The 41,397-nt window shown below is 38.6% G+C and carries 47 protein-coding genes, 6 tRNA genes, 1 other RNA gene and 1 riboswitch (1 of these 55 cut by a window edge); of the genes, 30 read left to right on the forward strand and 24 right to left on the reverse strand.

From position 1 onward, the window contains the following. Together HYG88_RS05635 and HYG88_RS05640 are read right to left on the reverse strand one after the other, a co-directional pair. Positions 1 to 576, reverse strand: the 5' portion of a protein-coding gene (locus HYG88_RS05635) for an L-threonylcarbamoyladenylate synthase (protein WP_087544727.1). 42 nt of this gene lie to the left of the window's left edge; 576 of the gene's 618 nt are visible here — the first part of the coding sequence; its start codon is at positions 574 to 576; the stop codon falls past the left edge of the window. Positions 577 to 667: 91 nt separating this feature from the next. Further along, positions 668 to 1,330, reverse strand: coding sequence for an elongation factor P hydroxylase (locus HYG88_RS05640; RefSeq protein WP_005158418.1), 663 nt, complete (start codon positions 1,328 to 1,330; stop codon positions 668 to 670). A gap of 95 nt (positions 1,331 to 1,425) precedes the next feature. Here HYG88_RS05640 and HYG88_RS05645 point away from each other — a divergent pair, with 95 nt between their 5' ends. The 8 genes from HYG88_RS05645 (at position 1,426) to HYG88_RS05680 (ending at position 6,256) form a co-directional block, all read left to right on the forward strand. Further along, positions 1,426 to 1,986: a DUF177 domain-containing protein gene (locus HYG88_RS05645; RefSeq protein ID WP_004663562.1), complete on the forward strand. Its 561-nt coding sequence runs from the start codon at positions 1,426 to 1,428 to the stop codon at positions 1,984 to 1,986. Between the two features lie 78 nt (positions 1,987 to 2,064). Continuing rightward, positions 2,065 to 2,250, forward strand: a complete 186-nt coding sequence (gene rpmF / locus HYG88_RS05650) for a 50S ribosomal protein L32 (protein WP_004638135.1) — start codon at positions 2,065 to 2,067, stop codon at positions 2,248 to 2,250. Between the two features lie 196 nt (positions 2,251 to 2,446). Beyond that, positions 2,447 to 3,439, forward strand: a complete 993-nt coding sequence (gene fabD, locus HYG88_RS05655; RefSeq protein ID WP_087546979.1) for an ACP S-malonyltransferase — start codon at positions 2,447 to 2,449, stop codon at positions 3,437 to 3,439. Further along, positions 3,436 to 4,170, forward strand: a complete 735-nt coding sequence (gene fabG / locus HYG88_RS05660; protein WP_178882745.1) for a 3-oxoacyl-ACP reductase FabG — start codon at positions 3,436 to 3,438, stop codon at positions 4,168 to 4,170. Before fabD ends, fabG begins: the two co-directional genes overlap by 4 nt. Positions 4,171 to 4,256: 86 nt before the next feature. Beyond that, positions 4,257 to 4,493 (forward strand): acyl carrier protein, encoded by a 237-nt coding sequence (gene acpP, locus HYG88_RS05665; RefSeq protein ID WP_004655272.1) that lies wholly within the window; start codon positions 4,257 to 4,259, stop codon positions 4,491 to 4,493. 186 nt (positions 4,494 to 4,679) lie between these two features. Beyond that, positions 4,680 to 4,922 carry an acyl carrier protein gene (gene acpP / locus HYG88_RS05670; RefSeq protein ID WP_046740113.1) on the forward strand — a complete coding sequence of 81 codons (243 nt, stop codon included), beginning with the start codon at positions 4,680 to 4,682 and terminating at the stop codon, positions 4,920 to 4,922. Between the two features lie 216 nt (positions 4,923 to 5,138). Then, the gene (lysM, locus tag HYG88_RS05675; protein WP_004676490.1) at positions 5,139 to 5,612 is read left to right on the forward strand and encodes a peptidoglycan-binding protein LysM; all 474 of its coding nucleotides are present in this window, start codon (positions 5,139 to 5,141) and stop codon (positions 5,610 to 5,612) included. 95 nt (positions 5,613 to 5,707) lie between these two features. Next, positions 5,708 to 6,256: a DUF5625 family protein gene (locus HYG88_RS05680; protein WP_178882746.1), complete on the forward strand. Its 549-nt coding sequence runs from the start codon at positions 5,708 to 5,710 to the stop codon at positions 6,254 to 6,256. 2 nt (positions 6,257 to 6,258) lie between these two features. Here the strand turns inward: HYG88_RS05680 and HYG88_RS05685 are convergent, their stop codons facing one another. Beyond that, positions 6,259 to 6,801, reverse strand: coding sequence for a TetR/AcrR family transcriptional regulator (locus tag HYG88_RS05685; protein WP_004676494.1), 543 nt, complete (start codon positions 6,799 to 6,801; stop codon positions 6,259 to 6,261). A 76-nt stretch (positions 6,802 to 6,877) separates the two neighbouring features. Here HYG88_RS05685 and HYG88_RS05690 point away from each other — a divergent pair, with 76 nt between their 5' ends. Continuing rightward, complete coding sequence (locus tag HYG88_RS05690; protein WP_004676497.1) at positions 6,878 to 7,474, forward strand: glutathione S-transferase family protein; 597 nt, start codon at positions 6,878 to 6,880, stop codon at positions 7,472 to 7,474. Positions 7,475 to 7,484: 10 nt separating this feature from the next. Beyond that, a complete protein-coding gene (locus tag HYG88_RS05695; RefSeq protein ID WP_004676499.1) occupies positions 7,485 to 8,177 on the forward strand; it encodes an SDR family oxidoreductase in 693 nt (230 codons plus the stop codon). A 57-nt stretch (positions 8,178 to 8,234) separates the two neighbouring features. On the opposite strand, the gene HYG88_RS05700 is transcribed toward HYG88_RS05695, so the two are convergent. Continuing rightward, the gene (locus HYG88_RS05700) at positions 8,235 to 9,002 is read right to left on the reverse strand and encodes a hydroxymethylpyrimidine/phosphomethylpyrimidine kinase (protein WP_178882765.1); all 768 of its coding nucleotides are present in this window, start codon (positions 9,000 to 9,002) and stop codon (positions 8,235 to 8,237) included. Positions 9,003 to 9,095: 93 nt separating this feature from the next. Here HYG88_RS05700 and HYG88_RS05705 point away from each other — a divergent pair, with 93 nt between their 5' ends. Then, a complete protein-coding gene (locus HYG88_RS05705) occupies positions 9,096 to 9,770 on the forward strand; it encodes an HAD-IA family hydrolase (protein ID WP_178882747.1) in 675 nt (224 codons plus the stop codon). Positions 9,771 to 9,818: 48 nt separating this feature from the next. Here HYG88_RS05705 and ribB read toward each other — a convergent pair whose 3' ends face one another. The 12 genes from ribB to HYG88_RS05765 form a co-directional block, all read right to left on the reverse strand. Beyond that, positions 9,819 to 10,478 carry a 3,4-dihydroxy-2-butanone-4-phosphate synthase gene (ribB, locus tag HYG88_RS05710; protein WP_087536789.1) on the reverse strand — a complete coding sequence of 220 codons (660 nt, stop codon included), beginning with the start codon at positions 10,476 to 10,478 and terminating at the stop codon, positions 9,819 to 9,821. Between the two features lie 98 nt (positions 10,479 to 10,576). Next, positions 10,577 to 10,732: riboswitch (FMN riboswitch) on the reverse strand. Positions 10,733 to 10,951: 219 nt separating this feature from the next. Then, complete coding sequence (gene panD / locus HYG88_RS05715; RefSeq protein ID WP_004655255.1) at positions 10,952 to 11,332, reverse strand: aspartate 1-decarboxylase; 381 nt, start codon at positions 11,330 to 11,332, stop codon at positions 10,952 to 10,954. A 146-nt stretch (positions 11,333 to 11,478) separates the two neighbouring features. Beyond that, positions 11,479 to 12,060 carry an aminoacyl-tRNA hydrolase gene (pth, locus tag HYG88_RS05720; RefSeq protein WP_178882748.1) on the reverse strand — a complete coding sequence of 194 codons (582 nt, stop codon included), beginning with the start codon at positions 12,058 to 12,060 and terminating at the stop codon, positions 11,479 to 11,481. 19 nt (positions 12,061 to 12,079) lie between these two features. Beyond that, a complete protein-coding gene (gene rplY / locus HYG88_RS05725) occupies positions 12,080 to 12,376 on the reverse strand; it encodes a 50S ribosomal protein L25 (RefSeq protein ID WP_004663523.1) in 297 nt (98 codons plus the stop codon). Between the two features lie 97 nt (positions 12,377 to 12,473). Next, positions 12,474 to 13,427 carry a ribose-phosphate pyrophosphokinase gene (locus HYG88_RS05730; protein ID WP_004663520.1) on the reverse strand — a complete coding sequence of 318 codons (954 nt, stop codon included), beginning with the start codon at positions 13,425 to 13,427 and terminating at the stop codon, positions 12,474 to 12,476. A 37-nt stretch (positions 13,428 to 13,464) separates the two neighbouring features. Continuing rightward, a tRNA-Gln gene (locus HYG88_RS05735) sits at positions 13,465 to 13,539 on the reverse strand. An 85-nt stretch (positions 13,540 to 13,624) separates the two neighbouring features. Then, a tRNA-Gln gene (locus HYG88_RS05740) sits at positions 13,625 to 13,699 on the reverse strand. 18 nt (positions 13,700 to 13,717) lie between these two features. After that, positions 13,718 to 13,792 (reverse strand) — tRNA-Gln (locus HYG88_RS05745). A 25-nt stretch (positions 13,793 to 13,817) separates the two neighbouring features. Next, positions 13,818 to 13,892 (reverse strand) — tRNA-Gln (locus HYG88_RS05750). Continuing rightward, entirely contained in the window at positions 13,891 to 14,724 is an 834-nt protein-coding gene (gene ispE, locus HYG88_RS05755; RefSeq protein ID WP_005158355.1) for a 4-(cytidine 5'-diphospho)-2-C-methyl-D-erythritol kinase, read from the reverse strand. The genes HYG88_RS05750 and ispE overlap by 2 nt, the downstream gene beginning before the upstream one ends. Positions 14,725 to 14,737: 13 nt before the next feature. After that, complete coding sequence (lolB, locus tag HYG88_RS05760) at positions 14,738 to 15,319, reverse strand: lipoprotein insertase outer membrane protein LolB (RefSeq protein WP_005158352.1); 582 nt, start codon at positions 15,317 to 15,319, stop codon at positions 14,738 to 14,740. A gap of 4 nt (positions 15,320 to 15,323) precedes the next feature. Continuing rightward, complete coding sequence (locus tag HYG88_RS05765; protein ID WP_178882749.1) at positions 15,324 to 17,042, reverse strand: tetratricopeptide repeat protein; 1,719 nt, start codon at positions 17,040 to 17,042, stop codon at positions 15,324 to 15,326. Positions 17,043 to 17,121: 79 nt separating this feature from the next. On the opposite strand from HYG88_RS05765, the gene hemA reads away from it, so the two are divergent. Continuing rightward, positions 17,122 to 18,405 carry a glutamyl-tRNA reductase gene (gene hemA, locus HYG88_RS05770; protein WP_178882750.1) on the forward strand — a complete coding sequence of 428 codons (1,284 nt, stop codon included), beginning with the start codon at positions 17,122 to 17,124 and terminating at the stop codon, positions 18,403 to 18,405. 6 nt (positions 18,406 to 18,411) lie between these two features. Here hemA and HYG88_RS05775 read toward each other — a convergent pair whose 3' ends face one another. Next, complete coding sequence (locus HYG88_RS05775; protein WP_178882751.1) at positions 18,412 to 20,298, reverse strand: DNA primase; 1,887 nt, start codon at positions 20,296 to 20,298, stop codon at positions 18,412 to 18,414. Between the two features lie 129 nt (positions 20,299 to 20,427). Next, positions 20,428 to 21,507 carry an outer membrane protein assembly factor BamD gene (locus HYG88_RS05780; RefSeq protein WP_178882752.1) on the reverse strand — a complete coding sequence of 360 codons (1,080 nt, stop codon included), beginning with the start codon at positions 21,505 to 21,507 and terminating at the stop codon, positions 20,428 to 20,430. Between the two features lie 71 nt (positions 21,508 to 21,578). Between HYG88_RS05780 and rluD the strand changes: the two genes are divergently transcribed. The 7 genes from rluD (at position 21,579) to HYG88_RS05815 (ending at position 27,663) form a co-directional block, all read left to right on the forward strand. After that, complete coding sequence (gene rluD, locus HYG88_RS05785; RefSeq protein WP_087546968.1) at positions 21,579 to 22,628, forward strand: 23S rRNA pseudouridine(1911/1915/1917) synthase RluD; 1,050 nt, start codon at positions 21,579 to 21,581, stop codon at positions 22,626 to 22,628. Positions 22,629 to 22,714: 86 nt separating this feature from the next. Beyond that, positions 22,715 to 23,455 (forward strand): peptidoglycan editing factor PgeF, encoded by a 741-nt coding sequence (gene pgeF, locus HYG88_RS05790; RefSeq protein WP_178882753.1) that lies wholly within the window; start codon positions 22,715 to 22,717, stop codon positions 23,453 to 23,455. Between the two features lie 82 nt (positions 23,456 to 23,537). Then, a complete protein-coding gene (locus HYG88_RS05795) occupies positions 23,538 to 24,104 on the forward strand; it encodes a flavodoxin family protein (protein WP_178882754.1) in 567 nt (188 codons plus the stop codon). 106 nt (positions 24,105 to 24,210) lie between these two features. Continuing rightward, positions 24,211 to 25,440, forward strand: coding sequence for a YafY family protein (locus HYG88_RS05800; RefSeq protein WP_178882755.1), 1,230 nt, complete (start codon positions 24,211 to 24,213; stop codon positions 25,438 to 25,440). Then, positions 25,433 to 26,089: a hypothetical protein gene (locus HYG88_RS05805; RefSeq protein WP_178882756.1), complete on the forward strand. Its 657-nt coding sequence runs from the start codon at positions 25,433 to 25,435 to the stop codon at positions 26,087 to 26,089. Before HYG88_RS05800 ends, HYG88_RS05805 begins: the two co-directional genes overlap by 8 nt. Before the next feature lie 93 nt (positions 26,090 to 26,182). After that, positions 26,183 to 26,950 carry a PD-(D/E)XK nuclease family protein gene (locus HYG88_RS05810; RefSeq protein ID WP_178882757.1) on the forward strand — a complete coding sequence of 256 codons (768 nt, stop codon included), beginning with the start codon at positions 26,183 to 26,185 and terminating at the stop codon, positions 26,948 to 26,950. A gap of 32 nt (positions 26,951 to 26,982) precedes the next feature. Then, a complete protein-coding gene (locus HYG88_RS05815; protein WP_178882758.1) occupies positions 26,983 to 27,663 on the forward strand; it encodes a hypothetical protein in 681 nt (226 codons plus the stop codon). A 51-nt stretch (positions 27,664 to 27,714) separates the two neighbouring features. Here HYG88_RS05815 and smpB read toward each other — a convergent pair whose 3' ends face one another. Beyond that, positions 27,715 to 28,191 carry an SsrA-binding protein SmpB gene (smpB, locus tag HYG88_RS05820; protein ID WP_004663490.1) on the reverse strand — a complete coding sequence of 159 codons (477 nt, stop codon included), beginning with the start codon at positions 28,189 to 28,191 and terminating at the stop codon, positions 27,715 to 27,717. Positions 28,192 to 28,319: 128 nt separating this feature from the next. On the opposite strand from smpB, the gene coaD reads away from it, so the two are divergent. The 5 genes from coaD to HYG88_RS05845 all read left to right on the forward strand — a co-directional run bounded on the left by coaD (position 28,320) and on the right by HYG88_RS05845 (position 29,867). Further along, positions 28,320 to 28,811, forward strand: a complete 492-nt coding sequence (coaD, locus tag HYG88_RS05825) for a pantetheine-phosphate adenylyltransferase (RefSeq protein ID WP_004663488.1) — start codon at positions 28,320 to 28,322, stop codon at positions 28,809 to 28,811. Further along, positions 28,812 to 29,075 (forward strand): YfhL family 4Fe-4S dicluster ferredoxin, encoded by a 264-nt coding sequence (locus HYG88_RS05830; RefSeq protein WP_004663486.1) that lies wholly within the window; start codon positions 28,812 to 28,814, stop codon positions 29,073 to 29,075. Positions 29,076 to 29,101: 26 nt separating this feature from the next. Then, positions 29,102 to 29,457, forward strand: an RNA gene (gene rnpB / locus HYG88_RS05835) — RNase P RNA component class A. Between the two features lie 61 nt (positions 29,458 to 29,518). After that, positions 29,519 to 29,595 (forward strand) — tRNA-Met (locus HYG88_RS05840). 195 nt (positions 29,596 to 29,790) lie between these two features. Continuing rightward, positions 29,791 to 29,867 (forward strand) — tRNA-Met (locus HYG88_RS05845). A 219-nt stretch (positions 29,868 to 30,086) separates the two neighbouring features. Here HYG88_RS05845 and HYG88_RS05850 read toward each other — a convergent pair. Beyond that, entirely contained in the window at positions 30,087 to 31,118 is a 1,032-nt protein-coding gene (locus HYG88_RS05850; protein WP_178882759.1) for a hypothetical protein, read from the reverse strand. After that, positions 31,111 to 32,736 (reverse strand): NAD+ synthase, encoded by a 1,626-nt coding sequence (locus tag HYG88_RS05855; RefSeq protein ID WP_178882760.1) that lies wholly within the window; start codon positions 32,734 to 32,736, stop codon positions 31,111 to 31,113. The genes HYG88_RS05850 and HYG88_RS05855 overlap by 8 nt, the downstream gene beginning before the upstream one ends. Positions 32,737 to 33,435: 699 nt before the next feature. On the opposite strand from HYG88_RS05855, the gene HYG88_RS05860 reads away from it, so the two are divergent. Next, positions 33,436 to 33,600, forward strand: coding sequence for a hypothetical protein (locus HYG88_RS05860; RefSeq protein ID WP_178882761.1), 165 nt, complete (start codon positions 33,436 to 33,438; stop codon positions 33,598 to 33,600). Positions 33,601 to 33,654: 54 nt separating this feature from the next. On the opposite strand, the gene HYG88_RS05865 is transcribed toward HYG88_RS05860, so the two are convergent. The 3 genes from HYG88_RS05865 to HYG88_RS05875 are packed head-to-tail and all read right to left on the reverse strand — an operon-like array spanning position 33,655 to position 35,940. Further along, positions 33,655 to 34,179 carry a hypothetical protein gene (locus tag HYG88_RS05865; RefSeq protein WP_087544684.1) on the reverse strand — a complete coding sequence of 175 codons (525 nt, stop codon included), beginning with the start codon at positions 34,177 to 34,179 and terminating at the stop codon, positions 33,655 to 33,657. Positions 34,180 to 34,239: 60 nt separating this feature from the next. After that, entirely contained in the window at positions 34,240 to 34,692 is a 453-nt protein-coding gene (hemJ, locus tag HYG88_RS05870) for a protoporphyrinogen oxidase HemJ (RefSeq protein WP_005158314.1), read from the reverse strand. 18 nt (positions 34,693 to 34,710) lie between these two features. Then, positions 34,711 to 35,940 (reverse strand): beta-ketoacyl synthase N-terminal-like domain-containing protein, encoded by a 1,230-nt coding sequence (locus tag HYG88_RS05875; RefSeq protein ID WP_178882762.1) that lies wholly within the window; start codon positions 35,938 to 35,940, stop codon positions 34,711 to 34,713. A gap of 289 nt (positions 35,941 to 36,229) precedes the next feature. On the opposite strand from HYG88_RS05875, the gene HYG88_RS05880 reads away from it, so the two are divergent. The 5 genes from HYG88_RS05880 to HYG88_RS05900 form a co-directional block, all read left to right on the forward strand. Next, a complete protein-coding gene (locus HYG88_RS05880; RefSeq protein ID WP_178882763.1) occupies positions 36,230 to 37,579 on the forward strand; it encodes an EcsC family protein in 1,350 nt (449 codons plus the stop codon). A gap of 170 nt (positions 37,580 to 37,749) precedes the next feature. Continuing rightward, on the forward strand, positions 37,750 to 38,124 hold the full coding sequence (gene rpsL / locus HYG88_RS05885; protein WP_004638184.1) for a 30S ribosomal protein S12: 375 nt from the start codon (positions 37,750 to 37,752) through the stop codon (positions 38,122 to 38,124). A 160-nt stretch (positions 38,125 to 38,284) separates the two neighbouring features. Then, complete coding sequence (gene rpsG, locus HYG88_RS05890) at positions 38,285 to 38,755, forward strand: 30S ribosomal protein S7 (protein ID WP_004638185.1); 471 nt, start codon at positions 38,285 to 38,287, stop codon at positions 38,753 to 38,755. A gap of 178 nt (positions 38,756 to 38,933) precedes the next feature. Beyond that, positions 38,934 to 41,072, forward strand: a complete 2,139-nt coding sequence (gene fusA, locus HYG88_RS05895; RefSeq protein ID WP_075696218.1) for an elongation factor G — start codon at positions 38,934 to 38,936, stop codon at positions 41,070 to 41,072. A gap of 93 nt (positions 41,073 to 41,165) precedes the next feature. Next, positions 41,166 to 41,397: GTP-binding protein (locus tag HYG88_RS05900; RefSeq protein WP_228151811.1), on the forward strand; the 232-nt coding region annotated here is incomplete at its 3' end.

Below are 41,397 nucleotides of genomic sequence, written 5' to 3' on the forward strand. Positions count from 1 at the left end.
CACAGGATTTTCTCCAGATAAATCCACGATACTGGTGGTGGACAAGGTACCGAAGCCGCTGTCAATAAACACATCAATGCGTTTACCGAGCTGATTTTCAATATCATAAGGATCATCAAGCGGATCTTTTTGATCAGGCAAGATCAATGTACTGGTGAGTAACGGTTCGCCAAGTTCTTGTAATAAAGCTTGTGCAACAGGATTACTTGGAATACGCAGACCAATTGTTTTTTTCTTTGGGTGCATTAAGCGTTTTGGCACTTCACTGGTAGCAGGTAAAATAAATGTGGTAATAGCAGGGGTATTGGCTTTTAACAGTCTGTACATCGCATTATCGACTTTTGCATAAGTTGCAATATCAGATAAATCACAACACATAATTGCATATTGATGTTTAGGACCTAAGCCACGAATCTGAGCTATTCGCTCCATCGCACTTTTATTCCCAATCTGACAACCAATCGCATAGGCTGCATCAGTTGGATAAACCACCACATCACCCGCACGAATACGTTCAACCGCCTGAGTGATTAAGCGAGCCTGTGGATTTTCAGGATGAATATGTAAATGTAACATTATTATTGTAACTCCCTGATCTTTATGGCTGAATTAAGTATGAAACTTGTTCTAGTAAAGATGCAAGTCCTAGATGTGTTAATTTTGTCATTCAATCAAGTAATTCACGTTTAAATTCATTTAGTTGTAATGGTAATTCATTACGGGTACAAACACAGATATAGTGAATAAAAAGTGCAGCATCTCGTGGCAAAGTGGCTTCACCTGAAAAATAACGTTGTACTTGAGCAAAAACATTATCTTTAAATTGTGTCCCATTGCCGCTATCACCGGTTAGGTTATCTAAAGAGACACGAAACTTTCGACCAAAGGCTGTTGCAAATAACCATTCAATGGCTTGAGGCTTAATTTCAACTTGTTCAAATAAAGCTTGCTGTTCTGCAGTACGACCATCGGGTGCATACCAATAACCTAAATCAGGTAAAAGGCGACGTTTTTCACCTGAAATACTCCAATGACTAATTTCATGCAAGGCACTGTTAAAGAAACCATGTGCAAATTGGATTTTTGCAGGCTGTTGATTTATCGCTGGGAAATATTCTGGTTCAAAATCACCTTTAACAAGCATGACATTATGGTGGGAAAACCAGTGATTAAAGTGTAAAATAAGCCAATCAACCTGTTCTGGTTCTGTTGTTAACGTTTTCCAAGATGAGCGTTGCACTTGATCTGGTGTTAACATAGGAGCAGTGATTGAATGGGGGCTAACAAGTGATGAAGTTGTTACTTCAAGTTGCGGCTGCAACAGATGCATTGCTGTGTTACCACGAGTTCTGTCTAAAGAAGTGCAAAATTGTATCTTAATCTTTGACAGAGTACCGATGAATTTGTAGAATTGCCGCCTTAATTATGTCAGCAAATACTTTTCCAAGCCAAATCGAGCCATTTAAATGGGCTGAACAGGGCTATACATGGTCAGGAACACTGCCATTGTCTCGCTTTGCTCGTATTGCTCGAGAAGCTGTTGGTTCAATTGATGATCAATTGATCAACATAGACTGTAAGCTATCAATGGATGCCTATCATCGCATTGTATGGTTAGATGGACATATTGATACTAAAGTTCCAATGGAATGCCAACGTTGTTTGGGATCTGTTGAAATTGAATTAGTCTCAGAATTTCATTTAGCTTTAATTGATGATGAGTCACTGATAGAGCGATTGGATGAGGATGCTGATTTCATCGTTTTAGGTGAAAGTGAATCGTCGAAAAAAGGGAGTATTGATACACCTGCTTCGATTGATTTACTCGCATTACTAGAAGATGAATTGTTATTGTTGATGCCTTTGTCTCCCAAACATGATGTTTGTGAGCATAAACATCAACCTGTCGTTCAGGACGTTGTCGAAGAAAAGCGGGATAACCCGTTTGATGTTTTGGCAAGTTTGAAAGGCAAACTTAACTCATAACACAATTTGTGTTATCATGTTGAGTTAAGACAACTGAATTTGTTCTGATCCATTTTTCGATCTTTGTAAGGAGCCATCATGGCCGTTCAGCAAAACCGTAAAAGTCGCTCTCGCCGTGACATGCGCCGTTCACATGACGCTTTAACCGAGAATGCATTATCTGTAGACCAAACTACTGGTGAAACTCATCGTCGTCACCACGTGACTAAAGACGGTATTTACCGTGGTCGTCAATTATTCGCTAAAGCAGCTGATGCTGAATAATTGAGTTATATGCATTAAGCGTTAGCTTAAAGTATAAAAAAATGGGAGCGAAAGCTCCCTTTTTTGTTGTTTTTCGCAATTAAAAAACGATTTAATCAATGGTAAATTGCCGCATCGGAAAAGAGTCTGTTGTCATTCTCATGTAGAATCATGAGTGTTGATAAAACTGGCGATAGACCATTTTAAGGATTTTTATATGTCGACTAAGCGACTTGAGCAGGCTGCTCAAGCAACAAAAACAGCATTTGTTTTTCCTGGTCAGGGTTCACAAAAAGTAGGGATGCTGGCTGAGCTTGCAGAGCAGTTTAGTGTCGTTCGAGATACCTTTGCAGAAGCATCAGCAGCACTTGGTTTTGATCTTTGGCAGATTGCCCAAAGTGGTGAGGGTTTAGATCAAACTGAAAATACTCAACCAGTTTTGCTAACAGCAAGTATTGCCTTATGGCGTGTATGGTTAGAGTTAGGGGGTATAGCACCGAAATACTTGGCTGGACATTCTTTGGGAGAATATAGTGCGCTTGTTGCAGCAGAGGCAATGACTCTAGCTGACGCGGTTAAATTAGTCCATTTACGCGGAAAATTGATGCAGAGTGCTGTTCCTCAAGGTACAGGCGCAATGGCTGCAATTCTTGGTTTAGCCGATGAGAAAGTGATCGAGCTTTGCCAAAAAGTGAATGCATCTGCGGCAGGCCAAGGTTCGGTTGAAGCGGCGAATTATAATGCGCAAGGTCAGGTGGTGATTGCAGGCAGTACAGCTTTGGTTCAGCAAGTCATGGCTGAAGCGAAAGAGCAATCTGGTAAAGCGATTGCATTGCCTGTTTCTGTTCCGTCACATTGTACCTTAATGAAACCAGCAGCAGAAAAGTTTGCTGAAGCTTTGGAACAAACTGCCATTGAGCTACCCCACCTTCCTGTAATACAAAATGTCAACGCGGAAATCGCGACAGATGTTGCTCAATTACGTCAGGCATTGACGGCTCAGTTATATCAGTCAGTTCAATGGACACGTACCATGCAATATCTGCAAGATGAAGGTGTGCAGTATGTGGTTGAATGTGGACCAGGTACAGTACTCAGTAATCTTGCCAAGCGATTACCCAACATAGAAAAAGCATTTGCGATTGATAGCAAAGCACGTATGGAAGATGCCCTAAACGCAGTGTTAGTGGCAGAAGGAAAAATTGCATGACACAACAACGAAAAGTTGCGTTGGTGACAGGGGCTAGCCGAGGAATTGGCGCAGCAATTGCACAGCAACTCATTCAAGACGGTTTTTTTGTGGTAGGCACCGCGACCTCTGAATCAGGCGCGCAAAAACTGACAGAAAGATTTGCTGAACATGGGGCAGGTGCTGTACTCGATGTTCGTGATGGTGCAGCGATTGATGCACTTGTATCAGATATTGAACAAAAATATGGTTCAGTACTGATCTTGGTGAACAACGCAGGCATTACCAAAGATAACTTGTTGCTTCGTATGTCGGAAGATGATTGGGACGATATTCTCAATATTCATCTGAAAGCCGTATACCGTTTGTCTAAACGCGTATTGAAAGGTATGACCAAAGCACGTTTTGGCCGCATTATTAACATTAGTTCAGTGGTTGCACATTTTGCGAACCCTGGACAGGCGAACTACTCAGCAGCAAAAGCAGGGATTGAAGCATTCAGTCGTAGCTTAGCCAAAGAGATGGGGAGTCGTCAGATTACAGTGAACAGTGTTGCACCTGGTTTCATTGCCACTGAAATGACTGATCAGTTAAGCGAAGATATTCGTAAAAAAATGACTGATCAAGTAGCTTTAAGTCGTCTAGGTGAACCTCAAGATATTGCTGATGCAGTGAGTTTCCTGGCTAGCGATAAGGCTAGTTACATTACTGGTACAGTTTTACACGTAAATGGTGGTCTATACATGGCCTAACTGGCGATGTATAAACTTTTAAAAGTTTTTATATTCAATTAAACTAGTGGCAAATCAAAACGCCACAAGCAATGAGGAGAATTCCTGTGAGCGATATCGAACAACGCATCAAACAAGCTGTAGCTGAACAATTAGGTATGCGTGCTGAAGAGATCAAGAATGAAGCATCTTTCATGGATGATTTAGGTGCTGACTCTTTGGATCTGGTTGAACTTGTAATGTCTTTCGAAAATGATTTTGATATCACGATTCCAGACGAAGATTCTAATGAAATCACGACTGTTCAATCTGCAATTGATTATGTAACCAAAAAACTTGGTTAATCATATCACATGATTAAAAGCCACCTTTTTCGGTGGCTTTTTTATATGTTCAACTTTTCATATGAATAGATGTAAAAATATCTTACAAAAAAAATAAACTATAAATATGAAAATAATTTATTTGAGTGTATAAATTTTATGCTATTTAAAATAATGTATTAAACCATAACAACAAAAGGGAATTTTATGAATATAGCAAACCGTATTAAAGAGATCATTATTGAGCAACTTCGTGTAAATGAAGAAGATGTTTTACCAAATGCATCCTTTACAGATGATTTAGGCGCTGATTCATTGGCTGTAGTTGAACTTATTATGGCTTTGGAAGGAGAGTTTGGTATTCAAATTCCTTACGAAGAGGCTGAGAAAATTGTTACCGTTCAATCTGCAATTGATTATATGACCAATATTGTGGGAGAAAATGCTTAAATTGCTTCAAGTTTTGAACGAATTGAAAGCCGCCGTAAGGTGGCTTTTTATATTTAAAAAATATATAAATGTGAAACCTTAAAATTAGTTTTATTGCATATACATATATTTACAAGACCTCGTTAAATTGAAACTCGCATGCTTTATTTTTTCGGTATAACTAATTGTAAGTCTGTTTTGACTATGCTTAATCAATAATTACAGAGGAAATAAAAAATGGGTCTTTTTGATTTTGTTAAAGGCATCGGTAAAAAAAATACAGCACCAGCAGAACCTCAGCCTGCTCCAGCCACACCTGTTGAGCCTTCAGCTCAAGAGATTGCCAATAAATTATTAGGTTTGATTAAAAGTTTAGGTCTTGGTATTGAAGGTTTATCAGTAACCTACAATGGAAATACCGATACAGCCATCATTAAAGGACAAGTCAAAAGCCAAGCAGATAAAGAAAAGATAGTTCTTGCCGTTGGTAATATTGATCACGTTGCTCAGGTCGATGATCAGATGACGGTTGAGGTACCTGAACCAGAAAGTAAATTTTATACCGTAAAATCAGGTGATAATTTATCAAAGATTTCTAAAGAATATTATGGCGATCCAAACCAATACAATAAAATTTTTGAAGCGAATAGACCATTACTCAAAAATGCGGACGATATTTTTCCTGGACAAGTTTTACGTATCCCTGAATAAATTGTAATGTGACAGAAGAGGCGCGTATTGCGCCTTTTTTATTTAAAAATAAAAGATAAAATCTATAAAATTGAAATTACTAAAACATTAAAAAAATGAATTCATTTACTTATGCTTTATGTCAAAAGCCCGTTTTAAGTGTGGCAATGTGGATGACAGATCTTTGTGTATTTCCTCCATTATTTTCAAATCTGCCGATTGATTTAACTCATACAGGAGCATTAGCAACTACTGAATTTAAGGTAAATGTACCAAAGTCTTACCACTTAAGCCTAACTGTTGAATTTGAATCAGCACAAAAGCGAGTTGATGATCTTGTTGTTGGAAATACTTTTAACCAATATTGTGATGGGACTATAAAATATAACAACATCCCTGTAGAGAAGAGAAAAGAATTAGGTCAACCAATAACCTTGCAGGTTATTGTAAGAAAATCAAAAAATCATAAAATTGTTTTTAATCAGCAATTTCAGTCTTTATGCTCAACAGGACATGATGGTAAAAATAAAAGTTACAGAAGTATTGGCTGGATTCCTTTATCTCAAGATCTTTATGTGATTGAAGTTGTTAATTTACAACCACATAATCAATTAAAAAATGTCAAAACAACATTAAGCTTAAATGCAAGTAATGGTGGTAAATAATCTTAAGATAATAATTGTTTAGGCAGCTTATCCATTAATTGTAAAAAAGGTTTTGGACTTTGTAATGCTCTAGATAGGATTAAAGATCCTTGAATACGTATCACAGTATCTTGTGCTCGCTCGAAAGCTTGTTCTTCTGATATTCCCGCATCTTGTAAAACGACAGAGATACTTTCAATCAGTCTTGTAAATACGGGTTGAATTTGAGGCAAAAAGATTTGGTGCGCTTCACTTAAGGTTAAAACTGCCAAAATACACGCTACATGGCCATTTTCATAAACTTGCTTTAATGAATAGGTCAGAGCTTCTAAACGTTCAATAGGTGATGCGTTGCTTTGTAGGTGAATAAAAATATGATCTTCGCGCCATTGTTCTAAATAGCTCAAAACATCTTGTGCCATTTGTTGTTTTCCATTTGGAAAGTGATGATACAAACTGGCTTTACCTAGACCTGTTCGTTCAGAAATTTTGGATAAAGAAGCACCTTCATAGCCATATTCTCTGAAAATACTTAATAAAGATCGAATTAAAGTCGGTTTATCCATAAAATTACTCATACCACTTGATTTTGTACCGATCGTTCGGTACATTAAAATTATATAACCACAAAAGAAGATGACAATGAAACTTTATAATACTGTAATCTCAGGAAATTGTTACAAAATCAGATTATTACTTTCATTTCTGAATTTAGACTACGAAAAAGTCTCTATAAATTTAGCTGACCAAGAGCAAAAGACAGAACATTTTCTAAAACTGAATCCTTTAGGGCAGATTCCTGTGCTAGAAGATCAGGGGAGGCATATCCATGATTCTCAAGCAATCTTGTGCTATCTCGCTAGAACATATGATGCTCATCAGCTTTGGTTTCCTCAAGAAACAATTGCAATGACACATGTTTTAGAGTGGTTATTTTTTGCCAATCAAAGAATTGCTTCTACTTTATCGGCAGCACGAGCATTTCATCTGATTAAAAAACCAAATATTGATATCGAAAATGCGACTGTAATGTCACATGCATCATTAGCAATTGTAAATCAACATTTGAAAACAAGAAATTGGTTGGTTGGTGAATCAGCCACGATTGCAGATATTGCTTGTTATCCTTACATCGCTTTAGCGCATCAAGGAAAAATAGAATTAGCCCCATATCCATATGTTCAGGCTTGGTTAACAAGTTTTCAACAATTGCCTCGTTTTATTGAATTAGATGAATAATAGGTTAGGCATGAAAAAAGTATTGATTACTGGAGCAAGTCAAGGAATAGGGCAAGCGATTGCTCAAAAATTCTTGGATGAGAATTATGAGGTACATAATATTTCTCGACATACTCCACAATATTCACATCTTCATTTGCATCATTGGCAAGCGGATATGTTGCAATATGATCAAATTGAAAAGGTGATTCAGCAGATTGGGCAGTTTGATGTGCTGATTAATAATGCAGGCTATATGAATACATTTACAGCCGCTTCATATACGTGGGAAGAAATGCAAAAAATTATGAATATAAATCTGATTCATACGATGCAGTTGAGTATCGATGTGGCGGAGAATATTTTTAAAAATCAGAAATTTGGACGCATTATTAGTATGGCATCCATTGCTGGGCAAATTGGGCATCCTGATATCTGGTATGGCATTTCAAAAGCGGGGCTAATTAATGGGATGCGTAGTTTGGCTCGTAGTCATGCCCAGCATAATATTCAAACCTTTAGTCTCGCACCTGGCCCTGTTGAAACACGGATGATGCAAAAGATTCCTATTGAAAGACAAAAGCGGTTAAAAGAAGCGACTTTAAATCAGCAATTTTGCCAAACACAAGAAATTGCAGAAACAGTTTTTTGGCTGGCGCAAGCAGCTCCAAATTGTTTAAGTGGTGAGGTATTTGATTTGAATAATGGTGTGAATTGTCGTTAGATCATGTTGAATAAATGAATAGAAATATATGTATTTCTATTCATTATTATTTAAGTTTTAAAACCGCTTTGGAATCTTTTGCCCATTGAGTACAGGGGTCTCAGCTTGTTTTAATACACCAAATAACCACGTTTCAGCATATTGGACAGCAATTTTAAGTGAATCACCTAAGGCTAAACGCCCTGCAATAAAACTTGCCAAAGAACAACCTGAACCATGATATTGACCCTCTAAACGAGGACAGATACTTTCAGCAATCATTTTGCCATCAGCATAGAGGACGTTACGGATATGATCAGGTGTATCTTCATGTCCACCTTTCACTAGTACAGCTTTTGCGCCCATCTCAAATAATTTTTGAGTGGCTTGCTCAATATCATCAATACCTGTTAATGCTCTTAATTCAACTGTATTTGGGGTAATGACTGTGGCTAAGGGAATTAACTCAACAAATGCTTTAACTAATGTTGCTTGATCACCGAGTGAACCCCCACTATTCGCGACTAATACTGGATCGAGTACATATTGATAATCTGGGTGTTGACGTAAAAACTCAGCCAATGCAGCAATATTATCGGTTGTACCCAGCATGCCTGATTTTACACATTTAATCGGTAAATCACCCACTACTGCATTTGCTTGAGCAAGTAGTAACTCTTTTGAAGTGGCTTCAAAACCAAACACTTGTTGCGAGTTTTGAATGGTCAATGCTGTGCAGGCAATGGCTGCATGTGCGCCACTTTGCCCAATTGCCTCAATATCTGCTTGTAAGCCAGCACCACCTGATGGATCTAAACCTGAAAAACATAGTACGGTAGGACGCACAGCCATTTCCTTTTATTCTCTCATTTAAGCTAGTATATGGGAGTTTCGAGAAACTCTCGACTATGTTATGTAAGGCTTTAAGAGATTGAACGAATGACGATCAAAAATATTCTGATTGATTTAGATGGGACTTTAACTGACCCTAAAGCGGGTATTCATCGCTCAATTCGTTATGCTTTAGAAAAACTGGGCCACCCTTTAGCGGATGGAGTTGATTTAGATTGGACGATTGGACCTCCGTTGAAAGCTTCTTTGGCAAAGTTATTAAATACTCAGGATGATGATTTTGCTGAACAAGCGTTACTTGCTTATCGTGAGCGTTTTTCAGTGACTGGTTTATTTGAAAATGAAGTTTATGCAACAGTGGTAGAAACGTTGCAACAGTTACAACTACAAGGTTATCGATTATTTTTAGCGACGGCGAAGCCAACAGTTTATGCGAAACGTATCCTTGCCCATTTTGGTTTGGATCAATTTTTTACTGAAATGTATGGCAGTGAATTAACAGGTGAACGTACCAATAAAGTAGATCTAATAGCTTATATTCTTGAAAAAGAGCAATTGGATGCGCAGCAATGCATTATGGTGGGAGACCGACAATATGATGTGATTGGTGCACGTGCCCATGGTATTGAAACCATTGCTGTAAATTATGGTTACGGCACAGCAGAAGAACTCGCTCAAGTACAACCGATTGCTCAAATCGCACAATTTAGCCAATTGCTTAATACGGTGAATCAACTGAATTTAGAACGAAAAGTATCATAATCATGAACGCAATAAAAAGCCTCGAATGATCGAGGCTTTTTTGTTTCATTAAATATTATGTTTTAAGCGATATTGAACCAATTCTTCGATACTAATCACGGTAAGGCCATGTGTCTGAGCATAAGCTAGAACTTGAATACCTGATGCCATAGAGCCATCAGGATTAGTCAATTCACATAATACGCCAGAAGGTTTTAAACCAGCCAAACGGGCTAAATCTATTGTTCCTTCAGTATGTCCTCTGCGAGTTAATACGCCACCATTACGTGCACGTAATGGGAACACATGACCTGGTCGACTGAGGTCACTTGCAATAGCACCATCTTTAGTGGCAGCTAAAATTGTTGTTACGCGATCTTTAGCAGAAACACCAGTGGTCACACCTTGTGCAGCTTCGATCGTTACCGTGAATGCTGTTTTAAATTGGCTAGAATTGTCGACCACCATTGGTGGGAGTGCTAGATGATCGGCCAACTCTTCTGTCAGACATAAGCACACAATACCAGAACCATCACGAATCATTCGTGCCATGGTTTCGACAGTGAGTGTTTCAGCAGCAATAATAAGATCAGCTTCATTTTCACGATCGAAATCATCCATTACCAATACTGGTTTGCCTTGGCGGATGTCTTCTAAAGCTTGTTGAATACGTTGTTCAGCAGGGGAAAGGGCTGAAAAGAAAAGTTCGGGTTGAATTAAACTCGACATAATGAAACGCTCTCGTAAATAGGATACGGTTGAACATTTCAGGACTGATGTAAAAAATAAGCGTACACCAAAACAACGCGAAAAGCGTATTTCAGTGGTTTCGTCTTCTTTCATCCGGACTATACCGTCGGCTTTGGTCTCTCACCAAATCTGCGAGTATATAAATATATACAGGCTCGTGGGCTGATTAGGTCACTTGATTGCAAGGCCCAACTTACCACCGGTGGGGAATTACACCCCGCCCTGAAGCGATGTGCTTTGATTATAGCTAGTTTTTTGAGAGGAAAGGGAACTATTTATGAAATGGATCGTTCTATTGAAATATGAATTTAAGCAAATGAAGTTTCGGTTTTGTCGTGGAGAAGTCATTGTTTTTGAATTGTTTTGATGAGTTCTATTCAGCACTTAGTATCGACCTAGCCATAAAAAAAGCCAGTTCACATTGACTGGCTTTTTAGAAATTTTTTAAATATTTATGCAATTTGTACAGGAATACAGTTTGCCGTGTGATTGACTGTATTGTCCGGATTTGCATAAACCAAACGTGGTTTGTGAAGGTTGGCTTCTACTTCAGTGAAATCACCAAAAGTTGCAATAATGACTAAATCACCGACATCAGCTTGGTGTGCTGCGCCACCATTCACTGAAATAATACCTGAGTCATCTTCACCACGAATTGCATAAGTTGTGAAGCGTTTGCCGTTGGTTACGTTCCATACGTGGATTTCTTCGTATTCACGAATCCCTGCTAAGTCCATTAATACACCATCAATTGCACAAGAACCTTCATAATGAAGTTCTGCATGAGTGACAACTGCACGGTGAATTTTACATTTTAATAAACGAGATAGCATGGCTAGCGTCTCCTGAGTAAGACCTAAGATGAATATCTTATTGGTTGACTTGTCACGTTTCCCGCTGGCGATAGGCGGTTTGATGCGCATTTTGCGCTTAAAAATGCAATATGGCAAGCGTGATTGATCAACAATTCAGTTTAAATTTAAGCGGGTTTGTATGCATTAATTTGATTCATTGCCTGTGAAACTTGTCCATCGACAAGCATTTTCACTTTTGATAAAGCATGATCAATCGCAGCATCCATTAAAGCTTGTTCACTGCTAGGAGCTTTGCCAAGCACATGACCAGAAACACGTTCTTTAGAACCAGGATGTCCAATTCCTATACGTAAGCGATGGAAATTAGCACCAATATGTGGAACGATGTCGCGAAGACCATTATGTCCGCCATGTCCACCACCTGATTTTAAACGAATAATACCAGGATCCATATCGAGTTCATCATGAGCAACAAGAATTGCTTCAGGCGCAACTTGATAAAATTTGGCAAATGGTACGACACTTTGACCAGAACGGTTCATGAAAGTGGTAGGTAAGAGTAAACGTACGTCATGACCATAAACTTGACCACGACCGCTGTATCCATGAAATTTTGGATCAGCCTTTAAAGAAATACCATAACGATCTGCAAGCTGTTCTACGAACCAGAAACCTGCATTATGGCGGGTTTGGGCATATTCCTTACCAGGATTACCCAAACCAACAATTAGCGAAATATTTGACACTAATTTACGCCTTTAACACTTATGCGCGTTTGAAGTCAGCGTGCATAGGTGTGTTTTTAGCTGGGTGACGTTGTAACGCTTGGATTTTAACGTTTTCAACTTTATCACCGATTTTGATTTCGATAACTTCTTCAAAGAAAGCATTGTTTTCTAAAGCTTTAACGATTTCACGAAGCTCTAAAGTAACAGCTACAGGCTCAGCGCTACCACCATAGATGATTGCTGGGATTTGAGCAGCGTGGCGAAGGCGGCGGCTCGAACCTTTCCCTTGTTGTGCTACTTCACGTGCTTGAGCGTTTAATACGAAGTTTGCCATGGGCATATCCTCATTAAGTTTGAGTAACTAAACTTGCGACCAGTTTAGTGATAGAAAAACCCTAGCGAGCTAGGGTTTAAGAAAAAAAGCTGGGCTATTATAGATAACTATCGAACATAGCGCTAATAGATTCTTCGTTATTGATACGACGAATTGTTTCAGCAACCATGCTTGCAACAGAAACTTGGCGAATTTTACCTAAGTTTGCTGCTTCATCTGAAAGAGGAATCGTGTCAGTAACAACGAGTTCATCAATAACAGAGTTACGAAGGTTATCAATCGCTTTACCTGATAAAACAGGGTGAGTCGCATAAGCAATCACTCGACGAGCACCAAATTGTTTCAGTGCATCCGCAGCTTTGCAAAGCGTACCTGCTGTATCGACCATGTCATCAACAATGACACAGTCACGATCTTTTACATCACCAATCAAATGCATCACTTGTGACTCATTTGCTTTTTGGCGACGTTTATCAATGATAGCTAAATCGATATCGCCTAACTGTTTTGCAACAGCACGTGCACGAACAACACCACCTACGTCAGGAGATACAACCATTAAGTTGTCATGTTGTTGTTGACGTAAATCAGCTAACAACGCTGGCGTACCATAGATGTTATCAACTGGGATATCGAAGAAACCTTGAATTTGGTCTGCGTGTAAGTCGATCATTACCACACGGTCAATACCTACAGTTGTCAGCATGTCTGCAACAACTTTTGCAGTAATTGGAACACGAGCAGAACGTGGACGACGATCTTGACGTGCATAACCGAAATACGGAATGACTGCAGTGATACGACCAGCACTTGCACGACGCAAAGCATCAGCCATGACCAAGATTTCCATCAGGTTATCGTTGGTAGGCGCACAAGTAGATTGAACGATAAAAACGTCTTTACCACGAACATTTTCAGTAATTTCAACTGAAATTTCACCATCAGAAAACTTACTTACAGAAGCAGCACCGAGAGGGATATGTAAATGGCTTACGACTTTTTGGGCGAAATGTGGATGAGCACTTCCACTAAAAACGACAAGATTGGGCATGAAGCACCCTTGGCGGTTGGCTTATAATGAATTTGGATGGCAGGGGCGGCTGGATTCGAACCAACGGATGGCGAGATCAAAACCCGCTGCCTTACCACTTGGCGACGCCCCTAATGCGGCAGAACTTTAATCGTTTTGCATGATAATGTCAATATGATTGAACAGGTATCAATATAAAACAAGTCTGTCTAAAGATATGGCAGGGGCGGCTGGATTCGAACCAACGGATGGCGAGATCAAAACCCGCTGCCTTACCACTTGGCGACGCCCCTAAATTTGATGATATGTAATGGCAGGGGCGGCTGGATTCGAACCAACGGATGGCGAGATCAAAACCCGCTGCCTTACCACTTGGCGACGCCCCTATTACATACATCTACAGGTGAAAATTGGCAGGGGCGGCTGGATTCGAACCAACGGATGGCGAGATCAAAACCCGCTGCCTTACCACTTGGCGACGCCCCTAACGTGTAACTTTGAAATGTCTTAAAGGTGATTCTGCTAAACTGTTGACCAAGTAAGCTTTACAAGGTGCGTTTTGCAAAATCTTCTTCGTATCCATTTCACTGGTTACTTCAGTAAAAACACAAGCACCTGTACCTGTAAGCTTTGCTAGACCAAATTGATCTAAATATTGCATCGCTTCTTCAACTTCAGGGTATAACTGTCGAGCCAGAGGTTCGAAGTTATTTCCAAAGCTAGAAGGTTCTAACTGATAGGCGCAAAATGTAGTGATCTTAGAATCTCTTGTCAATGTTTTTTGTGAAAAAAGTGCTTGAGTGCTGATAAAACAATCAGGTTTTAAAATTATGAATTGTTTTTGAGCTAAGTCTATGAATGATAAATGTTCACCTATGCCTTCTGCCCATGCATTTCGACCAAAAATAAAGATAGGCACATCTGCACCCAGTTGCACACCATAATCAGCTAATTGCTGTTCATTTAAACCGCATTGCCACAGTTGATTGAGTACAATGAGTGTAGTGGCTGCATTAGATGAACCGCCGCCAAGACCAGCACCCATCGGAATATTTTTCTCGATTTGAATATTTAACCCACATGGTTCTTTTGCATGGGGTTTGAGTAATTGTGCTGCACGATAGATTAAGTTTTGTTCAAGAGTAACCTCATTTAAGCCTTCAATATGAATCATTCCATCCGCAATTGGCTCAAAAGTCATCCAATCATATAAATCAATCAGTTGAAAAATAGTTTGTAATTCATGATAACCATTGTCTCTACGACCAGTGATGTGCAGAAATAAATTCAATTTAGCAGGGGAAGGTACTCTAATCATAAAAGAATCTAATCTATCGGTTTTGAATCACCATTGTAATACGGTTTTCTTTATCGTCAGCAAGTGCTTGCTTCAACAAAAGTTTATTTGGAAGGATTTGCTTATCGTTATAGCTGAAATCAACAGTCCAGCCATCTTCAATGAGCTGTTTCAAGCGATTTTGTTCGTCTTTGCTCGCTTGAGCATTTTGTGTCGCAGGCTTCGCTTGTACCCAGTAGGCAAGGTGCATAATCGGTGCCTGCCAACCTGTTGCTTTTTCTAATAACTCTTCAGGTGTAGCTGCCGTAATCAGACCTGTTTTGGCGCTATTTAAGGTGACTTGACCTGGTTTGCCTTCAATTTGGGTTTTCCCAACACCTAAAATTCCAGTCAGTTCAATATCAAATTGATCTTGTTGTTGAACCCATGTAAAAAAAGCACTGCCAGACTGTTGTGGTGTACGTACACCTATTTTACCTTGTAAGCTAAAGTTATTTTCATCTTGCACTTGTGGTGAAGCAATTATCTTATTTGGTTGGCTTAGATGTTGGCAGCCTGTTAATACTAGGACACTACTGCTACATATCGCGACACATAATTTTGAAAACAAGCGCATGTATTTAACTCTTTTTTACAGTGATAGGTAAGATTAAGCTATCAAGTTGTTGTAATTGTGGGGCATTTGCATGTTTTTGTTTCAATTGCTGTAACACCTCACTAAATTGTGTGAGTGCGCCTTGCATATACAGCGCTTTAGCATAGCGAACTCCAATATTGATATTTTGGCTAATTGAATAGGCTTGTCCCAAGACTTTGGTTGCGGTATCAAAATCATTTTGTAGAAAAGCGATATAGCCCAATGTATCAAGAATAGAGGCTTGTTCAGGTGCAAAGTTGAGCGCTAGTTCTGCATATTTGCGCGCTTCTTTTAGGCGACGATTTTGCAATGCTAAGGTATAGGCATAAGCGTTTAAATAGGTCGGGCTATTGGGTTCAATAATTAAAAGTTGCTTCAAAGTTTTATCTAATTTATCCCGATCGGTATAAGGATCCAGCAATAATACTTCTGCATAAATCAGTTCAGGATCATCGGGTAAGCTCTTAATCGCTTCATCTAGCAATACTAAAGCTGCTTTTTTATTATCCATCTTTTTTAAAATATCAGCTTGAGCTTGATAGAGGAAACTTGCATGTTGTGGATAATTCACCCGTTCTTGTGTCAGAAAGCGTAAAGCATCATTTAATTGCCCTTGCTTTTCGAAAATAGTGACCATATTGCGTCGAGACACAATATATAAGCTGCCATCCACGAGCCGATAATATGCTTTTGCGGTTTCATAATGTTGTTTGCGCTGTGCATTGATTGCAAGATAGTAATAAGCTTCATTCTGATATTTTGCTGAAGAACGCAATTCAACTAAATATTGTTCAGCTTTTTCGTATTGTTTTAAATCAATACTGGTTAAGCCGGCAATAAATAAGGCTTCTTCAGTTTTTGGATAATCTTTGATAATACTTTCAAGCTTATCTAATGCTTGCTGTTGTTGATTGATTTGAATGTAATAGCGAGCTTCAGCTAATCGTATATCAATATTGCTTTTATTTTTTCGACTGGCTTGTGCAAACCACTTTTGTGTTTCAGCATCGTCGCGTAAAGCCATTAATAGATTGGCTTTCATCAGAATGAAACTGGTCGATTTTGAACGTTTACGTAAGGCTTTATTGATATTATTTAATGCTTGCTCATATAAGCCATCTTGCGCTTCTAATCCAGCGATTAAAGCCAAGATAGATGGGTTTTCACGTTCTTTACTGGTACGTAAGGCATTTAATAAAATTTCACGATCTTGTGCTTGTTCGGGTGCAATCCCTGCCAAAATTTGTTCGAGATCAGCAGTTGGGTCAATATTTAAGATCTTATCTAATGTTTTAGCTGCCAATTCATATTCATGAGTTTTCAGGGCAATATGTGATAAGTAAAATAAAGCAGGAACATCTTTGGGTTCTTGTTCTACCCAATGTGTTGCAATATCTAATGCAGATTGAAAATCGTTATATTCTAAGGCGACATCTAAAGCACGCTGTTTGATTGTGGTTGAATTACTTCGAATTGCCAGCACTGTATAATTGTGTAATGCAGTTGCAATATCATCATAAGCAAGAGAGAATTCAGCAACCATACTTTGTTGTAATGCGTTGTCAAAGCTTTTATCTGCATACATGTCGTGTATTGCTTGTGCAGAGACATACGAGCTCATGCTACCTAACAACAAGATTGTGGTAGAATACCGTCGAATCGTCTTGCCGCTAAAAAGGGTACGGCGATATAGCTGACGCAATTTTTATTGATCCAAAGTAATGCTTTTTATGACACCGATGTTGCACAATAACATAAATTTAGCGAAATGATGATCTGATATGTCTTTCTTTGCATTGGGTGTCAACCATCAAACAGCTTCTGTTGAACTTCGTGAACAAATCGCTTTCAATGCAGAGCGATTAGCTGCGCTATTGCTTGAACAAAATAAACATTCAGCTTTGAATGATTTAGTTGTTGTATCAACTTGTAATCGCACTGAAGTTTATGCCATGACAGAAGATGCTGATAGTGTTCTGACTTGGTTAGCCCAAGTGAATAATATTGATGTAAAACAGTTAATTCATCATGTTTATCGTTACGAAAATGCCCAAGCTGTTACACATTTGATGCGTGTTGCAAGTGGTTTAGACTCTTTGATGTTGGGTGAGCCACAAATTTTAGGGCAAGTCAAAAGTGCTTTGGCTTTATCTAAAGACGCACAAACTGTGTCGCCTGAACTAAATAGTGTTTTTGAATATGCTTTTTATGCAGCGAAACGTGTTCGTTCAGAAACCTCTGTAGGTAGCCATGCTGTTTCAATGGGTTATGCAGTTGCTCAGTTAGCATTGCAAGTCTTTAGTCGCCCTGAAAAGTTAACGGTTATGGTAGTTGCCGCAGGTGAAATGAATAGTTTGGTTGCTAAGCATTTAGCGGAAATGGGGGTGGCAAAAATTCTAATTTGTAACCGTAGCCGTGAGCGTGCTGATTTACTGGCACAAGAAATTGCTCACCAAGTTGAGGTTGAAATTATTCCTTTTGCTGAACTTGCCCAGAATTTATATAGAGCAGATGTTGTCTCGAGCTGTACAGGAAGTTTACATCAAGTTATTCAATATTCAGATGTTAAAGCCGCACTTAAAAAGCGTCGCTATCAGCAAATGTTGATGGTCGATTTGGCTGTTCCACGTGATATTGATCCGAAAGTTGAATCATTAGATAACGTATATTTATATGGTGTGGATGATTTACAAAGTGTGATTGATGAAAATTTAGCGCAACGTCGTCAGGCGGCTGTTGAGGCTGAAATCATGGTGAATCAATTGGCTACTCAATTGATGACCCAACAAAAAGTGAAAGAGGCGAGTAGTACCATTCAAGCTTATCGTCAGCACAGTGAAGAAGTCAGCCAAAAAGAGTTGGCACATGCATTAGAGTTATTGCAACATGGTCATGCCGCAGAACAGGTGATGCAGGAGTTTGCTCATCGCCTATCACAGAAACTTATGCATCCAACTTCTATTTTATTAAGAGAAGCTGCTAAAGCTGAAAATCCAGATTATTTTGAATGGTTACAGCAACATCTAAAGGATGTGTTTGAGCATGAGCGTAAACCGAGACAGTAACTTAGCTTAGGACAATAACTTCAAGCTAATCTGTTTTGTTAACTCATTTAATTGTTGACGTAAATTGCGTGATTCGATGAGTGAGATAGGTGATCTCAGTTTTAATTTTAAATATTTTTCTTGTAGATTTAATGAAAAGTCCTTAGCTAATTTATCAGCAATCTCAGGTGCTTGAGTTAATGACTCAATATTAGTTCTCTGCATAACATCGGCAATCTCATGACTATAACGACTACATGCACCGAGTACGTAATAGGTTGCTAATTCCTGATCATCCGGTAAATCATCAAAGATAATGTTGAGCACTGCTAAAACTTTAGCCAGCAGCTCAGTTTGGTCAATCACTGCCAGTAATTCTTCAAAATGAATATAGAGAAATGGGTGATGCATTAAAATTGCGATTGCAAAATCTTCATCTTTGGTTTGAATATTAAAAGATAAAGAGGCATCGTGGCTGATTTGAGGGGTAAAACGTTTGCCTAGACCGAGTTTCTCACGGAAAGATTGACTCAGCAGATAACGGAATGAGCCATGCTTAGGTAATAACTCTGTTAATTCACGTAGTTCTCCCATGACTAAACTTTTACCTTCAGGCGTGCTAACGTCATGCTGTCCTGTTAAATGAGCAAACACAAAGTCAGATAAAAGTGGCGCCTGTTGTAATAATTTTTGGAAGTTTTCTAAGCCTTCACGACGAATTAATGAGTCTGGATCATGTTCATTCGGAAGCACAAAGAATTTTAATTCACGACCATCATTGAGTAAGGGGAGCGCAATTTCTAAGGTGCGTCGTGCTGCTTTTTGTCCAGCAGCATCCCCATCAAAGGCAATGGTAATACGAGAATTTTGTTTAAATAGGGTAGTTAAATGATCCGCATTACTGGCTGTTCCCAGTGTTGCGACAGCACCATTGATACCATATTGCTGCAATGCAATCACGTCCATATAGCCTTCGACCATTAACCAATCGTTGGCTTTGAGTTTACGACCTTCATACAAACCATAAAGCAATTGATTCTTGTGGAAGACCTCTGAATCTGGTGAGTTAATATATTTAGGTTTAATTTCATCATTGAGCGCACGACCACCAAAACCAACCACGCGGCCTTTATGATCGCGGATCGGAAAAATTACCCGCTCACGTAATAAATCAAAATCTCGACCGCTATCACTAGAACGAATCAAACCCAACTGTTTCAAACCTTCAATATCTTGTGGGAAGGTTTTTTCTAAATGTTGCCAATCCTCTGGTGCATAACCCAAACGCCAAAATTGAATCGTTTGTGCCGATAAGCCACGCTGTTTGAAATAATTTTGTGCTTTTTGACTCATTGGGAGTTGGCGTTCATAAAACTGAGCAACGTTTTCCAATAAGTCATAGAGATTACCTTCTTGAACTTGTTCATCCATATAAAAGGATGGATCAAATTGAGCAAAAGGATCATCCATAACGCGATCTATATCGACAAAATGCCCATCGATAAATTCATCTGCTACAGAAATAGGTGCTGGATTTTCAGCGACTGACGTATTTGTTGGTTGAGCCGCTGCAATTTGTTGAGGACTACGTTTATAAGAAAGTTTTTTATTGTCGTGATTATCTTTCGGTAATTCGATGCCTGTCTGATTAGACAAGTCTTTCATCACATCGACAAAGTTCCGACTATCAATGTCCATGAGGAAGCGAATCGCATTTCCATTCGCTTGACACCCAAAGCAATGATAATACTGCTTATCTCTATATACATGGAATGATGGAGATTTTTCCTGATGGAATGGACAACAGCCCGAGTAAGTACGCCCAGTCTTTTTTAACTTCACACGTTGACCGATTAAATCGACGATATCAGTTCGATCTAAGATTTGATCAATCGTATGTTGTGGAATTGCCATGTACATTTAACCATTTTGGACTGAGAGATAACATCTTCATTGAAGTCAGTGTGTCAGAATTTATTGTTGCATAAAATGAAAAACAGGCAAGGGTAGACTTGCCTGTTTTATGGTTTTGATGAGTGCAAATTAATTTGCAGCATCAGCCCCCGAAGTTTCTTTGGTCTCAGGCTTATCTAATAGCCCGAAGCTTAAACGGTTCATCCAACTTGGTTTATCAGTTGGTTCTTCAATAGGAGCAGAATCGATTTCTTCGGTTGTCGGTTTATCTAATAAACCAAGGCTCAAACGATTTGTTAAGCTGCGTTGCTCAGTTTCACCATTGGTTTGTTCTTTTACTTGTACCGTTTTAGATTCACGACCAAGCAAGCCTAATGTGGCACGATTGACCCAACTACCTTCTTTACGAGCAGCACGAAGATTTACTTCACCATTTGCCTTAACTAAATTTGGATAGTTTAGTTTTAAGAGATCAATATATTGCTTAGACGTGGCTTGATCGCCTAATTTTTGGTAGCTATAAGCTAATATTGCAAGTGCTTCAGGTGTTTGTGGTGTTTGAGGGTAGTGTTCAATGACCCATTGTGCGCGTTCAGCAGCAGCCAACCATGCTTTACGTTGAACATTGAAACGTGCCGCATTCATTTCACTTTCAGCCAATTCTTGACCGATAAATTTCATACGTTGTGCAGCATCTACTGAGTATTGGCTACTTGGGAAACGACGAATCAAATCTACAAAGTTTTGATAAGCGACTTTAACGTAGCTCATATCACGATGTGATTGTTGTAATGAGGTATAACGAATCAAACTGTCGTAATTCATTTCCATATTGGCTACACCCCGAACATAGTAGGCATAATCAACATTTGGATGTTGTGGATTTAAACGAATGAAACGATCTGCCAGTGCAATCGTACCTTCATAATCTTTTTGTTTAAATTTGGCGTAGAGGAGTTCAAGTTGTGCTTGTTGAGTGTATTGTCCAGTTGGATAATACGTATCTATCGCTTCAAGTGATTTAACTGCATCAGTATATTGATTACGTTCAAGTGATTTTTGTGCTTTTTCAAAATAGACTTGTTCACTTGACTGTGGGCCTTTATCAACCACTTCTTTTTTGCTTGGATTACTGCTACAACCAACAAATACAGACGCTACGCCTAAAGATAAAGCCAATATGGTAATTTTATAATGGGGTAGCGACATAAAAATTCCTCTGCTTTTGGGACAATAAGCTACAATGGTGCTATTAAACCATTTTTGTATCGATCATCAAAATGACTTCAACACAATCTTCCAATTCAAACCTTTCTGAGACAGATTTCTTACTTGAAGATTCTGTCGATGCAGATAATCATAATTCTGATACAACTGCAACACGTTTATCGTTGCAAATTCAACTCGATGAAGAGTATCTAGGTCAGCGTATTGATCAGGTTGCTGCATTGGTTTGGAGCGAGTTCTCTCGTGAAAAGCTCAAGCAATGGATGAAAGATGGGCATCTGTTGGTAAATGGTAACATTGTAAAACCTAAATATCGTTGCGAAGGCAATGAATTGCTTACGCTGAATGTTGAGTTAGAAGCCCAAACCTCGAGTCAACCTGAAAATATTCCCCTCAATATTGTCTATGAAGACGACGATATTATTGTGATTAATAAAGAGGTTGGGATGGTGGTTCATCCTGGTGCTGGCAATCCTACAGGTACTTTGGTTAATGCCTTGCTTTATCATGCACCGAAACTAGCTGAGCTTTCACGTGCAGGTTTAGTACATCGTATTGATAAAGATACCAGCGGTCTATTGGTTGTTGCAAAAACATTGGAAGCCCAGTTTTCTCTCAGTAAACAACTTGCGAAAAAAACCGTTTATCGTGTTTATGATTTAGTTGCATATGGAAATATTATTGCGGGTGGCACGATTGATGAGCCAATTAAACGTCACCCAGTCGATCGTGTCAAAATGGCGATCTTACCGGGTGGGCGTGATGCAGTAACACATTACAATGTGAAAGAGCGTTTCCGCGACTTCACGCGTATTCAGGCGCAACTTGAAACAGGACGTACCCATCAAATTCGTGTGCATTTTAGTTATCTTGGACATGGTTTGGTAGGTGATCCTGTTTATGTCAATCGTGTACGTTTCCCTGCTGGCGCATCAGAAGTCTTAATTGACATGCTACGCAGTTTTAAACGTCAAGCGTTACATGCAGCAAAATTAGGTTTAGTGCATCCACGTACTGGCGAAGAAATGATGTTTGAAGCCCCATGGCCAGAGGATTTCACTCAATTGGTTGAAGTACTTCGCCAAGAGAATGAAGCGTATTAAAAAAATTCTCTTTAAATAAGGGGAGATGTGTTCAGCTTCTCCCGTTCAAAAGCTAAGGCATATATTCTGGTAAGAGGACGGATTTTATGGAATTTGTACAAGGTTTGCCCAAAGGGGTATATGTTGGGCAAACAGGTATTCAGCATCCTCAAACGATTGCAACTCAAAATGAAAATCTATCAGGATTTAATCTGGCTTTGCACGTGAATGATGATGCACAACGTGTTCAGCAACATCGAATGCTCTTGTTGAATGAGTTGTCTGCATTTGGTGTAGATAAAATCACGTGGATGACACAAACGCATAGCAGCATTTGTCATACAATTAACGAGCAAATTCCATTTATTGCGCTTGAAGGTGATGGCTTAGTCACACAGCGCACAGGTCATGCTTTAATGATGATGACTGCTGATTGTTTGCCTATTGTTTTGGGTAATAACGAAGGTACAGAAGTCGCCAATCTACACGCAGGTTGGCGTGGTTTGGCTAATGGAATTGTCGAAAATACCGTGACGAAAATGAAATCTCAGCCAACTTGGGCGTGGCTGGGTGCTGCCATTAGCCAGCCTTGTTTTGAGGTCGGGGTGGAAGTAAGAAAGGCTTTCTGCGAAAAATATCCTGAACTGGAAAGTGCTTTTATGGCAGGTCAGGCTGAAGGTAAATATCAGGCGGATCTCTATGCGATTGCACGCTTTATCTTAAACCGTTTAGGTGTGGAAACAGTATTGGGTGGTGATCAGTGTTCTTATCAGCAAGCAGAGGATTATTTCTCCTATCGTCGTGATGCAAAAACTGGACGAATGGCAACATTTGTATTTATGCAATAAATCTATCCTTTGCACTATTGATTCGCCTTGTATTCGTTAAAAATGTTAAACTTGATTCAATTCATTGGTTTTTAAATTCTCCATGTCTGTTATTGAGCAAATTACTCCCCAAATCAAAGTTTGTGTGATTTACCATAGTCCTTATGGGCACACAGCTAAGGTTGCGCAATATATCGCACAAGGCGCTGAACAAGCGGGAGCCGAAGTGCATCTACTTTCTGTGGCTGCACCGCAATGGGATTTATTGGATCAGGCCGATGTGATCGTGATGGGTTGTCCAACCTATATGGGGAGTCTTACATCAGCATTGAAACAGTTTATGGAGGACTCCTCTAAACGTTGGTTGGCACGTACATGGCAGGGGAAATTGGCTGCTGGTTTTACTAACGGTGGTGGTCTCAGCGGAGACAAATTGGCGGTATTACAGCAAATTAATTTATTTGCGATGCAACATGGCATGTTATGGGCTGGTTTGCCATTTATGCCAACAGGAAGAAGTCCATTGGATATCAACCGAATGTCGAGTTTTCTGGGTTTAATGACGCAGTCCGATAACGCTAGCGTTGAAATTACACCGCCCGAAGGGGATTTAGAAACTGCACGCAAGTTTGGCAAATATTTGGCTGAACTAAAGATTAAAAATAATTAAAATCAATATCTTAAAATAAATAATAAAAATTTTTCTATCGGACATTATATGTCTGGCAAGGCTGCTATGATGACTTTAACAGCAGGAGTTAAAGTCGGAATAAGCCATGAAAATGACAAAACCAAAAGGTTTTCCAAGAAATTTAAATCGTCGTCAGTATCATCAAAACATTGAAATCAATAAATTGAATAGAGTATTGAATTTATATTATCAGTTACCACGTCTACCTAAACAACCTTGTCCAATGGATCAATTACAGCTAAAAGTACGGTCTTGGTATAACGATGAAATTGATGATCAATCCATGCGTAAAGCCATTAAACGGGACTTGGATAAGCTTAAAAGTATTTTAGTGACAGGGACAGTATATTGTATTCCTAAAAAGGGCAATCAACCGAGTGAATATTATCTAAGTGAAGATGCTGCAATCGAAGAAATGGATGCTGAATTGGCTCTAGTGCTTGTTATGGCAAATAGTTACTTACATCAATACTTACCTGAAACGATTTATAATAATGTTAAAGGTTATTTTGAATCTGCTACCAAACAATTAGAAAAAAATACTCAATTACAAGATTGGCAAGAAAGGATTCGTTTTGTACCCACAGGTTACCATAATACGAATGTTGATGATTTTCATATGGAAAAAGTTAAAAATATTTATACTGCCTTATTAAATAATGAACAATGGGTCAAATGTTTATATCGAAAAGAAGGTTCATTTGAGCAAACAGAATATACGCTTAAACCACATGGTATTATCCAATATGGAAATAAGCAATATCTTATGGCAAGTAAGATTGTTGATCAATATAGTGAGTTGCGTACATTTAATATGCAGCGTTTTGATAATATCAAATTTTCTAAACAGCGTATTAGTGTGGATGTTGATTCATTTGATTTAGATGATTTGGTTGAAGAAAAAGAATATGAAAATGCTCATTTTGAGAGGGAAGAACTTTCAATCAAGCTGCGTTGTGAAAATTATCTGAGAGATGAATTGGAATCTTATCCAATTGATGAATATCAGGATATTATTGATCAGGATGAAGATTATTTTATCCTTGAGGCAAAAATTATTATTACAACCAGTGTTTTAAATTGGTTAGTTGAAAAATCACATTCCATACAAGTGATTGAACCACAAGAGTTATTTGAAAAAGTTAAAGTACATGTCTTGGCTGCACGCAATTATTATGACGTGGACTATGATGATTTAGCAGAATATCGAGATGATGAAAAAGAAGAAAGTGATCTTGATTCATTTTTTGATGATGAATCGGATGCTGAAATCGGGGATATAAATCAGGATTCAGTTGAGCTAGATCATGAGTGAAGATATCTCTATCTATGCTGATGCTGACAAAATGATCTGTTTAGATCATACCAGATTGTATTATAGAAATTTGCGTATTACCTCTTCATCGATTGATGTATTACCAACTCAGTCTAAAGATACAGTCACAATTATTGTGACAGAAAATCGGGATATTTTAGCAGAAATTAATGCAGATCATTTTAACTTTTTGATCATTGTTGTGCCAGAAAAAATTATGATGCCCTTAAATGCTCATTTATATAATGCTATTGTTTATAGATATACGGAAAATGAATCACATCAGATTTCGATTGAAGAAATATTGATTAGTCTGATCTCATTTATATTTGATCGAGATTATAGTATAGATATACAGGATGTAAAGAAAATATTATCTTTTAAACAAGGTCAGTATTTAAAAATTGATTATATTACTTTTAGTGCGAAAATTTTGGATGAAATGGAATTTGATCATTTTCAATATAATACTTCATTTATTATTCATATGAATTTAAAGTCTTTAAAGTTTGAAAAGATGAATGAAGTAATGAGCATTGTTGGGGAAAAATTAGTTGATAGACATTGGGGTGATATTCTGTACGAAGTTAAAGATTGTGGTGATATTTTTCTAGAAGAAATCTTTGTTTTGTATGCTATCGCAGGTTAAATCAGTGAATGTATAAATTAATCAACTGAAAATGGTAGACTTTTAGTGACTGAAATCGAAATACCTGAATAAAAGTGATGGGGAGGTAAAAATATGGAGTTGGCTATACCAGAATTTTCTAATCAATTAGCAAACTTCTTTAATGATTGGAAAAGGATAGAACAGCAGCAACAGGATGTTGTTCAAGAACAACTTTCTTTTGAGGAAAATCTTGGACAGTTTTTTAAAGACTGGCGTAAGGTATTTATCAATGATAGGCAACTCGCTCGTTTTTTTGCCCAATATCAGTCAGATGAAGTACAAGCTCCAATTCTTGCAGCACAACAGCAAGGATTGGCAGTGAATGTTTGGCAAACCGCAGGTCTAAAAAATGATGAAGTACGTCATAGTAAGGTATTGAAATGGTTTTTAGATTGTCGGGGTGATCATGGACAAGGCAATGCGATTTTATTGCACCTGTTAAAAGAACTGCCTTTGTTGGAAAAATATCAGCCTAAACGTTATTTTACTACAGAGGAATGTTGTCCTTTAGGCAATCAGGAAAGTCGGGTCGATATTGAAATTGATGCAGATGAGTTTTTACTTTTTATTGAAATCAAAATTAATGCAACTGAGGGTCAAGATCAATTACAACGTTATATTGATATTGCCCAAGCTAAAGCCAAAAATCGGGATTGGTTGATTGTCTATTTAACAAGAGATGGAAAATTACCTGAAAAGTATAAGGCTTATAAGAATCTACAGGGCATGTCTTGGATGGAAATTTCTAAAATTCTGTCTACATATACAAAAAAGAGTGAAATAAATAATCGTAGTGCGTGGTTAGTAAAACAATTTGCTGATCATATTAAAATATTTTAAATAAATTTAATTGCTTTATTTAGGAGAAAACAATGAGCAATATTAATGCAGCAAAATTAATTATTGAGAATATTCAATTAATTGAACAAATGAGAAACTTACTTGAGGGGGAGTTAAGTGAAAAGTTTTTTAATGCTGTGGATGCAGTAATTAAACAATCAGTTGAGAGTTTTGATGAAAAAATGATTGCTGGTTATAATTTTTGCGAAGAAGCAGATACTTGGTTTTTTTCACCTAAATGGAAAGTAGGGGAAGCGAGGAATCCTCAAAGTGCACAGGAGTGGAAAAATGTATATGCACTTTATCGATTATCGAATGAAAGCGCGAATGACGAAGAGAATAACTATTATTTAACCGATTTTCTTGAAAATGATGTTGATCGAATGGTCTTTAATTTTGAAATTTGGAAACATAACATTAATAAAATGTCTGCAAAAGAGTGGAAAGAATTTGTTGCTAAAATAAATCAGGATTATCCACAACTTGAACAGCTTGGCTTTAAATTTAATCCAGAGGGAAATTGGTATTTGCCGATTGCAAGTTTAGATAAACAAGCTGTTATTAAAAATTATGAAAACGATACTTTAGAAGATGCTTTGACACCGATTACAGAAGCATTGGAGAAAGTTAAACAAGCCCATCCATATTTTGATCAAATTGTCCAAGCTGCAATTGCAAAATTTGGACGTATTGGAATAGAAGAAGTTGTATAAGTTATTATTTAAAAAGGGCTTTGTTTGATACAAAGCTCTTTTTTTAGAAAATCACTTATGCAACATTCTCGCTTTATCTCTTTGCCAATCACGATCTTTTTCAGTTGCACGTTTGTCGTGTAATTGCTTCCCTTTAACAAGTGCGATTTCTAGTTTAACCAAATGACCTTTCCAATAGCATGCTAAAGGTACACATGAATAGCCTTTTTGGTTGACGGCACCCAAAAGTTTTTCTAATTCGCGACGAGAAAGTAATAACTTACGTGTTCGTGTCGATTCAGGAACCACATGCGTTGATGCCGATAATAACGGCTGGATTTGTGAACCGAATAAGAAGGCTTCACCATTTTTAAAAATGACATAACTTTCGGACAGCGTCATACGACCTGCACGTAAAGACTTAACCTCCCAACCTTGGAGGGACATGCCTGCTTCAAATTTTTCTTCGATAAAGTAATCGTGACGTGCTCTTTTATTTTGAGCAATCGTGCCACCATTATGTTTTTTTACTACTGTTGCTTGCGCCATAATTCAAACTTCCACAATTACATATATTGTGCCGTAAAACGCAATCTTTTTCCATCGTTTAGCAATTTCGCGTTTAGAGCTAAATTTGTTAAAATATGTACCTTATCTCATTAACTAGAGTACAACGCATGTCTAAAACACGTGTGATTTATCCGGGGACTTTCGATCCAATTACCAACGGGCACGTTGATTTGGTTGCAAGAGCATCAAAAATGTTTGATGAAGTGGTGGTTGCAATTGCAATTGGTCATCATAAAAATCCAGTGTTTAGTTTAGAAGAGCGTGTAGAATTAGCAAAAGCTTCATTAAGCCATTTGTCTAATGTAGAGTTTGTTGGTTTTGATGGTTTGTTGGTCAATTTCTTTCGAGAACAACGTGCAACAGCGGTACTGCGTGGTTTAAGAGCAATTTCAGATTTTGAATATGAATTTCAGTTGGCAAATATGAACCGCCAACTTGATCCTCATTTCGAATCAGTATTTTTAACCCCATCAGAGCAATATTCATTTATTTCATCAACATTAGTAAGAGAAATTGCTCGATTGAAAGGTGATGTGAATAAGTTTGTGCCCGCTGTTGTTGTTGAGGCATTTGAACGTAAACATCAGCAAGGTTGGTAGATGTCTCTTTATATTACTGATGAATGCATTAACTGTGATGTTTGTGAACCAGTATGCCCCAATGAAGCCATTTATATGGGGGAATTGATTTATGAAATTAACCCTGCACTTTGTACAGAGTGCATTGGGCATCATGATCAGCCACAGTGTCAGTTATTTTGTCCAGTTGATTGTATTCCGCTTGATCCTCAGCATGTCGAGTCACAAGATGAGTTGATGGCAAAATATAAAAAATTAACTGCACAAAAAAATGCGAGCAATTAACTTCGATCTTTGATAAGATGCGCCACGAAGTGGGCTGGACGGTCGCTGCTGTGGAGGTCTCCGTGACTGAAACAGGGGAGGAAAGTCCGGGCTTCATAGGGCAAGGTGCCAGGTAACGCCTGGGCGGCAAAAGCCGACGGCAAGTGCAGCAGAGAGTAGACCGCCTCATTCGTGAGGTAAGGGTGAAAGGGTGCGGTAAGAGCGCACCGCGTGTCTGGTAACAGTTCACGGCAAGGTAAACCCCACCAGAAGCAAGACCAAATAGGAATCCTGAGGCACGGCCCGTGCTGGATTCGGGTAGGTCGCTTGAGCGTATGAGTGATTGTACGCCTAGAGGAATGATCGTCCTCGACAGAACCCGGCTTATAGGCCCACTTCTCAAATTTTTTGAAATTGTGCTTGACGTGTGTATTGAAAGTTAAGATAATGCGCCCACAGTTTTCGGCTATGTAGCTCAGTTGGTTAGAGCACCGCACTCATAATGCGGGGGTCACAAGTTCAAGTCTCGTCATAGCCACCATTTTATAGACCACGCTCCTGCGTGGTCTTTTTTTATTTGAGCTTTTTGAATTATTTTTTTCTGTTTGAGAGAAGATTTATTGAAAAGTAATCAAATAAAAATTAAAAGCACAAAAACTGTTCATATATTTCATGTTTTCAATGTCATACACTTGACCTGTTGTATAGAACACTAGATAATGCGCACACAGTTTATGGCTATGTAGCTCAGTTGGTTAGAGCACCGCACTCATAATGCGGGGGTCACAAGTTCAAGTCTCGTCATAGCCACCATTTTATAGACCACGCTCCTGCGTGGTTTTTTTTATGTGCTTTTATTGGCTACTCAACTGATCTGATATCAATTGAATATTATTTATAGATTCAAGATAAAAAAAGAATAGCAATCAGGTTTTCTGATGGCTTCAGTTGATTAGCTTCAATGTGATTGAATTAGAAAATTAAAGAGATATATTGATTTGGTCTCAATATATCTCAGCAGAAAAATAATAATTATAAATGCTTTTCAATTGTCGCTAGAGTTTGATGACTTTCATAAAAAGGTTTTATGATCATGGTAATGATAGGTTCTAATACACCATGTTCATCTAAGGCTACAACGACTTTAGGATAAAAACGTACAGCTTCATTTTGAAGATCTGACTCTTCAATTCCGATCGCAGCAAATACATCCTCTAAGTTTTCGTCTTCATAAAAATCGTAAAAAACTTTTACGCCGTATAGGATGAGATCCTGAATATAGGAGGATTGGCGTAGCTCTTTCCAGTATTCATAAATCATGACAAAGAATTCTTCAACATCCAGAGGTGTGACTTGTTTGGTGTATTCAGACAAAGGTTTAGCTTTGTTATCTTCCCAAATATTACGCGCCAAACTTTCTAAGTCATCGTTTGAAAGTAAGCTTAAATCGGCAAGTTGTTCTTGGATAAAGCGAGCAATACTTTCTTCGATTTTCTGTTCAATGCGTTGTTGTTGACGATGTGAAAAAGTCTTTAGTTTCTGCTGCCACTGATATTTGCTTTCAGAAATTTGTTCTTCGTCAGATTGTGAAAATAATTTTGGTAATTTATTTTGTAAAGTTGTGGTTGCAATATATTGGCATAATTGCTGAGTTGAAGGGCTTTCTTTCAAGAAGTGGTTTAAATAATGTCGAATATTTTCTAATTCGAGAAATTTAGATAACCACATTTCAAATTGGCGATCTGAAAAAACATCTTCTAAATGTGCTGAAGACTGTAAAGAAAAAACATGCAAGCGTTGAGCAATTTCACCAATAAACTCTAATAGTCCAGCACCAAGCTGCATTTCAAAGGCATAACGCTTAACAACGGCTTGGATTTGTTCAAGCTCTATTACTTCTTTCAGTTTGATATTTGGTGCATGTTGTAGAAACAACTGAATAAACTGCTGAAAGAACTCAGCAGAAAGCTGTGTAGTAAGTTGATTTTTATAAAATGCCACTTGCTCAAGCATAAGTGCTTGAGCAAGTAATTGTGACTTTTCAGAAACAATTTTTTCAGTCATTCGCGGTCCATCCATTGACGATAGGGTAGCGTCGTTCGCGACTGAAAGCACGTGAACTAATCCGTGGGCCAATTGCACCCTGACGACGCTTATATTCATTACGATCAACTAAGCGTATTACTTTTTCAACCACTTCAGCTTCGTAGCCTTTTGCAATAATGTCTGCTTGGCTAAGATCTTCTTCGATATAAGCGTACAGAATTGCATCAAGTACATCATAAGCAGGTAAAGAGTCTTGGTCTGTTTGATCAGGACGCAGCTCTGCTGAAGGTGGGCGAGTAATGACACGCTCAGGGATCACAGGTGTTTCACTTAATGTATTACGGTATTTTGCTAATTCGAAGACGATGGTTTTATAGACATCTTTTAATACAGAAAAGCCACCGACCATATCACCATACAGTGTGCAATAACCGACTGAAATTTCAGACTTGTTACCTGTTGAAAGTACAAGGTTGCCAAACTTATTTGATAAACCCATGAGCAGCGTACCACGGGTACGCGCTTGTAAGTTTTCTTCCGTTGCATCCGCTGGTGTGTTGCCAAAGAACGGGAATAAGGTCTGCATGAAGCTATTTACGATTGGGTGAATCTCTGCAATACCGAAAGTTACACCCATACGACGTGCTTGTTCTGTTGCATCTTCTACACTCATTTGAGAGGTATAAGTATAAGGCATCATCACGGCTTGTACTTTATCAGCACCAATCGCATCAACAGCAATAGCAAGTGTCAAGGCTGAATCGATTCCACCCGATAAGCCCAAGATCACACCTGGGAATCCTGAGCGTTGTACGTAGTCACGTGTTGCCATAACCAATGCTTGATAGATTTCAGCAAAAGTATCTAAAGTTGCGATGGCATTAGCAGTTTTAAATCGTTTTTGCTCTGCATCATATTCAGTCACATAAACAGATTCTTGAAAACTTGGTGCTTGTAATGCAAGTTCGCCATTTTTATTACTAACAAAACTTGAACCATCAAAAATAAGATCGTCTTGTCCACCCACTTGATTGACATAAACAATATTCAGATTCAGTTGTTTTGCGAGTTCATTTAATGTTTGGATGCGATGCTGCGGTTTACCGACTTCATACGGAGAAGCATTTAAGACAAGCACAGTTTCAACATTCAGTTGGCTAAGTTGTTTGACGGTATGCAGTGACCAAACATCTTCACAAATCAGTACACCAAACTTATGACCTAAATACTCAAAAACGAGATGTTGATGGCCATCTTGGAAATAACGTTTTTCGTCAAAGACGCCATAATTTGGTAAGTTCTGTTTGTTGTATATTCCTAAAACTTGCCCATCTTTAATCACTGCGGCTGAGTTGTAACGGTGACCATCTTCAGTTTGATGTACGAAACCGAATACCATGACGATATCTTTTACTTCACTTAATTGAGCGAACGCTTTTTGAGTGCGTTTTTGTAAATTTGGGCGAAGTAATAAGTCTTCAGCTGGGTAACCTAGCGTAGAAAGTTCAGGGAAGATGATCAGATCAGCCTGTTGTTGTTTCGCTAAATTTGCTTGCTCAACCATCTTTTGAGTATTTGCGTCAATATTGCCAATATGCGGAGAAAATTGAGCAAGGGCAATTTTAAAATTTTTCATTCAAACCTAATCCTAAGTCTTAACAAGTGCTGATATACAAGTTCTTGATTTGTGTAAGTATAATTTTAAAGAACGTTGTATATCATAGCGCCAAGTATTCTATATCTTAAAGAAAAATGACAAGGTGTCTAATATATACTAATTGCACATTTTTCTGCGTAAAAATAACAAGTTTTTCTGTCTTAAAGAGCAACATTTTTAAATGGTTGCGTAGTGATGGTGCATGACTATGAATAAACTTAGCATTGTCATTTATTCTTTTTTTTCGTGTCACTTTCGCATACCGAAATGACAGTTCAATGACATGAATAGAAACACTCTTTTAGCTTATTTCGGTAATGGGATAAAAAAATACAAAAAATTAGAGTTTTCGTAAAATTTAAATCTATCAAAAACATAATTTTATTGAATTGAATCTTTTTTGACCGTTCGTCGGGAATCCTTTTGCTACACTTGAGTGTACAAATGTCCACTGCTATTATCCTAATTAATGTGAACATCTGTACACTAGATGTAACAGTAAAAATATGCATTTCGCATATAAAAAGAGGAAATAGAAATGTCAGTTGTATTTTTTCCAGTAATTGCGTTTGGTTTAGCTGTTGTAGTTGGTCGTATTGGTACTTTAATGTTCCAAGAGCAAGTACAAGAGTCAGAGTAAGTTTGATTAATTAAACTTTTGATGAGAGGTAATAAGTTATGGTGATTCCAACAATCTTATATCCAGTAATTGCTTTTGGATTGGCAATTGGTGTGGGACGTGTCGGTACAATTGTTAAAGATGCGATGCGTGTAGATTTTACGACTGAAATGGATGATAGTCATGAACTTAGCTCAGAGAGCACTAAAAACACAGCAGCATAGAATTGCTAATGATGTTTCAAGCTGAAAAGCCCTGTAAATAAACGACAGGGCTTTTTATTGATTCAAAATAATATTTGGAATCTTCTTTAAAAAAATATCTCGTGCAATATCACCTTGTTGTTCAATGTTGTAACTGGTGAAAGTCTTGGTTTGAATAAATTGATAATGATAGGGATTATACTTTTTAAAACTAAGATAGTAGCCTGTCTGTAACAACATTCCTTTTAAGATGACATTGGTTTTTTGTTGAAATTGCAAGATGTGGGCGAGTTCATGAATAAAAATTGCCTGAAGGTCTAATGAGCAATTTGAATAATCCTGATAAAAATGTTGTTTATGTACAAATAGATTGCCGTTTGGTGCCATAAAAATATTAACAGGCTGCCAAGGGAGATAGGGGATATTGAAAATCTTAACTTCTGCATAGTTAATCAAGTCGCCAAATACGGGGCGTGCCATGGCGATTTCGCCCGACGTCAATCCACGATATTGAAACTCATTCATTTTAAGATAAAGGATTAGGTTTGCAATGAAGCCTGCCTTTAATCTTTGTATATATGTTTGAAATGATTTGATCATTTGAACTATAGATAGGAAAAGTGAGGGTGATCAAAATATTTTAGAATAAAAAAACCTCAGTTAGAACTGAGGTTTTACGACCACTAAGATGACCACGGCAAATAAGATCAAGGTTGGCATTTCATTAAAAAAACGCCAGAACTTGTGCGATTTATAGTGCGCATTACCAATTAGCTTTTTGCGGTAATAACCACAGACAAAGTGGTAAATCACCAATAATCCAACCAGACCGACTTTGAGATAGAACCATAAGGCTTCATGATAATGTCGGGTCGCATCCCCCCAGTCAACGAGAAAGTGGGCGGTAATTAATGTGGCAATCATCGATGGCCACATAATTCCACGATACAACTTGCGTTCCATCACTTCAAAGCGTTGATGACTAACGGTATCTTCGCTCATGGCATGATAAACATAAAGACGTGGTAAGTAGAACAATGCAGCGAACCAGCAAACCACAGCAATAATATGTAATGCTTTTACCCACAAAAAAGCATCAGAAGGTGCATCCATCGATAATCCTACGCAGGATTATGCATCCCACTTCTTGAAAATAAGGCAAGCGTTTACGCCGCCAAAACCAAAACTGTTACTCATCACAGTATTCAGTTTTGCATCACGTTTTTCAAGTACAATATCGAAACCTTGTGCGCCTTCATCAAGCTCAGTCACGTTGATGTTTGGAGCAATAAAGTCATTTTGCATCATCAATACAGAATAAATCGCTTCTTGAACACCTGCAGCACCTAAGCTGTGACCCGTCATTGATTTAGTTGAACTAAGTGGTGGAACTTGTCCTTCCCCAAATGCACGCTCCATTGCTTTAAGCTCAGTCACGTCACCCGCAGGTGTTGAAGTCCCGTGAGTATTGACATAATCGATTTGTTCTACACCGTGCTGTTTTGCTTCATCAAGTGCCATGAGGATACAACGTGTCGCACCTTCCCCAGATGGAGCAACCATATCTGCACCATCGCTGTTCGCTGCATAAGCAACAACTTCAGCTAAGATGTTCGCACCACGTGCTTGTGCATGTTCAAGTGATTCAAGAATAACGAAACCACCACCACCAGCGATGACAAAACCATCACGATCCGCTGAATAAGGACGAGATGCTGTTTCTGGTGTATCGTTATATTTAGAACACAATGCACCCATAGCATCAAAAAGTAAGCTTTGAGACCAGTGATCTTCTTCACCACCACCAGCAAGCATTAAATCTTGTTTACCTAATTGAATCAGGTTGTAAGCATAACCAATTGCATCAGCAGAAGTTGCACAGGCACTGGTAATTGAGTGAGCAATACCTTGTAGTTTTAATGCAACGCCGACATTGGCAGTAATGGTATTACTCATATTACGAGGAACAAAGAAAGGACCAATTTTACGTGCGCCTTTTTCCTCTAATAGTTTAACCATCTCTGCAACAGAAGCAGTTGAGTTACCGCCGCTACCACCTGCAATACCATAACGAGGGTTATTTGCTAGATCCTCTTGTTTTAGACCCGCATGTTCTACCGCTGCAATCGCTGCGTTATAGGCATACATTGCACATACACCCATAAAACGCTTGATTTTACGATCAATACCATCAAAATCCTGTTCAGCAGCAGCGCTGACATGACTTTTAAAATTTAATTCGGCATAAGTTGGATTAAAACGTGTTCCTGAGATTCCATTTTTTAAAGAATGAGTGACATCTTCTAAAGAGTTACCGATACATGAGTTAATGCCCATACCAGTGATTACAACACGTTTCATTTACAGATCCCTTTTATGGTAATACGAAGCCTTGTGCATATCGCTATAAGTACAAATCAGGAGAAAATAACGATTTAAATGGCTTATGAGTGAATGACACCATCATAGCAGAAAGGTTTTTTATTTCTTATGGCAAATTTTATGCCTATTTCTAGTTGTGTAAATATTCGTAAATATAAATGTAGTTGAGACAAAAGGTAATGAAAGAACACAGATAAAAGTTGAGATAAATTTGCATTCAACCTAGTATTTACCTAGAGATGCAAAGATTATAGAACAGAGGTACTTGATGACAAAATCTAAAAACAAGCAATCTTCAGGTTTATTTACCCAAGCCTTTGGAGTGGCTAAAAAGCTCAGTTCAGAAATACAAAAACTTCAAACTGCGCCTAAAACATTAGCAACTGGATCTACAGATTCATCGAATGTGATCGAAGGGAAGGCGCATTTTAAAAGCCCATTTGAGATTGAGCAATACGAAAGCCCACAACATATGTTACGTCAACAGTTACCTAAATTGTCCCATCAACTTTTGGGTCGTCATTACACAAAAGTAAATAATGTTGCCTCTTTCATTTCACCTGACATGGGCGAAAAAGTTTCTGATTATTTCTTTCAGTGGTTGAATGAATTTAGCTCGAATACTTCACTTACAGAAAAGATTCTGGAAGAAGCAGGCGTAAAGGATATTACCGAACTCACTCAAGATACGGGGCGTTCTCAACGTTTAAGTCAGGCATTAATTGAACAAAATAAATTATTAGCAGCTGCGCAAGGCATTATCACGGGTGCTACAGGAGTTTGGGGTGCAGCTGTTGATATTCCTGCCTCGATTGTTCTAGCACTAAGAACAATTTATCAAACGGGTCGCTCTCATGGCTTTGATTTGGCCGATGAGGCAGATCAAGAAGTGGTTGCCTTTATTTTTAAAGAAATTGATTTGGGTATTATTGCTGAAAAACAAACATTATTGATTGCATTAAAAGCGTTGAAGTCGATGTTAGAAACCCATGACTTACAACAGTTTCAGCAGTTGCTTGGGTCGAGCAACGATGTTGAGCTTGTAAAGAAATGGTTAGTTGATGAGGAAGGACAGTTTAAATGGGGGTGGTTAAATCATATCCCTCAAGCATCTGTGATTGGTAAATTAACGCCAGTTGCTGGTGCTGCTTTAGGTGGCTTTTATAGTTGGCGTTTACTCGAAGATGTTGGACACAAGGCACAATCTGTTTTCGGGGCAGCGCGTTTTTATTTGAATGAATATCCGAATGAAAATCTTTCACCCTTAGAAGCCTATTACAAAGCGGAAGCATTATTGAGAAAGCCAAATTCACGATTGTTAAATGCAACAGAGACTAAGACAAATGCAATAAGTAGTGTTGATGAAAGCAAAAATGATGTGATTACCAATGTTTCAGTGCAATCTAAAGATCATGCTGCTAAAGAAATTCAGACGAATGAAAACGTTGAGCAGGGTATTCAACAGCTTGCATCAGAGCATGTGGTCAAGCACGAACATACTGAACAGCAACCTGCTTTGAAAGAGCAATCAAATGAATTACTCAGTTCTGATGAAGCTGAACTATCTACTGAACCCAAAACAATTGATATTGAACCTACATCAACGAAACACAGTTAATTATTTGTTGGTGTGATTTAGACATCAATAAAACAACAAAATTATAGAAATGGTCAGCAGTTGCTTTATCTTGCATTGTTGACCATTTTTACTTCTTGGCTTACAATTGTGTGCCCTTAAAAAGAGGTGTTTTTCTTTTTAAGGTTGTTTAATCACGGGAGAATTGCCAAATGGCAACAACAAATCAGTTGATCCGTAAGGGTCGTACAACTTTGATTGAAAAATCAAAAGTTCCTGCGTTGAAGGCTTGTCCACAACGTCGTGGTGTATGTACACGTGTATATACGACTACTCCTAAAAAACCTAACTCAGCAATGCGTAAGGTTTGCCGTGTTCGCTTAACTTCTGGTTTTGAAGTATCAAGCTATATCGGTGGTGAAGGTCATAACTTACAAGAGCACAGTGTTGTGCTAATCCGTGGTGGTCGTGTTAAAGACTTACCAGGTGTACGTTACCATACCGTTCGTGGTTCTTTAGACTGTGCTGGCGTGAAAGATCGTAACCAGTCACGTTCTAAATACGGTGCTAAACGTCCTAAGAAGTAATTCTAGGCAACCAGCCCAAACAACCCTTTAGCGTTTCGCTTGTTTGAATTCTTCATAGATTTGTAATTCAAGCGACGTATAGTAAGGCCAGCGTAGCGTACATGACACTTGTACAAACTGCTGGATTATCCTGAAGTGTCATATTATTAGGTGTATTAAAATGCCAAGACGTCGCGTAGTCGCTGCTCGTGAGATCCTTCCAGATCCAAAATTTAGCAGCCAAACAATCGCTAAATTCATGAACCACGTAATGCAAGATGGTAAAAAATCTGTTGCTGAAGGTATCGTTTACGGTGCTTTAGAACGTGTTCAAGAAAAAAATAAAGTTGACCCAGTTGAATTTTTCGAGACTACTCTTGAAAAAGTTCGTCCTATGGTTGAAGTAAAAGCACGCCGTGTTGGTGGTGCTACTTATCAAGTACCTATGGAAGTACGCCCATCCCGTCGTACTGCCTTAGCTATGCGTTGGTTAGTAGATGCTGCTGCTAAGCGTTCTGAAAAAACGATGGCTTTACGTCTTGCTGGTGAGTTGCTTGATGCAGCTGAAGGTAAAGGTGCAGCGATCAAAAAACGTGAAGACGTGCATCGTATGGCTGAAGCCAACAAAGCCTTCTCTCATTACCGTTTCTAAACGGATAAAACAGTCCCTAATCAGGAGAATATTCATGCGTACAGCAGCTCGATTCAACATCGCTCTTTATCAAAGTGGGAGCTTTGCGGGTATTTAAGTTGCCTGCTTGGATATTCGTGCGCATCAATTTAATTGATGCGTCCTGTTTTAAAGATAACATTTAGGAATGTAAGACATCATGGCTCGCCAAACCCCGATTACTCGTTACCGTAACATTGGTATTTCTGCGCACATTGACGCAGGTAAAACAACTACAACTGAACGTATCTTGTTCTACACAGGTGTATCTCACAAAATTGGTGAAGTACACGACGGTGCAGCAACAATGGACTGGATGGAACAAGAGCAAGAGCGTGGTATTACCATTACTTCTGCTGCTACGACTTGTTTCTGGTCTGGTATGGGCAACCAATTCGAACAACACCGTATCAACGTAATTGATACACCGGGACACGTTGACTTCACAATTGAAGTTGAGCGTTCTATGCGTGTTCTTGACGGTGCGTGCATGGTTTACTGTGCTGTTGGTGGTGTTCAACCTCAGTCTGAAACTGTATGGCGTCAAGCTAACAAATATAAAGTGCCTCGTTTAGCATTCGTGAACAAGATGGACCGTACTGGTGCAAACTTCTTCCGTGCTGTAGAGCAAGTTAAAACTCGTTTAGGCGGTAACCCTGTGCCTATCGTTGTACCAATCGGTGCAGAAGATACATTTGCAGGTGTTGTAGACCTTATCGAAATGAAAGCGATTATCTGGGATGAACCATCTCAAGGTATGAAGTTTGAATATGGTGAGATTCCTGCTGACCTAGTTGATACTGCTAACGAATGGCGTACTAACATGGTTGAAGCGGCTGCTGAAGCTTCTGAAGAGTTAATGGACAAGTACCTTGAAGAGGGTGATCTTTCTAAAGAAGACATCGTTGCAGGTTTACGTGCTCGTACATTAGCATCTGAAATCCAAGTGATGCTTTGTGGTTCAGCGTTCAAAAACAAAGGTGTTCAACGTATGTTGGATGCTGTGATTGAATTCTTACCATCGCCAACAGAAGTTAAAGCGATCGAAGGTATCCTTGACGATAAAGCTGAAACTAAAGCATCTCGTGAAGCATCTGACGAAGCTCCGTTCTCTGCGCTTGCGTTCAAAATCATGAACGACAAATTCGTTGGTAACTTAACTTTCGTACGTGTTTATTCTGGTGTTCTTAAACAAGGTGACCCAGTATATAACCCAGTTAAGTCTAAGCGTGAACGTATCGGTCGTATCGTGCAAATGCATGCGAATGAGCGTCAAGATCTTGATGAAATCCGTGCAGGTGATATCGCAGCGTGTGTAGGTCTTAAAGACGTTACAACTGGTGATACATTATGTGATGAGAAAAACATCATTACACTTGAGCGTATGGAATTCCCTGAGCCAGTAATTTCATTGGCTGTTGAACCAAAGACTAAAGCTGACCAAGAAAAAATGTCAATTGCTTTAGGTCGTTTGGCGAAAGAAGATCCATCGTTCCGTGTACGTACTGACGAAGAATCTGGTCAAACAATTATTGCTGGTATGGGTGAGCTTCACCTTGACATCATCGTTGACCGTATGAAACGTGAGTTCGGTGTTGAAGCGAATATCGGTAAACCAATGGTTGCTTATCGTGAAACGATTAAGAAAACTATTGAGCAAGAAGGTAAATTCGTACGTCAAACAGGTGGTAAAGGTAAATTCGGTCATGTATATGTTCGTTTAGAGCCACTTGATGTTGAAGCTGCTGGTAAAGAATACGAATTCGCTGAAGAAGTTGTTGGTGGTGTAGTACCAAAAGAGTTCTTCGGTGCAGTTGATAAAGGTATTCAAGAGCGTATGAAGAATGGTGTCTTGGCTGGTTACCCAGTTGTAGGCGTTAAAGCTGTTCTTTTTGACGGTTCTTACCACGATGTCGACTCTGATGAATTGTCGTTCAAAATGGCTGGTTCTTATGCGTTCCGTGATGGTTTCATGAAAGCAGATCCAATTCTTCTTGAACCTATCATGAAAGTTGAAGTAGAAACTCCAGAAGACTACATGGGCGATATCATGGGTGACTTAAACCGTCGTCGTGGTATGGTTCAAGGTATGGACGATCTTCCTGGTGGAACTAAAGCAATTAAAGCAGAAGTTCCATTGGCTGAGATGTTCGGTTACGCGACTCAAATGCGTTCTATGTCTCAAGGTCGTGCGACATACTCTATGGAATTTGCTAAATATGCTGAAACTCCACGTAACGTGGCTGAAGGTATCATCGCTAAGTTCCAAGCTGGCGGTAAAAAAGGTGACGACGAGTAATCTTTCGATTACTATATTACCCAACTAAAATTTAGTTAAAAAACCAAGTGCTCATGGGCGACCCTCATGAGCAGTTTATAAAGGAAGATCATCATGGCTAAAGCCAAGTTTGAACGTAATAAACCACACGTAAACGTGGGTACAATTGGTCACGTTGACCATGGTAAAACAACTTTAACTGCTGCGATTGCAACGATTTGTGCAAAAACTTACGGCGGTGAAGCGAAAGATTACTCACAAATCGACTCAGCTCCTGAAGAAAAAGCACGTGGTATTACAATTAATACTTCACACGTAGAATACGATTCTCCAATCCGTCACTACG

Source organism: Acinetobacter sp. SwsAc4, assembly GCF_013391535.1.
Taxonomy (GTDB): Bacteria; Pseudomonadota; Gammaproteobacteria; order Pseudomonadales; family Moraxellaceae; genus Acinetobacter.

Coding starts and splice junctions, on each gene's coding strand:
- HYG88_RS05640 (WP_005158418.1), bottom strand. CDS start 1,330: ATGCATCTGTTGCAGCCGCAACTTGAAGTAACAACTTCATCACTTGTT.
- HYG88_RS05645 (WP_004663562.1), top strand. CDS start 1,426: ATGTCAGCAAATACTTTTCCAAGCCAAATCGAGCCATTTAAATGGGCT.
- rpmF (WP_004638135.1), top strand. CDS start 2,065: ATGGCCGTTCAGCAAAACCGTAAAAGTCGCTCTCGCCGTGACATGCGC.
- fabD (WP_087546979.1), top strand. CDS start 2,447: ATGTCGACTAAGCGACTTGAGCAGGCTGCTCAAGCAACAAAAACAGCA.
- fabG (WP_178882745.1), top strand. CDS start 3,436: ATGACACAACAACGAAAAGTTGCGTTGGTGACAGGGGCTAGCCGAGGA.
- acpP (WP_046740113.1), top strand. CDS start 4,680: ATGAATATAGCAAACCGTATTAAAGAGATCATTATTGAGCAACTTCGT.
- lysM (WP_004676490.1), top strand. CDS start 5,139: ATGGGTCTTTTTGATTTTGTTAAAGGCATCGGTAAAAAAAATACAGCA.
- HYG88_RS05680 (WP_178882746.1), top strand. CDS start 5,708: ATGAATTCATTTACTTATGCTTTATGTCAAAAGCCCGTTTTAAGTGTG.
- HYG88_RS05685 (WP_004676494.1), bottom strand. CDS start 6,801: ATGGATAAACCGACTTTAATTCGATCTTTATTAAGTATTTTCAGAGAA.
- HYG88_RS05690 (WP_004676497.1), top strand. CDS start 6,878: ATGAAACTTTATAATACTGTAATCTCAGGAAATTGTTACAAAATCAGA.
- HYG88_RS05695 (WP_004676499.1), top strand. CDS start 7,485: ATGAAAAAAGTATTGATTACTGGAGCAAGTCAAGGAATAGGGCAAGCG.
- HYG88_RS05705 (WP_178882747.1), top strand. CDS start 9,096: ATGACGATCAAAAATATTCTGATTGATTTAGATGGGACTTTAACTGAC.
- ribB (WP_087536789.1), bottom strand. CDS start 10,478: ATGTCGAGTTTAATTCAACCCGAACTTTTCTTTTCAGCCCTTTCCCCT.
- panD (WP_004655255.1), bottom strand. CDS start 11,332: ATGCTATCTCGTTTATTAAAATGTAAAATTCACCGTGCAGTTGTCACT.
- rplY (WP_004663523.1), bottom strand. CDS start 12,376: ATGGCAAACTTCGTATTAAACGCTCAAGCACGTGAAGTAGCACAACAA.
- HYG88_RS05730 (WP_004663520.1), bottom strand. CDS start 13,427: ATGCCCAATCTTGTCGTTTTTAGTGGAAGTGCTCATCCACATTTCGCC.
- ispE (WP_005158355.1), bottom strand. CDS start 14,724: ATGATTAGAGTACCTTCCCCTGCTAAATTGAATTTATTTCTGCACATC.
- lolB (WP_005158352.1), bottom strand. CDS start 15,319: ATGCGCTTGTTTTCAAAATTATGTGTCGCGATATGTAGCAGTAGTGTC.
- hemA (WP_178882750.1), top strand. CDS start 17,122: ATGTCTTTCTTTGCATTGGGTGTCAACCATCAAACAGCTTCTGTTGAA.
- HYG88_RS05775 (WP_178882751.1), bottom strand. CDS start 20,298: ATGGCAATTCCACAACATACGATTGATCAAATCTTAGATCGAACTGAT.
- HYG88_RS05780 (WP_178882752.1), bottom strand. CDS start 21,507: ATGTCGCTACCCCATTATAAAATTACCATATTGGCTTTATCTTTAGGC.
- rluD (WP_087546968.1), top strand. CDS start 21,579: ATGACTTCAACACAATCTTCCAATTCAAACCTTTCTGAGACAGATTTC.
- pgeF (WP_178882753.1), top strand. CDS start 22,715: ATGGAATTTGTACAAGGTTTGCCCAAAGGGGTATATGTTGGGCAAACA.
- HYG88_RS05795 (WP_178882754.1), top strand. CDS start 23,538: ATGTCTGTTATTGAGCAAATTACTCCCCAAATCAAAGTTTGTGTGATT.
- HYG88_RS05800 (WP_178882755.1), top strand. CDS start 24,211: ATGAAAATGACAAAACCAAAAGGTTTTCCAAGAAATTTAAATCGTCGT.
- HYG88_RS05805 (WP_178882756.1), top strand. CDS start 25,433: ATGAGTGAAGATATCTCTATCTATGCTGATGCTGACAAAATGATCTGT.
- HYG88_RS05810 (WP_178882757.1), top strand. CDS start 26,183: ATGGAGTTGGCTATACCAGAATTTTCTAATCAATTAGCAAACTTCTTT.
- HYG88_RS05815 (WP_178882758.1), top strand. CDS start 26,983: ATGAGCAATATTAATGCAGCAAAATTAATTATTGAGAATATTCAATTA.
- smpB (WP_004663490.1), bottom strand. CDS start 28,191: ATGGCGCAAGCAACAGTAGTAAAAAAACATAATGGTGGCACGATTGCT.
- coaD (WP_004663488.1), top strand. CDS start 28,320: ATGTCTAAAACACGTGTGATTTATCCGGGGACTTTCGATCCAATTACC.
- HYG88_RS05830 (WP_004663486.1), top strand. CDS start 28,812: ATGTCTCTTTATATTACTGATGAATGCATTAACTGTGATGTTTGTGAA.
- HYG88_RS05850 (WP_178882759.1), bottom strand. CDS start 31,118: ATGACTGAAAAAATTGTTTCTGAAAAGTCACAATTACTTGCTCAAGCA.
- HYG88_RS05855 (WP_178882760.1), bottom strand. CDS start 32,736: ATGAAAAATTTTAAAATTGCCCTTGCTCAATTTTCTCCGCATATTGGC.
- HYG88_RS05860 (WP_178882761.1), top strand. CDS start 33,436: ATGGTGATTCCAACAATCTTATATCCAGTAATTGCTTTTGGATTGGCA.
- HYG88_RS05865 (WP_087544684.1), bottom strand. CDS start 34,179: ATGATCAAATCATTTCAAACATATATACAAAGATTAAAGGCAGGCTTC.
- hemJ (WP_005158314.1), bottom strand. CDS start 34,692: ATGGATGCACCTTCTGATGCTTTTTTGTGGGTAAAAGCATTACATATT.
- HYG88_RS05875 (WP_178882762.1), bottom strand. CDS start 35,940: ATGAAACGTGTTGTAATCACTGGTATGGGCATTAACTCATGTATCGGT.
- HYG88_RS05880 (WP_178882763.1), top strand. CDS start 36,230: ATGACAAAATCTAAAAACAAGCAATCTTCAGGTTTATTTACCCAAGCC.
- rpsL (WP_004638184.1), top strand. CDS start 37,750: ATGGCAACAACAAATCAGTTGATCCGTAAGGGTCGTACAACTTTGATT.
- rpsG (WP_004638185.1), top strand. CDS start 38,285: ATGCCAAGACGTCGCGTAGTCGCTGCTCGTGAGATCCTTCCAGATCCA.
- fusA (WP_075696218.1), top strand. CDS start 38,934: ATGGCTCGCCAAACCCCGATTACTCGTTACCGTAACATTGGTATTTCT.